Below are 54484 nucleotides of genomic sequence, written 5' to 3' on the forward strand. Positions count from 1 at the left end.
TTGCGGGCCGCCATCCACGCGTACACGAGGACACCCGCGAAGAGGAACAGCACGCCCTGGTAGACGGCCGCGTACCCGGCGCCCGCGACCAGCCACATCGAGAAGCCGAACGCGAGCGCGGCGAGCACCGCGTCGCGCGCCAGGCGGCCCCGGTGCACGCGTTCGCCCTGCCCGGAGGCGAGGAAGTAGATCTGTGCGGCGGTGGCGAGGAGGTACGGCACGGTGGCGGTGAACGTGGTGACGAGCACGAGGACTTCGAAGACGCCCGCAGGACCGGCCGTGTAGTTGTAGACCGTGAGCAGCGAGGCGAGGACGACGGTGACCAGGACACCCACGGTCGGCACACCGCGCCGCTTGCGCGCGAACGCGCTCGGGAAGAGCCCGTCGCGCGCGGCGGCGTACGGCGCCTGCGCGCTCAGGAGCGTCCACCCGTTGAGGGCCCCGACCATCGACACGAGCGCGGCCAGCGCCACGGCCGTGCCGCCCCAGGAGCCGCCGAACATGGCGTTCACGGCGTCCGAGAACGGCGCGGTCGAGGCCACGAGCTTGTCGTGCGCGACCGTCCCGAACACGGCGAGGGTGCCGAGCAGGTAGACGAGGGCGGCGCCGAGGGTGCCGAGGACGGTGGCGCGCCCGACGTTGCGCCGGGGGTCGCGCACCTCGCCCGCGCTGACGGCGGCGGACTCCACGCCCAGGTACGAGAAGAGCAGGATCGCGGCGGACGCGGACACCGCCCCGACGGGGCTCTCGTCGCCCGCCCGGAACGGCCCGAGGTTCGCGCTGTCGAAGAAGAAGAGACCGCCGAAGGCGACGAGCAGCAGCGGCAGGAACTTCAGGACGGTGGCGACGAGCTGGACGGCACCGACGTAGCGGGTCCCCGCGAAGTTGGCGAGCGCGGGCAGGAGTTGCAGCGTCAGCGCGGCGAGGCAGGCGGTCCACTTGTGGTCCGCCACCGGTATCAGCACGTCGAGATAGCCGACGGCGGCGACGGCGAGCGCCGCGTTCGACACCCACGTCGTGATCCAGTACGACCAGGCGGCGAGGAACCCCGCGAAGTCACCGAACGCGGCACGCGCGTACACGTACGGACCGCCGGTGCGCGGGTCACGGCTCGCGAGCCGCCCGAAGACCAGCGCCAGACAGATCGCGCCCACTGTGAGCACGGCGAACGCGACGAGACTGATGGTGCCGAAGGGCGCGACGGAGGCGGGCAGCAGGAAGATGCCGCCGCCGATGATGTTCCCCATGACGAGGCAGGTGGCGACGGGAAGCCCGAAGCGGCGGGCGTGCTTGTCTCTCTCTGCCGGAAGTTCCCCGAGGTCAGGGGCCGGAGCCGACGGGGAAACGGTTCCGGTGTCGTGCATGGGGTGGTGCGCCTCTCGTTGTGCCGTGCGCCCGGGATCGCCGGGGGCCCGCCCATGGTCGGGCACGGCACACGCTGCGCAAAATCAAGAAGTTTTGTCCTGTACGGCGTGGTCGGCGGCCGGAAAAGCTGTGGGAGGGCCGCCTTGCGGAAGGCAATCGTCCGCGGCGCCGGTGGAGGCGGTGACCGCGGGATCGGAGGCGGTGACGGGGCCGACGTCGGGACCGACGACGATCTCCGCCGTGCCCACCGTGCTCGTCGCGCCCGCCGTGCTCGTCGCGCACTCCGCGCTCTTCATCTGCCCCCCGTGCCCGCACTCCTCCTCCCGCCACCGCCGCAGTACGGCGTGCACGGCCTCCGCGCCGACGAGTTCACCGCCGTCCGGGACGGGTGGGGACAGCGCGAGCGGGGACAGCAGGAACGGGCGGGACTGGGCACCGCCGAGCCCGCCGTGGGAGCCGATCTGCTCCTCGAAGGCGAGCACTTCGCCGTCCTCGGGGTCGTACCAGGAGTTGACCATGATGTCCGCGGTGTGCGGGAAGGAGTCGGTGCGGCGCACGGCGTCGGCGGCGCCGGGCCCGAAGTCGTCGAGCGGGCCGGGGCCGTCCGGATCCTCGTCGAGACGCGTCTCGGCGCCGCGCGCCCCGAGGACGAGCGGTCCGTGCTCGGCGCTGCGGACGAGCAGGAAGCCGACGCCGGGGTGGTTGGCGAGGGTCGGCAGGAGCGCCGGGTGGCGCCGGTCGATCTCCTCGCGGGTCATGCGGTGGGGCACGTCGGGGAACGAGACCAGGCCGAGGTTGCCGGAGGCCAGGACGATCGGCTCGGCGCGGCGGCCGGGCCGGTGCTCGTCCGTGCCCTCCTCGACGGGACGGCGCAGCGCGGCCCGCACCGCCGAACGGGCCTCGGCACCGCTGTGCGTACGCCGCGCCCTGCGGGGCACCGGCAGCCCGCACCCGGCCCGCACCAGGTCGGCCAGGGACAGGCCGTAGCGGGCGCGGAAGGTCTCGCCGGGGCTCTGGCCGTGGTCGGAGAGCAGCACGATGCGGTAGCGGCGGGGGGCGTGGTCGGCGACCTGCTCGATGAGGGCGAGGGAGCGGTCCAGGCGGCGCAGGACCCGCTCGGCGTCGCCGCTGGTGGGGCCCGAGTGGTGGGCGACCTCGTCGTAGGCGACGAGGTCGGCGTAGACGGCGGCGCGTCCGGCGAGCATGTCGCCGATGACGGCGGCCACGACCACGTCGCGCTCGACGACGGTCGCGAAGGCCCTGATGAAGGGGTAGAGCCCGCCGCGGCTCACGCGGGGGCGGCGCTTGCGGAGCCGGGCCCGGGTGGACTCGCCGATCTCGCGGCCGACCTCGGCGACGAAGGAGAGGGCCGTACGGACGGCGTTGGCGGGGTCGGAGAAGTAGGCGAAGTACCCGGCGCGGGAGCGGTTGCGCTTGCCGCGCCGCGCGGCCATCGACAGGACCAGGGCGAGTTGGTCGGCGCCCCCGCTGAACAGGTTGCCGCGGCTCGCCCCGTCGTCGGCGAGGAGCCCCGGATCACCGGTCCGGGCGACGGCGCGACGCTGCAGCTCCACCGCCGACGCGGGCCGGTTGGACACCATGACCTCGCCGGTGTCCTTCTCGTACCAGCGGAAGGCGGGGACGTCGAAGTTGCTGCCGTGCAGGATGGCGAGCTGACTGGCCCCGGTCTGGCTGGACCAGTCGGTGCGCCAGGGGGTGAGGCGGTGGGTGGGGGGCGGCCCGGTCTCGGCGCCGGCCCCGGGCCCCGTTCCGGCCACCGCGCCGGTCCCGGTCGCACGCGCGGGGGCGGTCGTGGGCCCGGTCGCGCCGAGCCAGCGGGCGACGGTGGGCATGAGGCCCTTGCTGACGGCTTCGCGGAGGACGTCGTGGCCGACGCCGTCGAGCTGGAGGAAGAGGATGCCGGGGGTGCTCGGGCCCTGGGCGGCGGTGGCGCGGCGGCGTCTTCGGTCGGCGAGGCGGTACAGGCGCCGGCGGTAGGCGTCGTCGTCGCGGACCGCGAGGGCGCCGCCGGTCGCGGAGGCGACGGCCGACATCACGGCGGCGACGACCACGGCGGTCTCGGCGTTGGCGTCGCCGCGGCCGTCGGGGATGAGGCGCAGGGCGAGCAGGAGCAGCGACCCGTTGAGGAAGAAGTTGAGCAGGCCGAGGACCAGGGCGGGGACGAGGAGCAGCGCGCGCACCAGGAGCGGCCACACCAGCGCCGACAGGAGGCCGAAGGCGCCCGCGCCCAGGGCGGCGGTGATCGCGATGCGGGTGGCGCTGTCGCCGTCGTCCGACTGGAGCTTGAAGTCCGGCAGGATGCCGGCGAGCACGAGCATCGTGACCGTGCTCACCGCCCACACGGCGATCACGCGCCACAGTGCGCGTCCCACTGCCCGCCATCGACCATCGCGCACTGCGTCCGCCCACCTCACATGCTCTGACCCTGCCCCCAGCGTGTCACAGGCCGCGTGGCCCGACCGGACGTCCTCGCCCCGGGCCGACGCCTCGGCCACGCCGGCCCGCGCCTCTCCGCGCGCAGGCGGGGCCCGGGGAGCGAGGGCCGGGGGGCCGGTGCGGGCCCAGGGGCCCGGGTCAGCAGCCGTCGTATCCCGCCGTGGGCATCGACAGCCTCCGGTGCACCCGCGCCTTCATCCCCGAGTCGTACGCCGGCTCCGCGAACCCGGCGGTCTCGATCCGCACACCGCGCCGCGCGCACTCCGCGGTGAACTCGTCGGCGGACCGCAGGGCCAGTTCGAGCACGCGGCGGCAGGGGACGACGAACAGGTCGACGAGTCCGGCGTCGACGTCGTTCCAGAGGACGGCGTGGTCGGCGCGCAGCCCGCGCACGACGAGCTCACGGGTCACCACATATCCCTGGGCAGCGGCCCACTTCGCGCACATGGCGTGCTGGCTGCGCGAGTCCACGAGGAAGGGGTCGGCGTCCAGTTCCTCCAGGGGCGTCAGGCTGGCGATCGCCGCGACCCGCACCGCGCGGGCGGCGCTCCCCCCGCCGGCATCTCCCATGGCGTCCCCCTCACCTCTGGCGTCAGCCGTCGACACTACTCCTGGCCGTAGGCTCGGAGACAGTCACACGAAGGAGGAACGGGTGCGTGCCGACGTCACGGTCACCTGGTGGGGCCATGCCACGTGCACGGTGGAGGACTCGGGCATCCGTGTGCTGACCGATCCGCTGTTCGTGCGCCGGCTTGCGCACTTGCGCCGCCGCAGGGGCGCGCTCCCGCCCGCGCGTGCGGCCGTCGCCGATGTCGTGCTGCTGTCGCATCTGCACGCCGACCATCTGCACGTGCCGTCCCTGGCGCGCCTGGCGCCGGGTACGCGCGTCCTGGTCCCGCGCGGCGCCCCCCGCTCCGTGCCGGGCCTGCGCAAGCTGTCCCACCTGCGGTTCACGGAGGTCGTGCCGGGCGACGAGATCCCCGTGGGGGGCAGCGGCGGCGTCGCCGTGCGCGTCGTCCCCGCCCTCCACGACGGCCGCCGCCTCCCCCTCGGCCCCCACCGGTCCCCCGCCCTCGGCTACGTCGTCGAGGGCCGCGCCCGTACCTACTTCGCCGGGGACACCGGCCTGTTCGACGCGATGGCCGAGGAGGTGGGGCCCGTCGACGTGGCGCTGCTTCCCGTGGGCGGCTGGGGCCCCTACCTCGGGCACGGCCATCTGGACCCGGCCCGCGCCGCCGAGGCCCTGGCACGGCTCGCGCCGCGCAGCGCGGTGCCGGTGCACTACGGCACGTACTGGCCGATCGGCATGGACGCGGTGCGGCCGCACGAATTCCACGGTCCGGGGGACGAGTTCGTGCGCCAGGCCGCCCGCCGCGCGCCGGGCGTGGCCGTGCACCGGCTGGGGCACGGCGAGTCCGTGCGGCCGGAGGTCGCCCGATGATGCTCGCCGCCGCGGCGACGGTGACGCCGGAGTCCACCCAGCAGGCGGTGGGCTATCCCTCGCTGTTCCTGCTGGTGGTCCTCGGCGCGCTGGTGCCGGTGGTGCCGACGGGCGCGTTGGTGAGTTCGGCGGCGGTGGTGGCCTTCCACCAGACCGACACGTCGCCGTTCGCGCTGCTCATCGTGTTCGGGGTGGCGTCGCTCGCGGCGTTCGCCGGGGACATGGGCCTGTACTGGCTCGGGCAGCGCGGCATGCGGTCGAAGAACGGCTCGCGCTGGCTGGAGGCCATCCGGGACCGGGCCCCGGAGGAGCGGCTCGTCCGGGCCCAGGACAAGCTCCAGGACCACGGCGTCCTGGTGCTCGTCCTGTCGCGCCTGGTCCCGGCGGGCCGCCTCCCGGTGATGCTGGCCTGCCTCCTCGCGAAGCTGCCGCTGCGCCGGTTCGCCCGCGGCAACCTCCCGGCCTGTCTGGCCTGGGCGGTGACGTACCAGCTCATCGGCATCCTCGGCGGCTCCCTGTTCGAGGAGCCCTGGCAGGGCGTGGTCCTCGCCGTCGGCCTCACGGTCGTCATCAGCCTCGCCCCGACGGTGTGGCGCCGCCTGCGCAGGGCCCGCTCGACGGCCCGCTGAACGCGGCGGCCGGCCTCAGCCGGTGAGCACCCGGGACCCGCCCACCGGCAGATCCCACAGGTCCCCCCGCTCCCGCCCGGCCGCCGCCCAGGCGTCCCGCACCCGCACCAGCGGCTCCAGGACCGGCTCGGCCGACAGCAGGAACGTGCCCCAGTGCATGGGCGCCATCCGCCGCGCCCCCACGTCGAGCGCGGCCCGCACCGCCTCCTCCGGGTCGCAGTGCACGTCCCGCAGCCACCAGCGCGGCTCGTACGCCCCGATGGGAAGGAGCGCCAGGTCGATCCCGGGGTAGCGCTCCCCGATCCGCCCGAACCAGTGGCCGTAGCCCGTGTCCCCGGCGAAGTACACCCGCTGCCCGTCCATGTCGGTGAGCACCCAGCCGCCCCACAGGCTCCGGCAGGTGTCCCGCAGTCCGCGCTTGGACCAGTGGTGCGCCGGTACGAAGTCGAAGCGGACCCCGCCGAGTCGGGCACCCTCCCACCAGTCGAGTTCGACGACGCGGGTGAACCGGCGGCGCGTGAACCAGCGGGCGAGGCCCGCGGGTACGAGGACGGGGGTGTCGCGCGGGAGCCTGCGGAGGGTGGGGGCGTCCAGGTGGTCGTAGTGGTTGTGGCTGATGACCACGGCGTCGACGCGGGGCAGTGCGGTCCAGGGGACGCCGACGGGTGTGACGCGGGCGGGGGTGCCGAGGATCCTGCGGGACCAGACGGGGTCGGTGAGGACGGTGAGCCCGCCGACGCGCAGCACCCAGCTGGCGTGCCCGGCCCAGGTCACCGCGACCGTGCGGGAGTCGACGCGGGGCAGCGGGCCCGGCGCGTACGGCAGCCGCGGGATGTCGGCGAGCGCGGCGGGCGGCGGCCTGAGCACTCCCTCGCGGGCGAACCGGGCGAAGGCCCGCAGCCCGGGCAGCGGCGCGGTGAGCCGGTCGGCGAAGGACTTGGGCCACAGCCGGACGGTGCCGGGGGTGCGGAGCGGGACGGCCCGGGGCGCGGGCGCGGCACCCTCGCCCGGCGCTTCCCCCACGCCCCGCGCCTCCTCCGCGGGCTCCGCCCCGGTCCCGCCTCCCCCGCCTCCCCCCTCCGGGGCCGCACGGGCCCGCCGCGCCGGCTGCGTCTGCTCTGCCTGTTCGCTGTCCTGTGGCTGCTGCCGCGTCTGCTGCGTCACCGAGGAGGCTCCCATCGCTGTGCTTCGGCACGGAGGTCGTCGAAGGCCGCTTCGAACAAGGTCAACGCCCTTTCCACGTGGGGTAGTTCCAGGGGGTCGGGGGCGGCGAGCGCGGCCATCCGCTCCCCCGGGTCCGTGCCGAGGAACGGCCCCGTGGACAGGCGGACGCGCAAGGCGGCGATGTCGTCGCCGAAGCGGTGGCCGCCGGGGGCGGGCATGGCGAGGTGTGCGCCCAGGAAGTCCTCGAGCTCCTGCGCGTCGGTCACACCGCGCGCGGCCAGGTCGGACCGCAGCGGCCCGAGGTCGGCGTACAGGTGCCGCCCCGCTCGCGGTGGCCGCGCGAAGCCGCCCGCCGCGACCACCGCCTCCCGGAGCGCCGCGGCGACGCGGGCGTGCAGCCGGGTCGCCGCGCTCAGGCGGGCGGTGATCTCGTCGGGTTCCCCCAGGGCGTACGCGGCCGCCGCGGCGACCGGCGCGGCCGGGGACGCGCCGAGCGCGGTGAGGACGTCCAGGACACGGGCGCGCAGGGCCGCCGCCGGGCCGCCCGCGGGGAACCGGGCGACGGCCGCGGGCAGGGCGGGCGGCAGGAAGGCGCCGGACAGGTCGCAGACGACGGTGACCCGTTCGGGGGCCATCTCGGCGGGGCCGACCAGGACGGTCTCGTGCGGGCGGTGCAGGGTGTCGCGCCAGGTCTCGTCGCTGACGATGTGCAGGCCCTCGCCCGCCGCCGCCTCCACGGCCTCGTGCACGACCTCCGGCGGCGGCACCGTGGCTGTCGGGTCGTCGGCGACCGACATCACGAGCAGACGCGGCGAGCCGCCCTCGGCGCGGACGCGGCGGACGGTTTCGAGGAGGGCGTACGGATCGGGGACGCCGCCGCACTCGGCGGGCGTCGCCACGTGGTACACCGACCGGCCGAGGAGGCGTACCTGGGGCTCCCACCAGGCGGCGCACGGGCGCGGCAGGAGGACGTCGCCGCCGACGGCCGCGGTGAGCGCGAGCAGCAGCGGCGCGGCACCGGGCGCGGCGGCGACGTGGTCGCGCTCGGCGGGCAGGCCGCGCCGGGTCCAGTAGCCGCAGGCCGCGTCGAGCAGCGCCGGGTCGCCGCCGGGCGGCTGGGCGTGCGAGCGGCCCGCGGCGGACGCGAGGACGGCGGTGAGCTCCGCGAGGACCGGGAGCCCGGGCTCCGGCAGCGGCGGGCCGTACCGGACGCGGCCGCGACCCTCGTGGTCCGTCCGCCGCATGGGTACCTCCGAGCGCTGCCGTCACCTCTCGTGTGCCGTCGGGTGTCTGCGTACCCACGGCGGCGCCGCTCCACCTTCCGGTGGTCGGCCACTTGACCAGACCGGCGGTCAGCGGGCGGACGCCCGGTCGCGGCGCAGCCGGTGCACGGCGGCGCCCAGGGCCCCGCTGACCAGCAGGCCGCCCGCGGCGAGTGCGGCCGGGGAGTCGGTGAAGCCGCCGTCACGCCCGGCGTGGACGCCGTGGGCGGCGGGGGCCGTATGGGTGGGGTGGTGAGTGGGCCGGTGGGTGGGGGTGTGGGCGGTACGGGTGACGGTGAACGTCGCCTTCCACCGGCCGTCGTCGTGGCAGGCGCCGTCCACGGCCCACTGCGACTCGGGGCCCACGGCGTTCGGGCCGACGCCCTCGAAGGACGCGGCCGCGGCGATGCGGGCCGTGCCCCGGTAGGCGACCCCGGCACCGTCCCCGTTCTCGGCGTCGTCCCTCATCCCGGTCTCGTCGCCCGTCGCCGTGCCCGGGTCCGCCCCCGTGCCCGGATCGGCTCCCGTGCCCGCGCCCGCCCCGGGGTCGTCCTCCTCGCCGGGCACGGTCCCGAGGTCGGGCTCGATGCCGGTGTCCGGGCCCGGGTCCAGGCCGGACTCGCTGTCGGGGGCGAGTCCCTGCGGGTCGGTGGGGCCGTACGGATCGCCCTGCTGGTGCTGCCGTTCGTCCGGGAGCCCCTGGCCGCCCGGCACGCGCTGGAGCTGGACGCTGCCCTGCTCGAAGGCCTGCGAGCTCGCGGTCATGGTCTGCGGGGGCGCTCCGCCGGTGTCCGGACAGTACACGGAGACGGTGATCTGTTCGCCGGGGGCGAGCTGCTTCGGGGTGACGTCGGCGGTGGCGTCTCCCGCGTACGCGGACGGGGCGGCGGCGAGGGTGCAGAAGGCGGCGGTGGTGAGGGTCAGGGCGAGGTGCGGGACGGAAGTGCGCATGAGGTCATTCGAGCGTGGGGGTGCGGCATCCGCGCGGTGTGGCCTCCGGCCGGGTGACCGGGTCCGCGCCCCGCGCCTCACTCGACGAGGGCCGTCAGCTCGGCCTCAAGGCCCCTGCCCCGCGTCTCCACCAGCGCCGCCGCCACTTCGGCGAGTTTCCGGTTGGACTGCTGGGAGATGCGGCGCAGAAGGGTGAAGGCGCGGTCGGAGTCGCAGGTCACGATGTGCATGATGATGCCGCACGCCTGATCGACGACGGGGCGGGTGCGCAGTGCCTCGCCCAGGTGGTCCAGTTCCGTGAGCGCGGCGCGGTAGTGGCGGTCGCGGACCAGGCCCGCCGCCGCGAGGTCGCCGAGCGCCTGCGCGGGGCCGCAGCCCGCGTCGTCCAGGGTCCAGGGGCGGAAGCTGAACAGGCTGAGGGTGAGGGTGAGCCCGGAGCGCTTGAAGGGCAGCGTGATGCTCGCACGGACCCCGGAGTCCAGGGCGAGCGCGCGGTACTCCGGCCAGCGGTCGTCGTGCAGCAGGTCCCCCGCGTCCACCGGCGCGCCCCGCTCCTGGGCCGTGGGGATCGGCCCGTCGCCGGAGCGCAGCTGCGCCGAGACGAGGCCGGACAGGTCGGGGTGGGTGACGGCGGCCGGCTGCACCTGGCCGCCCTCCGTGACGGTCGCGCCCGCGCCGCAGCACTCGGTGGTGCAGCGCAGCGCCTGTTCGGCCAGTTCCGAGAGCCTGCGGGCCGGCAGGGCGGCTTCCGGCCCGTCCGTTCCGAGCAGCACCGGCATGCTGACACACCTCCTCGTCGTCTCCTCTTGTCCTCCGAAACTGCGTGAAGTCGCGTGCAGTCGCGGCTGCGCTTCCGGGGTTCCGGGGTTCCGTGTTTCCAGGGGCCGGGGTTCCGTGTTTCCGTGGTTTCCAGGTTCCGGTCACATCCGCCCCGTGTTCCCTCTCCCCTGGTGTCCGGGTTCCCGGTGAACCCCCCGGAAAACGGTCCCAGCGGCTACGTTCGTGGCATGGCGGACACCGACCGATTCAGTGAGGACCTGGCGGACTTCGTGCGCCGGGTCGCGGAGTTGAAGGCATCGCGTGCCGTCCCCTCGGGTGACCTGGGCACCATGCTCGACGCGGCGCTGTTCGAACTCGATCACGTGGCGGAGCGGCTCTGGCCGGACTTCGAGCGGCTGGCCGCGGACGGCCCGGCGGTGGGCGCGACAGCGGTGTGGGACGACCAGAGGCTGCTGCGCGCCGTCTTCCAGCGGTTCCCGCTGCCGGTCGCGCTGGTCGACGGCGAGACGGTGGTGCGGCGTCTGAACACGGCGGCGGCGGATCTCACGGGGGTGCGGGGCGGGTACGCGACGGGGCGGCCGTTCGCCGGTTTCCTGACGCCGTCCGACCGGACCGCGTTCCGCTCCCAGGCCGCCGCGGTGGCCCGCAGGGAGGGCGACCGGAGCCTGACGGTCCGGTTGCAGCATCAGCCCCGGCTTCCGGTGCGGGCGACGCTGACCGCGCTGCGGCCGGGCAACGAGCCCCGCACGGTCGTCCTCGTCGTCCTGCAGCCCCCCGACACCAGGGAGCCGCTGCCCCGGAGCGTACGGGGGCAGACGCCGGACCTCGCCGAGGCGACCCGGAACGCCGAACTCCTCGAGCTGACGGACGCCATGACGGTCGCGCTGCTCACGGCGCCGAGCGGGGACCCCACCGGGGTGCTCGCCCGGGTCCCGGAGGTGCTGCACGGCCGGTTCGCCGACTGGGTGATCGCCGACGAGGGCGCGCAGCCGCGGCGGCGCACGGTCCTCGGCCCCGAGGGCGGCCCGGTCGCCGACGTCCTCGCGCAGGACCCGGCCGACTGCCCCCTGGTGATGGAGACGGCGCGGTGCGGGGCACCGACGCTGCAGGTGCGGCCGGATCCGCCGGACAGCTTCGGCCGGGACGCGAGCGGCGCGCCGGTGCTGGTGCGCGCGCACGTCACGTCCCTGCTGTGCGTGCCGCTCACGGCGGAGCCCGGCGGTCCGGTGGAGGGGGTGCTCAGCCTGTTCAGGACCGGCGCGCGCCTCGCGTTCTCGATGGCGGAGGCGCGCGCCGTGGATGTGATGTCCCGGCACATCGCCCTGGCTATGCGGCGCCCGGGGTGACGCGGGCGGCGCGGGCCTGCTCCTCGCACCGGGCGGCGGCCGCGCGGTGGGCGGCCTCGCACAGCACCTCCTCGCGCATCCGCCCGCAGCAGCGGCTGATCAGGCGGGACACGTGCATCTGGGAGATCCCCAGGTGCTCGGCGATGCGGCTCTGTGTCATGTCGCGGAAGAACCGCAGGTAGAGGATGGTCCGCTCGCGTTCGGGCAGTTGCGCGAGGCGCGGTTTGACGGCCTCGCGGTCGACGACGACGTCGAGGGCGGGGTCGGGGCCGCCGAGGGTGTCGCGCAGGGCGTAGCCGTCGTCGCTGCCGGGGAGTTCGGCGTCCAGGGACAGCGCGGTGAAGCTGTCGAGCGCTTCGAGTCCGGTCGCCGCGTCCTCCTCGCTCATCTGGGCCCGCTCGGCGATCTCGGCGATGCTGGGGGTGCGCCCCGGGGTGGTCTGGGTCAGGTCCTGGCAGGCGAACCGTACGCGGTTGCGCAGGTCCTGCACCCGGCGCGGCACGTGCAGCGTCCACATGTGGTCGCGGAAGTGGCGTTTGATCTCGCCGGTGACGGTCGGTACGGCGTAGCTCTCGAAGGCGTTGCCGCGCTCGGGGTCGTAGCGGTCGACGGCCTTGACCAGGCCGAGTGCGGCGACCTGGCGCAGGTCGTCGAGGGCTTCGCCGCGGTTGCGGAAGCGGCCCGCGAGCCGTTCGGCCATGGGCAGCCAGGCCCGCACCAGTTCGTCGCGCAGGGCGTCCCGCTCGGGTCCGTGGGGCAGTTCGCAGAGCCGCTGGAAGGCCGCGGCGGTGTCGGGAGCGTCGTCGTGGGGGTGCCGCCTGGACCGCGATCGCTGCGCGCGCGGGGGATTGGCGTGTGCGGGGCGTACCGCGCCGTGGTGGCGGGTCGCATCCTGGGATCGTGCTGCATCGGATCGCATGACGCGTGCAACTCCCTTTGAGCCGGTGCTTGGTGTGGACGGTCACCGTGGGAGGGCGCGCGCTCGTCGCACGGGGCACACCCGAAGTGAGCAAACCGCTCCCACGGACGTGCCTCCGGTCCGAAGCACTGCCCTTCCGCCTGCCCCACGCATCGAGAGGCAAACACCCCCCGAGGGCGACGGCCCCGATCCCACCCCGGCCCGGACTGGTCCTCCTGGAGCCTCGATGTGAGAAATCCCGCCGTACGGGCACCCGGGCGGGCGAAGGCTCGCACCGCAGTGGCCGGACGGACCGGAACAGCCAGAAATGGGGGTCAGCGCCAATGGAGCGGTACGTGAGGGAAGTCATGACTCCGGGAGTGACGGCGGTCAGGCCCGACGCGTCGCTCGTGGAGGCCGCGCAGCTGATGCGCGCCGAGGACGTCGGCGGAGTCGTGGTGACGGGCGGCGGCCGGCTCATCGGGGTGCTCACCGACCGGGACATCACGCTGCGTGCCGTGGCCGACGGCGTCGACCCGCTGACGGTCAGCGCGCAGTCCGTGTGCACCCCGAACCCGGTGGTGGTCGCCCCCGACGACGCGGTGTCGGAGGCCGTCGGCCTGATGCGGGCCCACGCGGTGCGCCGGCTGCCCGTCGTCGAGAACGGCAGGCCCGTCGGCATGGTGAACATCGGCGACCTGGCGGGCGGCCTGACGACAGGCAGCGTTGACCTGTCGTTCGAGCGGGGCGACGGGGCCGGGTTGCCGGGCAGTTCCGGGAGTTGACTCCGGCAGGTGATTTTGGTGATTCCGGTGATTCCAGGGCCGAGGGGTCAGGAGCCCGTCGAGCGGTCAGGATCCAGGCGGCCGGGAGTCAAGGGGTTCGGCCCAGGAGGTTCAGGAGCGCGGTCTGGGCGTCCGCCCCCGGCGGGGGCTGGACGGCGGGGGCGAAGAGGCCGCTCTTGCTCAACTCGCCCGCGTACGGCGCCACTTCGTTCGCGGCGGCGGCGACGAGGTCGTCCGGGAGCCGCTCGTCGGCGCCGATCGCCCGGGACAGGTCCCAGGCGTGCACGACGAGGTCGGTGACCATCTGGGCGCAGTAGTCGGCCGCGGGCGTCGGGCCGTACGAGAGGTGCACGGTCCGGTCCAGGGCGCCGCGTTCGCCGAACGCGGTGCGGGCCGCGTCGGCCGCGGTGTCCCAGGAGGCGACCGGGTCGGGGCCGAGGACGTCGCCGTCGAAGCTGTCACCGACGGACGCGAGGGTGGCGCCGTCGCGGACCAGCGGCGGGACCCACAGCTGCTCGACGACGAGGTGACCGACGAGGTCCCGTACGGTCCACTCCGCGCAGGGCGTCGGCGCGTCCCACTGGTCGGCGCGGACGGCGTGCACCCGGTCGGTGAACAGGTCGAGGGCCCGGCCGTGGCGCCGCGGCAGTGAGGTGGTGTCCGTCGCGCTCATGTCGCCTCCGGTGTGTCTCCCGTGTCCTTCGCGGCGAAGACGCCTGTCTCCAGTGAGGACATCCGACTCCCGTGCGGGCTTGTGACTCCGTCTCCCGTGCGGGCTTGTGACTCCAGTGAAGACGGAACGGGCCGGGACATCCAGGATTGAGGGCCGGAAGGGGCGGGCCCGATGGCACCGCGTGGGTACCGAGGGGAATGACCGGGCCCGCGGTCCGAGCCGGCCCGGCGGACTCCGCCGGGCCGGACGCACCGGGTTTCCGTCCACGGCCGACGCCCCGGAAGAAGGCTAGGGCTCCCGCGACGACGGCCGGCCCGTCCGGTACAGCGACACATTAGGCGGGTGCCCACGGGCCCACGATCCGCTCGGCGCGGCGAGTGTCCGAATAACGCACCGCGACACGCCGCCGCACCGCCCGCGCGCCGCCGCGCGCCCTCAGCCGCGCAGCGTCTGCGACGGCAGTTCCCCGAAGCGCGTCCGGTACTGCTCGGCGAACCGGCCCAGGTGGGTGAATCCCCAGCGGTGGGCGACGGCGCTCACGCACTGCTCGTCGGGGACGGCCGCGCGCAGTTCGTCCCGCACGCGCTGCAGGCGTACGTCGCGTACGTACGCCATGGGGGACATCCCCACGTAGCGTCGGAAGGCCTCCTGGAGCCAGCGCACCCCGACGCGGGCCTCGGCGGCGAGGACGGCGGCGGTGAAGGGGTGCTCGGGCCGCTGCTGCACGGCGTCCATGGCGCGTTTGACCGGCGCGGGCCGCAACCGGGCGACGGGGTCGGTGAGCTGGTCGCGGTAGGGGTGTCCCGCGGCGAGCAGCAGGCCGTTCAGGAGGGCTTCCTGCAGGGGCGCGGAGACCAGGGATCCGCTCAGCATCGCGGACTCGTCGAGGAGGTCGTCGGCGACCGCGCGGACCAGCCGGGTCCAGCCCCGGCCGGGCCCCTGGCCGGTGTCGAAGCCGGGGTCGAGCGGCACCGGGCCGCGGACGGGCCGGTCGAGCAGCGTCTCCAGGCTCTCCTCCAGGGCCACCCGGTCCAGCTTCACGGCGAGCACCCGGCAGTCGCCGGACCAGCGGTCGACGACGGTGTCGCCGCACGGCTGGTAGACGGCGGCCCTGTCGGGCGTGGTGAGCACGGGAGCGCCGGAGCCCTGGCGCCAGGTCATGTGGCCGCTGAGCGGGATGTTGACGTGGTACGACCCGAGTTCGCCGAGGCGCACCCGCACGTCGGTGTGGCAGGTCAGGCCGCCGACGGTGACCGCGCCGAGCCGCCCGATGGCGAACTCGGCGCGGAAGGAGCGCTGTCGGTCGAGCACGTCCAGGAAGTTGCTGTAGTAGGCGGTGACCAACACCTCCCGGGCCTCGTCCACGTCACTGGTCCGAAAGGGCGTCCTGACAGCCACGGTCTCCCCCCACTGCGCTGCGTACGGCGTGGTTTCACCACGCTACCCGGCGCGCTAGCGGGCCCGTTCCACTCTTTGCTCGTCCCATACGGCCTCCGGGGTCTCCCGGACGCGGCCGTCGGCGCCGAAGACGAGGTACCGGTCGAAGGAGCGGGCGAACCAGCGGTCGTGGGTCACGGCGAGCACCGTGCCCTCGTACGCCTCGAGGCCCTCCTGCAGTGCTTCGGCCGACTCCAGGTCCAGGTTGTCGGTGGGTTCGTCGAGCAGCAGGGCGGTGGCGCCCTCCAGCTCCAGGAGCAGGATCTGGAAGCGGGCCTGCTGGCCGCCGGAGAGCTTCTCGAAGCGCTGCTCGGCCTGCCCGGTGAGTTCGTAGCGGCGGAGGCGGGACATCGCCGCGCCCCGGTCCTTCGCGTGCTCGCGCCACAGGATGTCGAGCAGGGTGCGGCCGAACAGCTCCGGGTGGGCGTGGGTCTGCGCGAAGTGTCCCGGCACCACGCGCGCGCCGAGCTTCCACTCCCCCGTGTGGGCCACCGGGTTGTCGTGTTCGCCGGGGTCTCCGGCGAGGAGGCGCAGGAAGTGCGACTTCCCGGAGCCGTTGGAGCCGAGCACGGCGACCCGCTCGCCGTAGAAGACCTCCAGGTCGAAGGGTTTCATCAGGCCGGTCAGTTCGAGGTTCTTGCAGGTGACGGCCCGGACGCCGGTGCGGCCGCCGTGCAGGCGCATGGTGATCTCCTGCTTGCGCGGCGGCTCGGGCGGCGGTCCTGCCTCCTCGAACTTGCGCAGCCTGGTCTTCGCGGCCTGGTAGCGGGAGGCCATCTCGTCGCTGCGCGACGCGTACTGCTGCATGTCCAGGACCAGCTTCTTGAGCTGGGCGTGCTTCTCGTCCCAGCGGCGGCGCAGCTCCTCGAAGCGCGCGAAGCGCTCCTGGCGCGCCGCGTGGTACGTCCCGAAGCCCGCGCCGTGCACCCACACCTCGGAGCCGCCGGGGCTCGGCTCCACGCTGACGATCTTCTCGGCGGAGCGGGCGAGGAGCTCGCGGTCGTGGCTGACGAACAGGACGGTCTTGCGGGTCTCCTTCAGGCGCTGCTCCAGCCAGCGCTTGCCGGGGACATCCAGGTAGTTGTCGGGCTCGTCGAGGAGCAGCACCTCGTCGGTGCCGCGCAGCAGCGCCTCCAGGACCAGGCGCTTCTGCTCGCCGCCGGAGAGCGTGCGCACCTCGCGCCACTGGGCCTTGTCGTACGGGACGCCGAGCGCCGCCGTCGTGCAGATGTCCCAGAGCGTCTCGGCCTCGTACCCACGGGCCTCGGCCCAGTCGGAGAGCGCCTGCGCGTACTGGAGCTGGGCCGCCTCGTCGTCGACGGTCATGATGGCGTGCTCGGCGCGGTCGACGGCCCGGGCGGCCTCGCGGATGCGGGGCTGCGCCACGGACACGAGGAGGTCGCGCACGGTGGTGCCGTCGCGGACCGAGCCGACGAACTGGGGCATCACGCCGAGGCCGCCGCTCACCGTCACGCTGCCGCCGTGCGGCTGGAGCTCCCCCGCGACGAGCCGGAGCAGTGTCGTCTTGCCCGCGCCGTTCGCCCCGACCAGCGCCACCACCGCGCCCTCGCCCACCCGGAACGAGACGTCACCGAGCAGCGCTCGCCCGTCCGGCAGGTAGTACTCCAGGTGCGCGGCTTCCAGATGTCCCATGCGGGCGATTCTCCGGGGCGCCGCTCGGTGACGGCAAACGGATTCTCGGGGCCGTGCGCAGGACGGATTCCTACCGCCAAGGCGGTATCAGGGGGCCTCAGGGCGGTATCACGGGGCCGGGGCGGTATTCAGAGGGGGCCTCGCGGCGCCAGGGCGGCGCCAGGGGGCCTCGCAGGGGTCGATCCGTTGCAGATCGCCGCCGGGGGGTATGCGGTCCCCATGACCTCAGATGCCGACCGCCCCCTGTCCCCGGCCCGCGGGCCCCGGAACCGGATGATCGCGCTCGACCGGCGGGTCTTCGACGCCGTGGCGACGCGGCACTGGCCCGGCGCCGACCGGCTGCTGCCGCGGCTCAGCCACGCCGCGAACCACGGGCGCCTCTGGTTCGCCACGGCGGCCGCGCTCGCCGCGACCCGGAGCCCGCGGGCCAAGCGTGCCGCCGCCCGGGGCGTGGCCTCGCTCGCGGTGGCGTCCGCGACGATCAACACGCTCGGCAAGCGGTCGGTGCGGCGGACCCGCCCGGCCCTCGACCCGGTGCCGCTCGTGCGCAGGCTGAAGCGGCAGCCCGCGACCACGTCCTTCCCCTCGGGGCACGCCGCGTCCGCGGCGGCCTTCGCCGTCGGGGTGGCCCTGGAGTCGCCCCGGCTCGGCGCGGTCGTCGCCCCGCTCGCGGGCGCCGTCGCGCTGTCCCGCGTCTACACGGGCGTGCACTTCCCGAGCGACGTCCTCGCCGGTGCGGCCCTGGGCGCGGGTGCCGCGTACGCCGTGCGCGGCCTGGTGCCGACCCGGTCCCAGCTGCCGCTGCCGGGCCGGCCGCGCGCTCAGGCCCCGGCCCTGCCCGGCGGGCGCGGCCTGGTCGTGGTCACCAACAGCGGCGCGAAGACCGCCGACCGCGTGCGTGAGCTGCTCGACGTCCTGCCGCACGCCGAGGTGGTGACCTGCGCGCCGGACGGCCTGGTGGCCGAGTTGGAGAAGGCGGCGGCCCGGGCCCGCGCCCTCGGGGTGTGCGGCGGCGACGGCACCGTCAACGCGGCCGCGTCGGTGGCCCTGCGGCACGGCGTGCCGCTCGCGGTCCTTCCCGGCGGCACGCTCAACCACTTCGCGGCCGACCTCGGGGTCGAGGGGCCTCGTGAGCTGGCGCGGGCCGTGGAGGTGGGCGACGCGGTCGCGGTGGACGTCGGGCGCTTCCGCTCCCGCACCGGTTCCGGGCACTTCCTCAACACCTTCAGCCTCGGCGTCTACCCCGAGCTGGTGCGCGAGCGGGAGCGGTGGTCGCCCCGGATCGGCGGCTGGCCCGCGGGCGTGCTCGCCGCGGCGCGCGTGCTGCGCTCCGACCAGCATCCGCTGCGCGCCGAGATCGGCGGCACCGAGCGGGCGCTGTGGCTGCTGTTCGCCGGGAACTGCGTGTACAACCGGCTCGGTCCGACGCCCACGCGGCGGTTCGACCTCGCCGACGGGCTGCTCGACGTGCGCATCGTGCACGGCGGCCGCAAGCCGGGCTCCCGGCTGCTCGCGGCGGCCCTGACGGCTCCGGTGGAGCGCTCCCCCGTCCAGACCGCGGCCCGCCCGCGCCAGCTGCGCCTCGACGGGCTCGCCCCCGGCACGAAGATCGCGTACGACGGCGAACTCTCCTCGGCCGAGGGCGAGTTGCTTCTTGACAAGCTGCCGGAGGCACTGACCGTGTACCGGCCCTCGCTGGCCACGTGACCCACGTCGCCAGAGCCCCCCACTGACCGCCACTGACCGCATGGTGAGACGGGGGTCTCACACTTCGACACGAGCGGCTTACAGTGCCGTCATGTCAGCCCTTCACCACACCCACGCCGAGACCGCCGTCTACACGCACGGGCACCACGAGTCCGTCCTGCGCTCCCACACGTGGCGCACCGCCGCCAACTCCGCGGCCTACCTTCTCGGTTCGCTCCGCCCCCATCAGCGGATCCTGGACGTCGGCTGCGGCCCCGGCACCATCACCGCGGACCTGGCCGCGCTGGTCCCTGACGGGCACGTCACCGGTGTCGACCGCGCACCCGAAATCCTCGACCGGGCGCGTGCCATGGCCGCCGGGCGCGGCCTGGACAACGTCTCGTTCGCGGTAGCCGACGCGCACGCCCTCGACCACCCCGACGACACCTTCGACGTCGTGCACGCCCACCAGGTGCTCCAGCACGTGGGCGACCCCGTGCGGGCGCTGCGCGAGATGCGCCGGGTGTGCCGCCCGGGCGGCGTCGTCGCGGTGCGCGACAGCGACTACGCGGCGATGACCTGGTACCCGCACGTGCCGGGCCTGGACGACTGGCTCGACCTGTACCGGCGGGTCGCCCGGTCCAACGGTGGCGAGCCGGACGCCGGGCGGCGCCTCAAGTCCTGGGCGCGGGAGGCCGGTTTCAGCGAGGTCACGGCGTCGGCGGGCACGTGGTGCTACAGCACGCCCGAGGAGCGGGCCTGGTGGAGCGAGCTGTGGGCGGACCGCACGGTGGCGTCGGCGTACGCGGAGCGCGCGACGGCGTCCGGGCACGCGGACCACAAGCAGTTGGCGGCGGTCGCGGCGGCCTGGCGGGAGTGGGGGCGGGCGGAGGACGGCTGGTTCGTGGTGCTGCACGGGGAGTTGCTGTGCCGGGCTTGAGGCGACCCGCGTGAGGTGGCCCGCATGAGGTGACCTCCGCCAGGGGGCGCGGGCGGCGGGGCGGCGCCGGGGAGGCTCACTCCCTGGGCGGAGCCGGGCTCACTCCCTGGGCGGGGCCGGGCTCACGCCCTGGGCGGGGCCGGGCTCACGCCCTGGGCAGCAGCGGGCCCAGGGGTCCGAGGTCCAGGTTCAGGTCCTCGGGCCGCAGCCCGTAGCGCTCGCGGAGCCGCGTCATGCGGTCCTCCAGGAGCATCAACGTCATGCCGACACGCTCCTCCTGATCCTCCGTCAGCTCACCGGACTCGAAGCGGCGGATCGCCTGCCGCTCCATCAGCTCGCGCAGCAGCTCCACGACGGTCAGGACGAGGGCGACGAGGTCGCGCTCCACGGTGTCCGGTTCCAGGTCCATCGTCCTCATGAGGCCTCCCGTTCCCTCTTGCTCATGGCGCCTCCGGGTCGGTACGCCGGTCGCCCGCGCCCCGGTCGCCGTCCGCGGCCGTCGGCCACGGCGAGGGCACCTGGGCGTTGACGGCGCTGATCAGCGCCTTCAGGTCGATGCGGACGAGGTCGACGTCCGCGATGCGCAGGGTGATGGCGCCCGTGATGACCACGCCGCCGGCGAGCAGCCGGTCGAGCACGTCGACGAGCGCGATCTCCCGGCGCGCGAACGGCTGGACGGACGCGCGCCCAAAGCGGTCGGCCGCCGCGCTCACGGCGCCCCACCCACGTCCTGACGTGCCGCGCCCTCCCCGCCGTGCGGTGTCTCCCCCGCGCCGGGGTCGTCCGTGAGACCGGGGTCATCCGTGAGACCGGGGTCGTCCGTGAAGGAGTACGCGGCCCACGGCCCCGTCACCTCCACGCGGAGCCCCGGCCTCGTGCCCTGCGTGCGGCCGATCAGCTCCAGGAACTCCTCGGACCACGTACGCGGCACCAGATAGGCGGAGTTGAGGATGTTCCGGCCCGCTCCGGCGTCGGTGAGCGGACCGCTCTGCACGGGGTGCAGCCGGGCGTCGGCCGCGTACCGGGCGAGGTCGCCGTGCAGGCGCCGCGTGAACACCTCGGCCCGTGCCAGGGCCTCCTCGCGCGCCGCGTTCCCGGCCCTGCGGCAGCGCAGATAGTCCCGCCCCGACCTCGGCGCGCGCGGGGCCGAGGCTGCGTCGGCCCCGGGGGCGTCGGCGTCCCCGCCCACACCCCCGTCCCCGTCCCCCGTTGCGGCGCCCAGCCACACCTTCACGCCCCACTCCACATGGCCGTCGATCCGGTCCAGGATGCGGTGCAGCCGCTCGGACTCGTCCTCCAGCATGGCGCGTACACCGCTGTCGTCGTGGAAGACCGTCGCGAGCCGCAGCGGCAGCGGACAGGTCACGGTCGCGAGGGCGGCGACGACGTTCTGGTGGGCGCGGGCCGTTTCCGCGAGCCACGCCAGGTCCTCCAGGTGCGCGCGCAACGCCTCCCGGCCGAAGTCCCGTTCGGGGACGGGGCTGACGACGGCCACCAGCCCCTCGTGGGCGAGCCGGCGCGGCGGCGCGCCGCCCACGCCGGTGAGGTCGGCGTGCAGCGGCGCGGCGAACGGGCGGCACACGGCGTACACATAGCGCAGGTCATCGTTCACGTTCGCGTTCTCCTCGGCCGTCTCGCCCGGTGCCGTCTTGCCCGGTGCCGTCAGCTGCGGTGGCGCCGCCGCGGTCGAGGGCGGCGCGGCCGTCGGCCGCCACGGCCGCCTCCAACTGCTGGACGCGGCGGCGCAGTTCGTCGTTCTCCCGCGCGAGCGCGGTCCGGCGCGCACCGCTGGACAGCGCCGGGTCGTCCTCCCACCAGTCGATGCCCATTTCCTTGGCGCGCTCCACGGAGGCGACGACGAGGCGGAGCTTGATCGTGAGCAGCTCGATGTCGAGCAGGTTGATCCGGATGTCGCCCGCGATGACGATGCCCTTGTCCAGGACGCGTTCGAGGATGTCGGCGAGGTTCGCGCCGCCCTGCGGGTAGGGCTCGGGCAAGCGGCTCGCGGTCGTCATCGGCGGTTCCGGGCGCCGTCGGCCGCGACGAGTTCGTCATCGCCGTCCTCGTCGTAGAGGTCCTCGTCGTCGCTCTCCTCCTCGTCGGCCAGGTTCTCGTCCGCCAGGTCCTCGTCGTCGACCGCTTCCGGGTCGGTGTCGGCCCTGTCGGTGTCCGCCGCGTCCTCCGCGTCCACCGCGTAGTCGCTCTCGTCCTCGTCGTCGCTCTCGTCCTCGTCCTCGTCCTCCGCGTCCTCGTCGTACGCCCCCTCGCCGTCCTCGCCCCCGTCCTCCTCCTCGTGTCCCTCGTACGCGCCCTCGGGGTCGTCCGCGCCCGCCGTCTTCTCCTCTTCCTCCTCCGCCACCGCCTCGTCGTGGCCGCGCACCACCTCGCCGTCGCGGATCTCGCCGCGCCAGCCGTCGCTCGCCTCGCCGCGCATCGACAGGTGCCGGGCGAAGTGCTTGAGGTCGAGGCGGACCCGGCGGCCCTGGGCGCGCCAGATGTTGCCGGTCTTCTCGAACAGGCCCTTCGGGTAGTACTCCACGACGAGCAGGACGCGGGTCAGCTGCTCGCCGAGCGGGTGGAAGGTGACCACGCCCTTCGTGGTGCCCTTCGCGCCCTCCGAGGTCCAGGAGATGCGCTGGTCCGGCACCTGCTCGGTGACGTGGGCCTTCCAGCTCCGGCTCGACCAGAAGATCTTGAGCTGCCAGTCCGAGTCCGTGTCGCCTGCCGCGCTCGCGCTCTTGACGCCCTTGGCGAACGTGGCGAAGTCCTGGAACTGCGTCCACTGGTCGTAGGCCTCGCGTACCGGCACGCCGACGTCGACGTACTCCAGGATGACGGTCGGCTTCTGGCCGCCCCCGCCCTTCTTGCGGCGCCCGGTGAGGTTCCGCACGGCTCCCTTGACCGAGTCCTTGAGGCGGCTGCCGCCGAGTTCCGCGGCGCTGCGCAGCGGGCCCTTGCCCTGGGTGAGCTTGCGGCCGCCTTCGAGGGCGAGCTTGCCGAGGCCGGGGCTGCGGCCGTCGGCGATGTCGTTGAGCTTGACGGTGGTCTCGCCGAGCTTGCGGCCGACCCCGATCAGGGCACGCTCGGCCTGCGCCATCGCGTAGGCCTTGGCCTCGTCCTTCAGGCGGTCCGCCGCCGGGCTGTGAGCGGCGGACCGCAGCATGTTCGCGGCACCGGCGCTGTCACCGGAGCCGTTGCCGGAGCCGTTGCCGGTGTCCTCGCGGGTCCGCTCGCGGGTCTCCTCGCGGGTGTCAGTCATCGCTGCCTCCCCGCGTCCGGGTGGCCTTCTTCGCGGTGCGCCGCTGTGTGCCCGTGCCGCGCTGCTGCGAGCCGCGGGCGCCGTCCGTGCCGCGCGAGCCCTGGGTCTTGCGGGACGGGCCCGTCTTGCGTTCGCCCCGGGCGGCCGACGTGGCCTTCTTCGTCGCCGAACCCGTCTTTCGCGCGCCGGCCTTGGCCGTACCGCCCGCGCTCTTGCCCGCGCCCTTGGCCTTGTCGGACGTCTCTGCGGCCTTGTCGGACGTCTCGTCGGCCTGGTCGGGCGCCTCGTCGGCGCCGGGCACGCCGTCCGTGTCGGGAGTGACCCCCGAGAGCCGGTCGCGCACGTCCAGGGTGCGGTCGTGCAGCCGGTCGGCGAGGCCTTCGAGCTGCCGGTCGAGCAGCGAGCCGGTGGCCGCCTTGCCGACGCCCCGCAGGTCCTGCTTCAGCTGGTCGCCGATCTCCTTGAACTGCGGGTTGTCCTCCAGCTGCCGGGTCACCGCGCCGACGAGCGCGCCGGGGCTGAGCTGCAGCCTGCGGCCCGCCACCATCGTGCCCACGGCGAAGGCGAGTTTCGCCTTCTTCGTGCGTCCGAGAAGGTACCCCGCGCCCACGGCGAGGCCCACTGCCAGTCGATTCATGACGTTCCTGTCCTCACTGCCCTGACGGTGCCGACGGTCGGTCGTCCGCCCGGGCCACGCCGCCGGCGGGTCCGTGGCCGAGACGGGCGAGGAGTTCGTCCTCGCGGCGGTCGAACTCGTCCTCGGTGATCTCACCGGCGTCCAACCGCTCGGCGAGCAGGGCGAGTTCCTCGGTGATGGCCGAGGGGTCGTAGTACTGCCGCTCAGCCTCCGCGGCCACCTGCCGGAGCACCCACAGGGTGCCCCGGGCCGGGGCCAGCGGCAGGGCGAGCAGTTCGCCGACGAGTCCCATGGACGGACCTCACCGCCTCAGCCCACGCCCGCAGGATCGTCGGCGGGCCGCGCCGGGCCCGGGTCGACGAAGCTGTACGGGGGCAGCGGGCCGTGTACGCGCAGTTCCAGGTGGGGGTGGTCCCGGCGCAGTTCCTCGACGGCGGCGACGAATCCGTCGGCGCGGTCGCGGCTCACCAGGAACGACACGTTCGCGAGCCAGCCGCTGCCGTCGGGTCCCGCGCTCACGGAGTCGGCGTGCGGCTCCAGGGCGCGCCGGACCTCGGCGCCGTCACCGGCCTCGCGGGCCCGCACGGCCGCGGTCACCTGCTCGCCGAGGCGCAGCTTCTGTTCGTAACTGCCGCCGCCCGCACGCTGGTTGGCCTCGACCATGGCGCGCAGCTCGGGGCTGTCGGCGAGCACCTGGTGCAGCACGGCCTGCTCGTCGTGGGCGGCCTTCACGTTGTACTCGGCCTTGCCTTCGAGGGCGCGCAGCCGCTCCTCGTAGTGCTCGCAGCGGTCGTCGAGCACCGCGAGGACGGCGTCGTCGTCCTGCGCGAGGCTGCCGAAGCGCATCGGCAGGACCGGGCCGCCCGCGCCCGCCTCGTCCAGGACGGATCGGTGCGCGAGCAGGTCACGGCGTTTGGGCCGCAGGTCGTCGGGGCTGTCGGAGACGAGCGCGGCGAGGCCGTCCCGGCGCAGGACGCGCACCTTCTGCGCGGGGTCGCCGATGCCGTCCATGCCGTCGGGAAGCGCCGGGTGCGCCGCGGCGGCGATGCCGTAGACGTACGTGGTCACTCCTGCTCCTCCTTCCTGCGGGACGACGTGCGCCGGGCGCGCGGCCGGGCGGGCTCCTCGTCGGCGCGGCCTTCCTCGCGGGCCTGCCGGAACGCGTCGGAGATGGTCTCCGCGGCGCCGGAGAGCGCGCCCTTGGACTTGCCGCGCGCGCCGGACTCGGTGATCTCGCCGACGAGGTCGGGCAGGCCGGGGCTCTTGTGCGGGCCCGCTTCCAGGTCGAGGCGGTTGCAGGCCTCGGCGAACCGCAGGTACGTGTCGACGCTCGCGACCACGACCCGCACGTCGATCTTCAGGATCTCGATGCCGACGAGCGAGACGCGGACGAACGCGTCGATCACGAGGCCGCGGTCCAGGATGAGTTCGATGACGTCGTACAGGCCGCTGGTGCCGCCTGCGCCGCCGGACTGCTGTGCTGGGACGACGGTCATGCCGACCGGTCCTCCTTGCCTTGGGTGTCGGTCTTGCCTGGGGTGTCGGTTGCCTTGAGGTCTCCGGGAACGTCCGGGGCGGGCCGGTCGCCGTCCGGTGGGGCGGGGGTCAGCCGCCGCCCGGCCGGGGCGGGTCGGCCCGCCCTCGCTCGTAGCGCCGCACACGCCGGTACCCGATCAGGTCGCCTTGCGGGTCGAGGGTCACGGCGTAGGTCGCGAGCAGGCTCATCGTGTCCGGCACGCGGGCCAGTTCGAGGACCTCGACGGCCAGGTCCCAGCCCTCTTCGGATCGTTCGAAGGACGACACGGACTCGACCGTCAGACCGGTGAGTTCCGCCAGTTGCTCACGCGCGCAGCGCAGCACGACGACGGGTCCGGGCACGTTGTCCGCGTCGGCCTTCTTCTGGTTCGTACTCTGCTTTCTCGACGTCTGGGTCATGGCCACCTCCTGGTCCGGGTGACCCCGCGGGCGCGGGCCAAACCCCTCGGGGCGCGGGGCCGTTCGTCCCGTCGTCGCTCCTTGCGCCCGTCGTCGCTACTTCCGCGTCCGCTCCGGCGCGCCCGCCACCCGCGCGGTCTCCGGCGACGCCGTGTCCAGCGGCACCGACCAGGACCGGACGAGGCCCAACTGCACGCCCTGGCGCGGGAGTACGGCGTCCAGGAGCCAGTCCGCGGCGACCCGGACGCGGTTGCCCGGCATCGCCGCCAGGTGGTAGCCGCGGGTGACGGCGCCGGCGAGGGGGCCGGACAGCGGGACGCCCAGCGGGTTGGCGGCGCCGCTGACGCCGCCGAGGTCGACGGTGAAGCCGAGGTCGTGGTGGCGGTAGGAGCGGCGCTTGCCGAGGCCGAGGGACGCGGCGACGTTGTGGCCCGCGGTCCTGCCCTGGCGCCAGGCGTGCTGGGCGGTCATCGCCGTGTACTGCCCCTTCTCGGTGAGGTCGGGCACGGCCGCCGCGTCGCCGCACGCGAACACCTCGGGGTGGTCCGGCACGTTCAGGAACGGGTCGACGCGCAGCCGGCCGCGCTCCAGGGGGCTGCCGATCCCGGCGACGAGCGGGTCGGGCCGGACGCCCACGCACCACAGCAGCGTGCGCGTGGGCAGAAGCTCGCCGTCGGAGAGGAGCACGCCCTCGCGGGTCGCCTCCTGCACGGACGTGCCCGTGCGGACCTGCACGCCGCGCCGCCGCAGCACGCGGTCCGCGGTGTCGGAGAGCCGCCGGTCCAGCTCGGGCAGGACGCGCGGGGCGATGTCGAGGAGCACCCAGCGCGGCTCGATGCCGGTCCGCAGCGGCTGCCGCCGCACCAGGGATCGAGTGAACAGCTCGCCGTGCGCGGCGACTTCGACGCCCGTGTAACCGGCTCCCGCCACCACGAACGTGCAGCGCGCCCGGCACGTCGCGGGGTCGTCGGCGGCCGCGGCGAGCTCGATCTGCCGCGTCACGTGGTCGCGCAGGTACAGGGCCTCGGGCAGTCCGCGGAAGCCGTGCGCGTGCTCGGCGACGCCGGGCACGGGCAGCAGCTTGTTGACGCTGCCGACGGCCAGCACCAGGCGGTCGTAGGAGAGTTCACCGTCCTGGCCCTCGGGGTCGGCGTAGTGCACGGCGCGGCGCGTCAGGTCGATGCCGTCGGCCTCGCCGAGCACGAGGCGTACGTGGCGCAGCGCGCCCGCGAGCGACACGGTGACGCGGCGCGGTTCGAGGACGCCCGCGGCGACCTGGGGCAGCAGCGGCAGGTACAGGAAGTAGTCGGTGGGGTTGAGCAGGGTGATGTCGGCCCGGCCGCGGGTCAGCCGCGACAGGGTGCGGGCGGCCTGGAACCCCGCGAAGCCTGCACCGACGATGACGACGTGCGGTCGGCTGGCAGTTCGGCTCACAGTGTGCCTCCGGCGTGGTCCGGTACGTCCGGTGTGTTCCGGAACGGAACTCCCGCGTGCCCGGGGACGCCCGGGGCGAAACGCCCGCCGTTTGCCGCCCTGCCCCCGGGTTACCCGGACCGCACACCGCAGCGAAGGGCGTGTGCCCCATGGCCGAGTCCGGATACGTCAGCGTGGAGCCACCCGTGGTGTCGGCGTACACGATTCCGGCGGACGCCCCCGAGGCCGACGGCACGTTCGCGTGGGACACCACGACGATCGTCGTCGCGGAGGTCTCCGGGGGCGACGCCACCGGCACCGGCTGGACCTACGCGCCCGCCGCCACCGTCGACCTCGTACGGGAACAGCTCTCGCCCGTCCTCGCGGGCCGCGACGCCCTCGACATCCCCGCCGCGCACGACGCGCTGACCAAGGCCGTGCGCGACACCGGCCGGGAAGGGCTCGCCGCCCGCGCCATCTCGGCCCTGGACATCGCCCTGTGGGACCTCAAGGCACGCCTCTTCGAGGTCCCGCTGGTCCGCCTCGTCGGCGCGGCCCGCGACGACGTGCCGGTCTACGGCAGCGGCGGCTTCACCACGTACCACGACACGCATCTGGCGGCCCAGCTCAACGGCTGGGTGCACGGCCAGCGGATACCGCGCGTCAAGATCAAGGTGGGCGAGGCCTGGGGGCGGGCCGCGGCGCGCGACGTGTCGCGGGTGCGGCGGGCCCGCGACGTGATCGGGCGGCAGGCGGAGTTGTACGTAGACGCGGGCGGCGCGTACACCCGCAAGCAGGCGGTCCGGATCGGCCGGGCACTCGCCGAGCACGGCGTGGGCTGGTTCGAGGAGCCGGTGTCCTCCGACGACCTGCGGGGGCTCGCGCTGGTGCGGGACGCCCTCGTCTGCGACATCGCGGCGGGCGCCTACGGGTACGGCCTCCCCTACTTCGCGCGGATGATCCCCTCCGTCGACTGCCTCCAGGCCGACGCCACCCGCTGCGGCGGCCTCACCGCGTGGCTGCGCGCCGCCGCGCTCGCCGAGGCCCACGGCCTGGAGGTGTCGGCGCGCGGCGCCCCGCACGCGCACGCGACGGTCGCGGCCTGCGTGCCGAACCTGCGGCACATCGAGTGGTTCCACGACCACGTCCGGGTCGAGTCGATCGTCTTCGACGGCGTCCTCGACCCGACCGGCGGCACGGTCCGCCCGGGCGGCGGCACCGGCCACGGGCTGTGCCTGCGGACGCCGGATGTGGAGGAGTACCGGGTCGCGTGAGGGCGCGCGGGGGCGTGGGGCGCGGGCATGCTCGCGCTCATGGACGCGATGAGGGATACCGGGTCGACCGGGGGACGCCGCGACGGCCGCGGCCACCCCTGCTGCGGGCGCCACCCCGGCTGCCGTGAACGCCACGACGGCCGGTGCCACCACGACTGCTTGACGCCACGACGCCCGGTCCCAGCACGGCTTCGGGGCCGGACGTCGTGCTGATCGGGGGCCGTTCGGGGGTGGGCAAGTCCTCGGTCGGCTGGGAGATCGCGGCCCGGCTGCGGGCCGCCGACGTCGGCCACGCCCTGATCGAGGGCGACTTCCTGGACGCGGTCCACCCGGCCCCGGCGGGTGACCCGCACCGCTCCCGGCTCACGTGCCGCAACCTCGCCGCCCTCTGGGCGAACTACGCCGACCTCGGCTGCCACCGCCTCGTCCACACGAACACGGCGAGCGTCCTGCCCTCCGAGGAGTGGCTGTTCACCGAGGCCATCGCCCGCCCCCGGCTCGTCCGGATCCTGCTCACGGCCACCGACGCCACCGCCGAACAGCGCCTCGGCGAGCGCGAGGTGGGCGCGGAGCTGGACCGGCACCTGCGCCGCAGCGCGTTCATGGCCCGGCACCTGGACGAACTGGTGCCGCCGGACACCCACCGCGTGCCGACGGACGGCCGGGCGGTGGGTGACATCGCGGCGGAAGTGATCAGACGGGCGGGTTGGGCGGCCTGAGGGGCGCGCGGGACGGCGGGACCGTCGGGAAGTCGGCGGTGCCACTGGTGGGGGCGCCGGTCGGCGGCGTGCCGCCCTGGGGAGCAGTCGGCGGCGTCGGAGGTGCGGGCTCCGCCGGGGTCACGGGGGCGGCGGGGGTCGCCGGAGCGGCAGGGGCGGCCGGGGGATTCGCTGCCGCCGGGGGCCCGGCCGACGCGGGCCGTGCGGGTGCCTCGGGGGCCACGGGCGCCTCCGGGACCGGCGGGGTCGGCAGTCCCTCGGAAGCCTCACGCGCCCCGTGGGCCTTCCCCGGCGAGCGGGCCGCGTTGCGCATCAGGACGGCGGCCACGGCGAGCAGCACGGTCACGATCAGCGCGGCCGCCCAGCCCGGCAGGCCGAGCGCGATGGCCAGGCCGAGGGCGAGCGCGGCACCCGCGCCCGCGTACAGGGCGGCGACGCCGGACGACGCGTACAGCGCGGCCTTGCGGCGCTGCTTGCGCGCCACCCCGGAGACCTCCGTGCGCAGTTCCTCACGCAGTTCGCGGCGCAGCTCCTCGCGCACCGTCTGCCGCAGGGACTCGTGCACCGCGTCGCGGACGACCTGCGACAGGGCGTCGCCCAGGGTCCTGTCCGTCAGTGGTGCGTTCTTGTCCTGGACCGGCATCTTCTCGTCCTTCCTGTCCGAAGCGGTCGGGGCGGACGGGTACCCGGCGGTGGCGGTGCGTAACGGCGGCGGTCCCCGGGGGCCCGAGAACCGGAAACGATCTCGTGTCCGCGCGGCGCCAACTAGGCTCGTCCCCATGGAGATCCTGGGAACCGTGCTGCGTGTCTGCGTCAGCGACTTGGAGGCGTCCGTCACGTTCTACGAACGGCTGACGGGCAGCACCGCGATGCGCTTCGAGCGGGGCGGCGTGGCCGTCGCCTCGGTCGGCTGCTTTCTGCTCATGAGCGGCCCCGAGGCGGAGTTGGAGGTGCTGCGCAAGGTCGCCGCGACCATCGCCGTCAAGGACGTCGACGAGGCGCACGCGACCCTCACCGCCTCCGGCGCGCACATCGTCGCCGGACCCGTGCCGACGCCCGCGGGCCGCAACCTCATCGCGATGCACCCTGACGGCTCGGTCTTCGAGTACGTCGACCGCAACGCCCCCACCCCCGACTGACCCTCGCCCCGCACCCACCCCGCGCCCACCCCGCGCCCACCCGTCGCCGTCGTCCCGGACCGTCCTGGGGCGCACCGGGACGGGCGAGGGCGCGCGGGCGGACGGGCGGTCGGAAGAGACGCAAGGACCCTCACCGCACAGCCCCTCAGGGACGCATCCGGAAGTCGTACCTCTCCGGCAGGGGCTCGTCCGACACCGCTGCCCACACCTCACCGACGACCTCGTCGGCCTCGCGCAGGTCGGCCACCTCGAAGTCCTCGTCGAAGACGGCGCGGGCGGCGGCGAGTTCGCCCTCCGCGAGGAGCAGCTGGGCCTCGATCAGGCGGAACCGGCCCGTGCGGCGGGTGCGGGGGTGCAGACGGTCCCAGACGCCGCGCGCCGCCTCGGGGCGCCCCACGGCCACGAGGGCGGCGATGGCCTCGCGGCCGAGGGCCGCGGTCGCCGCGGACCACACCACGCCGTCGTCGCGGCGCTCGGCGCACAGGTCGTCGAAGGCCTCGGCGTACCGGTCGGCGGCGCGCTCCACGTGGCCGGACTCCTGGTCGGCGACGGCGAGGCAGCGCAGCAACGGCCAGCGGGACGGGGCGAGTTCCAGGCCGCGCTCCCAGCTGCGGACCGCCTGGGCGAGGTCTCCGGCGTGCCACTGGGCGACGCCCAGGTGGTACTCGGCGTGCGGGCGCGCGGGAGCCGTCTCCAGCATGTCCCGCCAGTGCGGGGCGACCAGGGTGGGCCCCGGCGGCCCGACCCGGCGGGGCTCCGGCACGGCCCCGCTGCGCAACAGCTCCAGCCACGGCTCCTGTTCGGGGCCGAGCGTGGACTCGGCGAACGGCGTGCCCGGCAGCTTGTACTGCCCGCGCAGGACTTCGAGGGCGCCCCACCCCGACCCGACGGCCAGCGTCTCCTGCGGCTCGGCGTCGGCGCAGGGCCGCCACCGCGCGTAGGCGGCGTCCACGGCGGCGGCGGGCAGCGCGAGGTCGAGCCGCGCCTGCGCCTCGCCGCGGGCCGCCGCCCAGTCGGCGCCGTGCACGACGTCCGGGGCGGCGGTGAGCGGCCCGTACGACTCCAGCCACGCGAACTCGCTCTCCGCGTCGAGGCGTACGTGCTCCAGCTGGGTGCGGGCGAGGCCCGCCTGGATCTCGGCGTAGCCGCCGGTGCCGGGCTCGGTGAGCCAGCGCTGCCAGCGCCGCCCGCCCGCGCCGGTGCCCCACACGAAGAGCTTGCGGCCCCGCAGCAGGGCCGTGGAGGTCTGCGCGATTCCGTGCCCGTCGGCGTCGAGAGCCGCGATCCAGCGGCGGGCCCCGTCGGGGACGTCGTAGAAGTAGTCGGCGGGGAACTCGGCGCGTGGCGGGTAGGTGCGGTCCACGCCGTCGTGCTCGGGCACCGGCACCTTCCGCAGGGTGCGCGCGTACCCGTAGTGCCAGGCCTCGTCGGCGGGGGCGAGGACCCGGCGATCCTCGGGCACGGCGATGTTGGACCACCAGTAGACGGGCACGGGCCGCTCGTGGGGATTGCGGACGCGCACGCCGACGTGCAGGAAGTCGGAGTCCTCCGGCAGCCAGAGGTCGACCTGGAAGGGGATGTCGCGCAGCCGCTCCCACTCCCACAGGCGCACCATCTCGCCGCCGTCGGGCACGGTCAGGCGCGCGGCGTGCAGGGGCGCGCAGGACAGGGCCGTGTGGCCGGTGGCGCCGATGTTCCACTCGATGCCGCCGGAGTACCAGGCGCCGTTGAGGGCGAAGTCGGCGGGCTGGAACACCGGGTTGCGGTAGAGGAGTTCACGCCCGGTCGGCTTGTGGAAGAGGGAGTGGACGCGGCCGCCGAGACCGGGCAGGACGGTGACGCGCAACCGGGTGTTCTCGATGACGATCGTGTCGAAGGACGTCGGGGTCCGCTCGCGGCCGTAGCCGTCGCGGACGCGTACGGGCAGCACCGACCGCAGCGGCTCGTACGTGAGCTGCCGCGCCATGTCGCGCGGCAGCCCCTGCCGGTCCCGGTCGTCGAGCCCGTGCGCCGCGTCCAGGGGCCTGAGCGGCGGCAGCGGGTTCTCCGGCCCGAGATCGGCCGCCGGCAGGGTCGTCGTGTCGCGTCGCACGGTCGTCGCCAAGGCGTCCTCCTCAGTTCAAGGACGCCGCGCGCCCCCGGGCCTCTCGTTGACCATGGAACACGCTCGGCCCCGCTCCGGCCAGGGCCTTCGCCGGTCAGGATTGCGCACGGATTTCGTACAGAAGGGTCAGGATTCCGCAAAGGCCGCGACGACCACGTCGGTGAGGACGTCGCCCGCGGTGCCGTCCGGATCCAGGTCGGGGTCGTAGATCGTGACGTTGAGCCCGACGCAGCGCGGGGAGCGGACCAACGGGCGCAGGAGCGCGAGGAGTTCGTCGGGGTGCAGGCCGTCCGCGTCGGGGCTGTCGACGGCCGGCATCACGGAGGGGTCGAGGACATCGGCGTCGAGGTGCACCCAGAAGCCTGCCAGGGCCTCGTTCTCCAGGCTCAGGACGGCGGAGCGGGCCACGTCGTCGGCGCCCCACTGGCGCAGTTCGCCGACGGTGACGGTGGGTATGCCGAGCTCCCCGAGCTCGGCCCGGTCCTCGTCCTCGTCGCGCATCCCGAAGAGCCGTACGTCCTCGTCGCGCAGATAGGGGCTCAGCCCTTCCAGGTCGGAGAGGTCGCGCTGGCCGCGGCCGGTGGCGAGCGCCAGTTCCTCGCCGCCCGCGGCGCCCACGCGGTCGGAGTTGCCGGGGTGGCGGAAGTCGGCGGAGGCGTCGATCGCGGCGAGGCCGAAGCGTCCGATCCGGCGCAGCGCGAGGGACGCGCCGAGCTGGATGGAGCAGTCGCCGCCGAGGACGACGGGCAGTTCACCGGCGCGCACGTGCCGCTCGATCCGGTCGGCGAGCTTCGGGGTGTAGGCGGCGATGGCGGCGGCGTTGAAGACGCCGTCGCCCTCCTTCCAGTCGCCGCGGTCGTAGCGGGGCGGTACGACGACGCCGCCCTCCACGGCGTCGAGGCGGCGCAGGATGCCGCGCTCGCGCAGCGCTCCGGCGAGCTTGTAGCAGCCGGGTACGGTGCCGGGCGCGGGCGGACGCAGGCCCAGGTTGGAGGGCGCGTCGATGATCACAACAGTTCGCATGCCGCTCATCCTGCGTGACCCGCGCGGCGGCTTTCAATGGCCTTTGGCCGCCGGCCTCCGGCGTTCGGTCCCGGCCCCCGTCAGCGGAGGGTGTCGGCCGCCGTCATCTCGGTGGTGAGGGCCCACCGCTGGTGGTCGCGCCAGGCGCCGTCGATGAACAAGAAGCGAGGTGAGAACCCTTCGAGGCGGAAGCCCGCGCGGCGGGCGAGCGCGATGGAGGCGGTGTTGCGCGGCTGGACGTTGATCTCCAGGCGGTGCAGCCGCAGTTCGCCGAAGGCGTGGCTCACGACGAGCGCGAGCGCCTCCCGCATGAGTCCGCGCCCCGCCGCGTGCGCGAACGCGCCGTAGCCGAGCGCCCCGCACCGGAAGCCGCCCTCGACGATGTTGTTGATGTTGATGAATCCGGCGAGGGCGCCGTCGGCCCGCTCGTACACGAGGAAACCGGCCTTGGTGGGGTCCTCGATGAGCACGCGCGCGTACGCCGCGAAGTTCTCGTCCGTCGTCGGCGGGAACAGCCAGGGCCGGTGCAGCTCGCCGCTCTCCCGGGCCCGGGCGGTGAACTCGGCGGCGTCCGCGTACGAGTAGGGGCGTATGCCCACGCGAGGGCCTTCGGCGAGCGGGGCGGGACGGGTGTGCGACATCCGGCCACGCTACCCGGCGGCCCGCGGGGTCACCGTACGCGGTCGTCCGGCGGCCGGACCCGGGGGCCCGGACGCCGTCACTTGCGCCGGCTGACGAAGAAGGCCCCGCACAGGGCGCCGATGAGGCCGGTGCCGAGCAGCGCCATCCACAGCGGCACGGTGACTTCGGGGATGAGGAGCCGGATCTTGGTGCTGCGGGTGTTCTCGAAGATGAAGACGAGCGTGAGGAGGGCGATCACCGCGACGGTCACTCTGGCGGGCGTCATCAGCGCGCCCACGCCACCCTTCGAGGGGCTCGTCGAGCCGCCCGTGGAGCTCTTGGGGCTCATGTCAGGACCCTTCCGTTCCGTCGGAGCGCCGGCCGCTCCCCCGGGTCCAGGATGGGCAGTGGTACGCGATCCCGCGCGGTGGGTGCCCGCCGGGGGCGGGACGGGGTGGGCCATTCGGGTGACGGCGGTGGGGCGGACGGGTCCGCCCCCCGGCGGCCCGCGCCCCGTCTCAGCCCGAGCGCTCCCCGAGCGCCGGTGTGTCCAGGCGCAGCCTCCCCGTGTCCGCGTCCAGTTCCCCGGGCACCCCGAACGGGATCGTCAGCGCCCCGTCGCAGTGGCCGAATCCGAACTCCTCCACGATCGGTACGCCGAGCCCACCGAGCCGGTCGCGCAGGACCGCGCGCACGGCTTCGTAGGGCCCGCACTCCTCCCAGGAGCCGAGGGCGACGCCCGTGACGCCGTCGAGGCTGCCCGCGCGCAGGAGTTGCGTGAGGTAGCGGTCGAGCCGGTACGGCTCCTCGTCGGTGTCCTCGAGGAACAGCAGCCCGCCGCGCGCCGGCAGCCGCGTCCCCGGCACCCCGGCGTCCGCGGCGAGCAGGGACAGACAGCCGCCGAAGGTGACCCCGCGGGCCCGGCCGCCCACGAGGGGCCGCCCGGGCGAGTCGACGACCTGGACGGCCTCCGGCTCGAACAGGGTGAGCCGCAGGTGTTCCTGGGCGCGGGCGTTCTTGAGGAAGTCGGCCGCGGCCACCATCGGCCCGTGCAGGGTGACGAGGCCGAGGCGGCGCGCGAACGCCTCGTGCAGCGTGGTGATGTCGCTGTACCCGAGGAACACCTTGGGCGGGAAGGCGCGCAGGGCGTGGAAGTCGATCAGCTCCACCATCCGCGCGGCGCCGTAGCCGCCGCGCGCGCAGAACACGCCCGCCACCGACGGGTCGCGCCAGGCCCTCTCCAGGTCCCGGGCCCGGTCGGCGTCCTCACCCGCGAGGTAGTCGAACTCCCGGTGCACGTCGAGGACATGGGGGGCGACGACGGGCTCCAGGCCCCAGCCGCGCAGGATGTCGAGGCCCGCTTCGAGCCGGTGCTCGGGCACGGGCCCGCTCGGCGCGACGACGGCGACCCGGTCGCCGGGGACGAGCCGGGGCGGGCGGACCAGGGGCGGCATGGCGACCGCGGGCGCGGGTGCCGGTGCGGGCGGCGGCACGGTCAGCTTCGGACCGGGCACGGACTCGTCGGACGCGGGCTGCTCGGGCATGGGCTCCTCGGTTGCGGTCACTCGGCGAGGTCGAGGGCGGGTGTGCCGTCCGCCGGGTCGAGGCGGAACACCTGCGCGTACAGGGAGAGTTCGGCCTCCAGGGCCCTGATCATGGTGTCCGCGCGCCGGAAGCCGTGTCCCTCGCCCTCGAAGGCGATGTACGCGTGCGGCACCCCGCGCCGTTTGATCCCCTCCAGGAGCAGCTCGCACTGCGCGGGCGGGCAGATCACGTCGTCGAGGCCCTGGAGCAGCAGGAACGGCGCGGTGATGCGGTCGGCGTGCCGGGCGGGCGAGCGTTCCTCGTAGCGTGCCGGCACCTCGGCGTAGGGGCCGACCAGGGTGTCCAGGTAGCGCGACTCGAAGTCGTGGGTCTCGCCGTCCTGCCAGGAGGCGAGGTCGAGCACGGGGTAGATGACGGTGCCGCAGGCGTACACGTCGGTCGTGGTCAGGGAGGCCGCCGTGGTCCAGCCGCCCGCGCTGCCGCCCCGGATCGCGAGCCGCGCGCGGTCGGCGGTGCCCTCGTCGGCGAGCGCGAGGGCCACGGCCGCGCAGTCGTCGACGTCGGCGATGCCCCACTGCTCGCGCAGCCGGTTGCGGTAGGCCCGGCCGTACCCCGTGGAGCCGCTGTAGTTGACCTCGGCGACGCCTATGCCGCGGGACGTGAAGTAGGCGATGGCCAGGTCGAGGACGAGGGGGGCGCGGGAGGTGGGGCCGCCGTGCGCCCACACCACGTAGGGCGGCAGCTCGCCCCCGGGGGCGAGGTGGCCGGGGTGGTGCGGCGGGTAGATGTGGGCGTGGATCTCGCGTCCCGCGGGGCCGAGGAAGGTGCGGATCTGGGGTTCGGGGTAGTACGTGGGGTCGACCGGGTCGTCGTGCGCGGCGCCGATGACGCGGGCCCTGCCGGTGCGGGTGTCCAGCTCCACGACCTCGTAGGCGCTGCGGGGGCTGGCGGCGATACCGGCGACGCGGGTGCCGTGGACGGCGAGCGAGGCGGACCACTCCGACCAGGGGCCCGCCGCGTCGACGACCTCGCCGGTCTCCGGGTCGAGGATGCCGAGCGCGGTGGCGCCGGTGCCGTGCACGACGGCGATCAGGCCGCTGTCCAGGGGCGCGAACCAGCTGAGGCCGAGCTGCCACAGGGGCCCGCCGAACTCCTCCTCGCGCGGACAGAGGGCGCTCGCCGTGCCGTCGGGCTCGGCGCGGTACAGGTTCCACCAGCCGGAGCGGTCGCTGGCGTAGAGCAGCCGTCCGTCGCGCGCCCAGTCGGCCTGCGCGATCGACTCCTCCGGGCCGCCCGCGACGACCCGGGGGGCCGCGAAGGTGTTGTCCGCCGCGATGTCGGCGACCAGGAGCTCCGTGCCGTCCCACGGCATCCGCGGGTGGTCCCAGGCGAGCCAGGCGGCCCGGGTGCCGTCCGGGGAGAGCCGCGGTCCGGTGACGAAGCGGTGCCGCCCGTCGGACAGCTCCCGCAGCGCCGTCCGGTCCTCGGCGGCCGAGCCGTCGAGCGGTACGGCGACCAGGACGCGCCGCACGTCGGTGGGGCCCTCGCCGGTGAACTCCTCCAGGACGCACCACACCTCGCCGCGGTCGAGGAGGACGCGCGGGTCGGCGAAGCGCAGGCCGCCGCCGACGCCGGACAGCGGGGTCAGGGGTCTGGGCTCGGCCCCGGAAGCGTCGGGCTCGTGGACGTACAGGCGCTGGTCGGCGAAGTCGGCGAAGACGAGCAGCGGTCCGCGCGGGTCACCGGGCCGTGCGGCGGCGGCCCAGGGCAGGCCGCCGTACTCGATGACGCGGCTGCGGACGTCCCACGGCGCCGGAAGGACCGACTCCTCGGTGCCGTCCTGGCGGCGCCGCACCAGCGCCCGCCGCCCGCCCTCGGTGGGCCGCGGCTCGGTCCACCAGGCCTCGTCCCCCACGATGCCGACGAAGGCGGGGTGGCCGTCGTGGGCCGCGGCGAGCGCGGCGTCGATCGGGGACGGCCACGAGCCGTACGGCTTGGTCTTCGCCATGTCGTTCATCTCCCCCAAGGGTCGGTCAGGCCGTGCGCAGGAAGCGGTCGAGCACCCGGGTGCCGAAGTGCAGCGCCTCGACCGGCACCCGCTCGTCCACTCCGTGGAAGAGGGCCTGGTAGTCGAAGCCCTCCGGCGTCCGCAGCGGCGAGAAGCCGTAGCCGCGGATGCCGAGCCGCGAGAACTGCTTGGCGTCCGTGCCCCCCGACATGCAGTACGGAAGGACGCGGCCCTCCGGCGCGAACTCCTCGACGGCCGCCCGCATCCTGGCGTACGTGGGGGTGTCCACCGGCGCCTGCAGCGCCACCTCCCGGTGGTGGAACTCCCAGTCGACGTCCGGTCCGGTGAGCCGGTCAAGGGTGGCGCGGAACTCTTCCTCGCCGCCCGGCACATATCGGCCGTCCACATAGGCCGTGGCCTCACCGGGCACCACGTTGACCTTGTACCCGGACTGGAGCATGGTCGGGTTGGCGCTGTTGCGCACCGTGGGCTCGACGAGGGCGGCGGTCGGGCCGAGCTTCTCCATGAAGGCGTCGACGTCGAAGCCGGGCGCGTCCGGGTCGGCCTCCAGGCCGTAGATCCCGGCGAGTTCGACGAGGGCCGCCCGCACCGTCGGGGTGAGCCGCACCGGCCAGCGGTGCTCCCCGATGCGGGTGACGGCCGCGGCGAGCCTGCTGACCGCGTTGTCGCGGTTCACCTTGGAGCCGTGGCCCGCCGTGCCGCGCGCGGTGAGTTTGAGCCAGCCGGTGCCGCGCTCGCCCGCCGCGATCGGGTAGAGCTGGTTGCCCCGGCCGTCGTGGAACGTGAACGCCCCGGACTCGCTGACGCCCTCCGTGCAGCCCTCGAACAGGCCCGCGTGCTCGTCGGCGAGGAACCCGGAGCCGTCGAGGGCGCTGGCCTCCTCGTCGGCGGTGAACGCGATCACGATGTCGCGGCGCGGCCGCACGCCCGCACGCCGCCAGCTGCGGACGGCCGCGAGGACCATCGCGTCCATGTTCTTCATGTCGATGGCGCCGCGCCCCCACACGTCGCCGTCGACGATCTCGCCGGAGAAGGGGTGCACGCGCCAGTCGGCGGCCTCGGCGGGGACCACGTCCAGATGGCCGTGGACGAGCAGCGCGTCCGCCGACGGGTCGGTGCCCTCGATCCGCGCGACGACGTTCGTGCGGCCCGGTGTGCGCTCCAGGAGCGTGGGCTCCAGGCCCGCCCCGGCGAGCTGCTCGGCGGCGTACTCGGCGGCGGGGCGCTCGCGGCACTCGCCGTCGCCGCGGTTGGTGGTGTCGATGCGGATGAGGTCCGAGGTGAACCGGACGACCTCGTCCAGTGCTTGAGGGTCGACCTGGTCAGCCATACTGCTCCTCGACAGCGGCGGAGGCGATCGTGGTGACCGCCTTGAACGTGCGGATGCCTTCGTACATGGTGTCGCTCGTGTAGGCGACCTTCCGCTCCGCCACGCGCCGCACGCCCGGAACGACCGTCGCGGCCATCGACAGGTGTTCCGCGTCGAACTCGACCTCCACGGTGTGCGGGCCGCCCGCCACCGGCTCGTGCCGCACGGCGAGCGCCGCCGCTTCCTTGGCGGCGGCCCGGATGTCGGCGGCGGTGCGCGCGGGGGTGCGGCACACCGCCGCGTACCGCGACACGTGGTCCTTGACGGCGACCTTCAGCGCGCCCGGGGCGTAGCCGAGGGCGTCCTCGCAGGCCAGGTCGTCGCCGGTGACGAGGACGACGGGGACGCCGTACTCCGCGACGACGTGCGAGTTGAGCAGCCCTTCGCTGGCGCGGACGCCGTCGACCCACACGCCGGTGATCTGGTTGGCCAGATACGTGTGCGCGAGGACGCCCTCCATGCCCGCGCCCGCGTGGTAGCCGATGAAGGCGATGCCGTCCACGTCACTGTGCTGGACGCCCTCGACCATGGAGAGGGACTTGTGCCTGCCGGTGAGCATCTCGGCCCGCTCGTCGAGCTGTTCGAGGAGCAGATTGCGCATGGTCCAGTGCGCCTCGTTGATCAGCACCTCGTCGGCGCCGCCGTCGAAGAAGCCGAGCACGGCGGCGTTCACGTCCGAGGTGAACATCGACCGGCACCGCTCCCACTGGGGCGTGCCCGGCAGCACGTCGGCGGGCCAGGTGACGCCGGTTGCGCCCTCCATGTCGGCGCTGATGAGGATTTTCATGAGCTCCAGCCTTGGGTGCGAGGCGGTGCGTGCGAGACGTGGGCGCGGGGAGCGGCATCAGCACCGCTCACCGGGCCCACGGGCACCGCCGGTCCGAGGTAAAGATCTTCACAGGGCGTCACGCTACGCGGTACGGATCGCCCCGGCCTAGGCCTCTCCCCCGCTCCCGCCGTGCGCGCCGGGCCGCAGGCGGAGTGACACCACTGGCGAACTGACTGGATTTTCAGTCCGGAGCCGACACGTGAATCGTTGCTGTCGGGGGGGCGGCGAACCCCGGGCACGGGCCAGCCGCGGACCGGGGCGAGTCGGCGGGCGACACTCCCGCGCGGCGCTACCTCTGCCGCAGCAGCGCCAGTTCCGCGTCGATGGCGCCGCGCATCAGGTCCCGTGCGTGGTCCAGCCGCACCCCGCCGCTGAGCCAGCGCACGCTGAGGCCTTCGAGCAGCGCGGTGAGCCGCTCTCCGGCGGCGGCGAGGGCGGGCGCCGGGGCCGTCGGCTGCACCTGGCCGAGGAGCGCGGCGACCTCCTGCACCCACACCAGGGTGGCCCGCGCCAGGTCCTCGCGCAGCACCTCGTCGAAGACGGCGCTCGCCCGCAACTCGCCCCAGGCGGAGCTGTTCTCCCTGACCTCGGGGGTGTCCTGGAGTTCGAGGAGAAGGATCTCCTCCAGTTCCTCCCGGGGAGCGAGGGGTTCGGCCTCGGGGTCGCGGCCGGTGGTGTAGCGCTCGGCGCGGCTGTTGATGAACTCCAGGGTGTGGCGCAGGATCCCGGTGCGGTCCTTGAAGTGGTAGTAGATCAGCCCGGTGGAGACGCCGGCCTCGGCGGCGAGCTCTTCGACGCGCAGGCCGCGTACTCCGCGACGGGCGATCAGCCGTGCGGCCGCTTCGAGGATCTGGGTAGAGCGAGGCGCCATGGATCCGAACCCTACCGGGCCGGTTCGGGCCCAGCCGTCCCGGCCGGGGGCGGGGCCGGGGCCGGGTCGGCCTCGACGAGCCGTCCGGCGATGCTCGCCCCGCCCGGGCCGAGGGCGGGAAGGTCCGTCCATCGGCCCGCTCGCCTCCGGCACACACCTCCCCATCTCTTTGACTGAATTTTCAGTCCATGCCACAGTGGCAGCACGGCCACCGATGGGCCCGCCCGCCCGCACCTCCCCGGCTCGGCGCACCACCCGGCCGCTCCCCGGCACAGCACCCGCCGTCCGTGCCGCGCTCGTCGAGCGCGGCACCCCGCCGACGGCTAGCTTGTGACGACCACGATGATCGGAGTTCACCGTGTCCCCCCTCACCCCCCTCACCCCCCACTCCCGCCTGGCCTCCCTCGCCCCGGCGTCCCCCCTCGCCTCGATGCGCGCCACCCGCCGCTCCGCCCTGCGGGCCCTCGCCGGCGCCGGCGCCGTCGTCCTCGGCTCCGCCGCCTGCGGGCCCGGCGGCTCCGGCGCGACGAAGGCCGCGGGCACGGCGGGCGCGGACACCGCGAGCGAAGGCCGGCGCCTCGGCGCCGAATGGGAGAGCCACGCGCGCACCTTCATGTCGTGGCCCGCCCTGGAGTCGGTGTGGGCGGAGGACCTGCCCTACGTACGGGAGGACATCGCCCGCATCGCGCGCGCCATCGCGGAGTACGAGTACGTGGTGATGATGGCGCGGCCCGACCAGGTCAAGGCCGCCCAGCGGGCGTGCGGGCGCGACGTCGAGGTCATCCCCCTCGCCGTCGACGACCTGTGGGCGCGCGACACCGTGCCCGTGTTCGTGGAGGAGGACGGAGAGGTCGTCGGCGTCGACTTCAACTTCAACGGGTGGGGGAACAAGCAGGAGCACACCCACGACGGCCGGGTGGGCCGCACCCTCCTGTCGGAGTACGACATCCCCCGCGAGAAGGCGCCCCTGGTCGCCGAGGGCGGCTCGTTCGAGACCGACGGCGAGGGCACGCTCCTGATCACGGAGAGCTCGATCGTCAACGACAACCGCAACCGCGGCAAGAGCCGGGACCGGATCGAGGCCGAGTTGAAGAAGACCCTGGGCGTCGAGAAGGTGGTCTGGCTCAAGGGTGTGCGCGGCGAGGACATCACCGACGCGCACGTGGACAGCCTCGTGCGGTTCACCGCGCCCGGCGTGGTGCTCCTGGACCGGGCGTTCCCCGGGACGCCCGCCGACTCCTGGTCCCGCGCCGCCGACCAGGCGAAGTCCGTCCTGAGCGAGGCCACGGACGCCAAGGGCCGCCGCTTCGAGGTCATCGACCTGCCGCAGCCCGACCTGGACCGGATCACCGGCGAGGGCGACGACTTCGTGTCGACGTACGCCAACTTCTACGTCGCCAACGACTCCGTGTTCATGCCGAGGTTCGGCGACCGCGAGGCCGACAAGCGGGCCAAGAGCATCCTTCAGGAGCACTTCCCCAAGCGCGACGTCGTGCAGGTCGAGATCGACACGATCGCCTCCGGCGGCGGTGGCATCCACTGCTCCACGCACGACCAGCCCGGCGAGCCGGTCGACTGACCGCCCGTCCGGCCTCGGAGCAGCCGCCGTCGTCCGACGCCTCCCTCCGCCGCACGGCCGGACGTCGCCCTCGACGCGCGGCGACCTCACCTTCCCGGCCCACTGCAGGGTCTCGACCGTGGACGTGCCCGTCGCCCTGACGGCGGGATCCATCACGGACTACCCGTTCGACCCCTACGACGCGGAGCTCGAGTGCGGCGCCGTGCGGGGCGGCGAGCCCGTCCCGGTCGGGATGACGCTGTCCCACAACGACGCGCTGTTCGCGACCTCGGCCGAGGCGTCCGACGAGGACGGCGCGGCGGTGTTCCGGCTCGGCCTGGAACGCTCCACCAGCGCGCTCATCTTCTCCGTGTTCATGATGGCCGCCGTGTGGGCGCTCGCCGTCGCCGTGCTGATCGGGGGGTGGTTCCTGCTGAGCAGACGCAAGGGCCTGACGTGGCCCGCGCTCGACTGGACGGCCGCGACGCTCTTCGCCCTCGCGGCCCTCCGCAACACCGCCCCGGGCGCGCCGCCCATCGGCTGCCTCCTGGACCGCGTCGCCTTCCTCTGGGCGGAGACGGTCATCGCGTTCCGCGTGATCGCCGTGGTGGTCATGGGCATGCGCGCGGAGGCCCGGCTCCGGAGGACTCACCCGCTCCCCGTGAGCCGTGCGCGGGCGTGCCCCGCCGGGACGCCCGCGCGGTGGCCCGACACTACGAGGTGGTCTCGGCGCGGCCCACGACCAGCCACTTCGAGGGCAGTTCGATGCGGGTGCCGTCGGCTCTGTACTCGGTCGTGGTCAGCGGCAGCGAACCGGCGGCCAGCACGGTCAGGCCCGCCGCCCGCACCAGCTCCGGCACGGCGGCGTCGGCCACCTCGCCCGGGGCGATGCCGTGCGCGAACACGGGCGCCAGCTTGGGCGGCGGACCCCCGGCGTCCTGGACCAGGCCGCGCAGCACGGCCCCCGCGGCCTCGGCGAGCTCGACGAGGCAGGCCCGCCCTCGCTCGCCGGTCAGGGCCGCGACGGAGTCTATGAGCGGCTGCCGGTCGGCGGGCTCGCACTGGTGCAGGACGCCGCGCATGTAGACGTTGGCGTCGCCGAGTTCGGCGTGCAGTTGCTCGGCCGCGCTCTTGTCGGCCACGTCGAGCTGGCGGAACTCGGCCTGGCCCGCGGGGTCCGCGCGGCGGGCGGCCTCGACGGCGGCGGCCGCCAGGTCGAGGCCGAGGACGCGCGGGAAGCGGTCGGCGAGGAAGCGGGTCTGAGTGCCGTTGCCGCAGCCGAGGTCCACCATCGGCAGGTCGGGGGCCGTCAAATGCGGCTCGAAGAGGGCGAGATGGACGCCCGCGGTGAGGGCGGGCTCGGCGTCCCAGAAGACGCCACCCGCCTCCGTGGGTGCCTCGCTCCAGAAGCCCTCCCAGGCCTCTTGGTACCGACTGGTGACGCCCATGTCAGCTCCCCGGGGTGTGACAAGCGCCGCCGAACCCGGCGACAAGATCGGTCTACCGCTCGGGGCGGCGCCCGACAAGCCGCCCGCACACACCTTCACGGCGCTTTCGAGGCGTGTTCCCCCCGCGTGCGCCTGCGTGCGGCACCGCGACTCCGGCGTACGGACCGGCCGCCCTAACCGGCGTCGCGGGCGCGCGAAGGTCCGCCGGACTGGCCCTAGCGGCGTGGCGGGGACAGCTCGAACCACACGGTCTTGCCCGAGTTCGTGCGGCTGGTGCCCCACTCCTTGGCGAGGCTGGTGACGATGCGCAGACCTCGCCCGAACTCGTCGGCGGGGCCCGCGCTGAGCAGCGTCGGCAGGCTCGCGTCGTCGTCCTCGACCTCGCACAGGAGCTGCCTGGAGCGGACCAGGCGCAGGCCGATGCGGCCGCCGCGCGCGTGCCGTACGGCATTCGTGACGAGTTCGCTCGCCAGGAGCACGGCCGTGTCACTGATCGCGTCGAGGCCCCAGTCGCGCAGTTGGCGGCGGACCAGGTCGCGGGCCCTGCTGACCTCGCTGGGGTCGGGCGCGAGCCGCCAGTGCCCGACGTCGGTGGACGCGACGCCGTTCAGCCGGGCCATCAGGAGGGCGACGTCGTCCTTGCGGCCGCCGCGGCCCGTCTCCGAGAAGGTCGCGGCGAGGGCGCGGATGATCGTGTCACAGGCGTCGTCCATGGAGGCGGCGGGGTGGGCGGCCGACTCGACGAGGGTGGCCAGGCCCACGCCGATGTCCTCGCCGCGCACCTCGACCAGGCCGTCGGTGCACATCAGGAGGCGGTCGCCCGGCGCGACCCGGATCCGGGTCGACTCGAACGGCACCCCGCCGACGCCGATGGGCGCGCCGGTGGGCAGGTCGAGCAGTTCGCTGCGGCCGTCCAGGGCGCGCACCAGGACGGGCGGGATGTGGCCCGCGTTGGCCAGGTGGAGCTCGCCGGCGATGGGGTCGTACACGGCGTACAGGCACGTCGCCAGGTAGTGCTCGCCGAGGCGCTGGGCGAGGTCGTCCAGGTTGCGCAGGAGCTGGGCGGGCGGCAGGTCGAGGGCGGCCATGGTCTGGACGGCCGTGCGCAACTGGCCCATCATCGCGGCGGAGTTCAGGCCGTGCCCCATGACGTCGCCGACCACGAGCGCGGTGCGCGCGCCGGGCAGCTTCACGGAGTCGAACCAGTCGCCGCCGACGCGGCCGAGCAGGGTGCCCGGGAGGTAGCGGGTGGCGATGTCGCAGCCGGACATGCGGGGCTGGATGTGCGGCAGCATGCTGTCCTGGAGGGTGTCGGCGACCGACTCCTGGTAGGTGTACATGCGGGCGTTGTCCAGGACGAGCCCGGCGCGGGCGGCCAGTTCGGCGCCGGTGACGCGGTCCATGTCGTTGAAGACGGGCCGCTCGCGATGGCGCAGCAGGATCATGAAGCCGAGGACGACGTTGCGGGCCTTCAGGGGAACGACCAGCATCGAGCGGTGGTTGATCAGCGGCCGGATGTCGCGCTTTTCGAACTGGGAGGCGATGGCGTTGCCCATCTCCTCGGTGATGCGCGGTACGAGGACGGGGTCGCCCGACGTCATGCACTGGAAGAACGGCGTGTGCGCGGGGAACGGCATGGACTCGCCGACGGGCACGACGTCGTCCCAGCGGCCCGGCTCGTCCGTGTGCTCCACGGCGACGCGGTGCCACAGGGTGGTCTCGTCGGGCGGGCCCTCGGGGAAGCCCTCGCCCGCGACGACCTGCTCGCGCAGATAGGTGCCCGCGACGTCGGTGAAGCGCGGCACGACGGCCTTGCTGACCTCGACGATGGTGCGGGACAGGTCGAGTGAGGTGCCGATGCGCCCGCTGACCTCGTTGAGGAACTCCAGGCGCTCGCGCACCGCCGCGTATTCGAGGTCCTCGCCGTCGTCGGCGTCCGCCGTGGGCGGGGGCGTGTGCCCGGCGGCTGCGGCCGCTTCGGCGCGCCGCCTGCGGGCCAGGCGCTCGGCGCGGCGCGGAACGCCCCAGTCGGGGGTGACGGGCACGCGGTCGTGCTGGCTGAACTCCAGAACGGGATAGCCGAGTTCGAGGACCTGGGCGGCGATGCGGGCGCTCTCGGCGACGCTCATGCTCGGCAGGATCTCGGGGAGGCGGCCCGCGAGTTCGTCGGCGCCGGGGAAGTCGGTGTGCAGCGCGAATCCGGGCGCTATGCGCTCGACCCGGTCGGTGTCCGGGTCGCCTCCGACGGCGAGGCGGGCGGCGTCAGCGGCGAGCACGAGCAGCCGCTCGGGCCCCGGTCCGACGAGCGGGTAGGCCCACCACAGGACGTCGATGCGCTCGCCCTCGCGGTCCGGGGCGGTCAGGCGGGCGCGGCCTGCGGCGGGGTAGGAGAGCCGTCGGTCCAGGGAGCTGCCGAGGTCGGGGCCGAGCGCGTCGTACTCCCCGTGGGCTCCGCCGTCCCGCGGGAAGGCTCCGGAGACGGGCAGCAGGTCACCGGCCGGACGGCCCACGGCTTCTTCCCTGGCGTACCCGAACAGGCGGCGCGCGCCGCTGCTCCAGTGGGAGACGAGGCTGTCGCCGTCGACGACGACCACGGCCAGGGGGACGCGGCCGGACATGCCGCCGCGGGTCACCGGCTCGTCGTCCGGGATCTCACGCTCCATGGCCTCGGCTCCCTCCCTCGGCGCGGCAAGATCTGCAGGTCCCCCAACCACCGTACGACCGCGTCGGGTTGTAGTGCGGCGCTATCGGCGAATTGGCTCCCCGAGGGGGCGCCTCCGGAGCACTTCCCCGGGCCTCGCGGGAGCATCCGCTCAGTCCTCGTGGCCCAGTTGCAGGTCCCGCTCCGTCCGTCCGCCGCCCGCGACCTGGAGCACCGTGGCGACCGGAGGGTACCCGGCGGCGATCACCGTGTACTCGCCCGAGGAGAGGTCGACGAAGCGGAAGGTGCCGTCGGCGCCCGTGGTCAGGGTGTCGACGACGTTGCCCGCCGCGTCGAGGAGGGTGACGCGGGCGTCCTCCACGGGGCGGCCGCCGCCGGCGCGCACGGTGCCGCGCAGGACGGCGCCGCCGGCCAGCTCGATGTCCTGGCGGGTCTCGCGGGCCGCCTGCACGCTGACGGGCAGGGCCGCAGGGCGGAACGCGGGCGCGCTGGCGGCCAGCGTGTACTCCCCCGCGACCAGTTCCGTGATCGCGTATCCGCCCTCGCGGCCGCTGCGGGCGGTGGCGACGACGTCGCCGCGGACGTCGGTGAGGGTGACGGCGGCGTCCCTGACGGGCGAGCCGTCGGCGGTGCGCACGCTCCCGGCGAGGCGGCCCGCGCCGCCGAGGACCACGTCGAGTTCCACGGGGCGCTCGCCGACGGTGACGGTGACGGCCTGCGGCTGGTGGCCGCCCGCCGCGGCGATCAGGACGAACGATCCGGCGCCGGGGGTGGAGAGGGCGTACCGCCCGTCGTCGCCGCTGGCGCCGCGCCCGATCTGCTGGCCCGCGACGTCGATGAGGGTCAGGGCGGCGCGGGGCACGACGGTGCCGTCCGGGTGCTGCACGCTGCCGCAGACGGGCACTCCGGCGGCGTACGGAGCCCGGGCCCCCGGGACTGCGGCCTGCTCGCCGAGGGGGGCGTGCGGGGTTTTCGAGGACACGGCGCTGGACACGAGGGGGGTCTCCTTGAGGAAGAAGGCGAGCAGCAGGCCGAGGACGAGGACCGGGACCAGGTAGAGGAAGATCCGTGGCATCGCGTCGGCGTACGCCTGGATGTAGCCCTCGCGCAGCGGGGCGGGCATCGCGTGGACGAGCTGGGGGGTGATCGATTCGGCGTCCGGCAGGTCGGCGCCCGCGGGCAGGCCGCCGGCGAGGGCGTCGGTGAGGCGGTCGGCGAAGAGCGTGCCGAAGACCGCGGCGCCCACGCTGCCGCCGATCTGCCGGAAGTAGTTGTTCGCGCTGGTCGCGGTGCCGAGGTCGGCGGGCGGCGCGGCGTTCTGCACGGCGAGGATCAGCACCGGCATGACCAGGCCGACGCCGGCACCGAGTACGGCCATCCAGATGCTGTAGTGGAGCCGGGGCGTGTCCGCTTCGAGGCGGGAGAGCAGGAACATGCCCGCCACGGAGAGGGCGCCGCCGAGGATCGGGTAGATCCGGTAGCGCCCGGTGTGGCTGATGAGTTGACCGGCGATGATGGAGGCGCCGACGACGCCGCCCATCATCGGCAGCATCAGGAGGCCGGACTCCGTGGCGCTCGCGCCGTCGACCATCTGCAGGAACGTCGGCAGGTAACTGGCCGCGCCGAAGAGGGCGATGCCGACGACGAGCCCGATGAGCCCGGTGATGTTGAAGACGGAGTCGCGGAACAGGCGCAGCGGGATGATCGGTTCTGCCGCGAACCGCTCGGCGACGAGGAAGAGCACGGTCGACACGACCGCTCCGGCGGCGAGGCCGAGGATGACGCGCGATCCCCAGGCGTACTCCGTACCGCCCCAACTGGTCAGGAGCACCAGGCAGGTGGAGGCGGCGACGAGCAGCAGCGCGCCGAGCACGTCGAGCCGGCCCCGGGCCACGGGCTTGGGCAGCTTCAGGACGAGGGCCACCACGAGCAGGGTGACCAGGCCGAACGGCACGTTGAAGTAGAAGCACCAGCGCCAGGAGACGTGGTCGGTGAAGAAGCCGCCGAGGAGCGGCCCGGCGACGGAGGCCAGACCGAAGGAGGCGCCGATGAGGCCCATGTACCGGGCCCGCGCGCGGGGCGGCACGATGTCGGCGATGATCGCCTGGACGCCGATCATGAGGCCGCCCGCGCCGACGCCCTGGAGCGCGCGGAAGGCGATGAGCTGGTCCATGGTGCGGGAGGCGCCCGCGAGGGCGGAGCCGATGACGAAGACGACGATGGCGAACTGGAAGACGCCCTTGCGTCCGAAGAGGTCGCCGAGCTTGCCGTAGATGGGCAGACCGACCGTGGAGGTCAGCAGGTACGCGGTGATCGCCCAGGACATCTTGTCCAGGCCGTGCAGCTCCCCGACGATCTTCGGCAGGGCGGTGGCGACGATCATCTGCTCCAGCGCGGCGAGCAGCAGCGCGAGCATGAGGCCGACGAAGACCATCCGGACGCGGGCGGGGCTGAGTTCGTGCGGGGGCGCCCCGGTGGCGTCCTGGGGCGGTGGCGGCCCCTGTGCGAGGTGGTGCTCGTCCGGCTGCGGCTCGTCCGGGCCCGCGGCCCGGCTCCGCTCCGAGCCCGCCGTCGGTGGCTGCGTGGCCGCCCGTTCGCCGTGCCCGGCGCCCATCGCCAACGTCGTCCCGCCCACCTGCTGCTCCCCTCGTCGCGCCTGCGCCGCCCATTTCTCGCATTACGCGACAACTGGAGCAAGCGCGACGAGTCGCCCTCGGGCGCGCACCGGCGCGCGTAAGCGCCGGTGGGAGCCCTACGGCGTACAACTGGACCGTCCCGAAAACCACTCGAAACGGTGAGCGTGACAACAACCCTGATGGGTTAGGGGAGTTGGCGGGGGCCGCCGCCCGCGCGGCCCCAACCGGTCGGCCGGGTGGGCCTACTTCTCGACCTCGGCGGCGAGCTTGCCGAGCACGGCGTCGTAGATCCGGGCGAGACCCTTGGGGGCGAAGGTCTTCTCGAAGAAGCCGCCGATGCCGCCCGCGCCGTTCCACACGGTGGTGACGACCACGCGCGAGGAGCCCTCGCCCGCCGGGGTCACGCGCCAGGTGGTGACCATGGACGAGTTGCGGTCCTTCTCGACGAGTTCGCCGTCGGTGGGCTCGCTCACCTCGAGCAGGCAGTCGCGGATCCGCTTGCTGGTGGCCTGGAGCTTCCAGTGGACGAGGGTGCCCTCGCCGTCGCCGCCCTCGCGCACCTCGTACTCGCTGAAGTGCTCCGACAGGATCTTCGCGCGCGTGCCGCTGTAGTCGGCCAGCGCATCGAAGACGTCCTCCGGCTTTGCCGCGATGATCCGCTCCGTGGTCGCCTCGACCTGCGCCATTGCACTTCCTCCAGCAGTTGGGTGTCTCAGGGGTTGAGCGGTCAGCCAACCACCCCTCACACCGGCGCCCCAAATCGGGTCCGGGACACGTTCGCACGATCAAGGGAACATGTGTTCTATTCTGTGGCCAGTGCGACCGAGGAGGCACCATGCGCTGGGAGAACCTGTCCGACGGGCCACGAGGGGGCGCCGCGGACGCCGCCCTGTTCGGCGCCGACGCCGTGACCACCCGGACCTTCGACACCCCCGAGTTCCGCGGGATCACCTTCCACGAGGTGCGGGCGAAGTCGATCGTGAACCGGGTGCCGGGGGCGTCCCGGATGCCCTTCGAGTGGACGGTCAATCCCTACCGGGGCTGCACGCACGCGTGCGTGTACTGCTTCGCGCGCAGGACGCACGCGTATCTGGACCTGGACACGGGCCTGGACTTCGACAGCCAGATCGTGGTGAAGGTCAACGCGCCCGAGCTGCTGCGCCGCCACCTCGCCTCGGCGCGCTGGGGCGGCGAGCACATCGCGATGGGCACCAACGTCGACTGCTACCAGCGCGCGGAGGGGCGGTACGCGCTCATGCCGGGCATCATCGAGGCCCTTCGTGACCGCGCCAACCCGTTCTCGATCCTCACCAAGGGCACGCTGATCCTGCGCGACCTGGACCTGCTGCGGCAGGCCGCCGCCGTCACGGACGTCGGCATCTCGGTGTCCGTGGGGTTCCTGGACGAGCACCTGTGGCGCACGGTCGAGCCGGGCACCCCGGCCCCCGGGCGGCGCCTGGAGGTCGTGCGCACCCTGAGCGGGCACGGCATCGGGTGCGGCGTCCTGATGGCCCCGGTGATCCCGTTCCTGGGGGACCGTCCGGACCAGCTGCGTGCCACGGTGCGGGCGATCGCGGCGGCCGGGGCGACGTCGGTGACGCCCCTGACGCTGCACCTGCGGCCCGGCGCGCGCGAGTGGTTCATGGCCTGGCTCGGACGGCACCACCCGCATCTGGTGCGGCGGTACGAGCGCCTGTACGCGGACGGCGCGTACGCCCCGAAGTGGTACCAGCGCCGCATCACCCGCCAGGTGCACGACCTGGCCCGGGAGTTCGGCATCGGCCCGTCCCGCGCGGGCGCCGCCCGGCGCATACCCGAGCACCGGGAGACGGCGCCCGCACCCGGTGCCACCCAGCTCACGCTGCTCTGATCCGGCCGGCTCACCCTGCTCGGGCCCGGGCTGGGCCATCGGCGGGCTTCGTCATGCTCCTTTCAGGTAGTTCGCCCGGAGAACCGCCGCTTCCGGGCGGGGATTCCGGGACGATGCCGCGGGGGTCGTGGGCCTCGCGGCCCCGAACCCTCCGCCCTGGGAGGCTCGATGAGAGCAACCGCCGTCTCGCTGTGCGGCGCCGCCGCGCTGGTGACCGGTCTCGTCGTGGCGGTGCCGTCCGCCGCGGGCACCGACACGCGGGCCGTGCCGCGCACCGCGCACACCCCGCACCCCCTCACCTGGAAGAAGTGCGCCACCAAGGACCACCCGAAGCTCCAGTGCGCGTCCCTGAAGGTGCCGCTCGACCACGACCACCCGCACGGCGAGCAGATCACGCTCGCGCTGTCCCGGATCGCGCACACCGCCGAGCACTACCAGGGCCCGCTCCTGGTGAACCCCGGCGGCCCCGGCGGCAGCGGCCTGTCCATGGCCGGCTTCGTCGCCAAGACGCTCCCGGCGAAGGTCGCCGCGGGCTACGACGTCATCGGCTTCGACCCGCGCGGCGTCGGCAGGAGCAAGCCCTCCCTCACCTGCCGCCCCGGCCACTTCAAGCCGGTGCGGCCCGCCACGGTGCCGCACACGGCTGCCCTGGAGAAGGCCAACCTGAACCGCGCCCGGGCCTTCGCCGAGGCGTGCGGCAAGAAGTACGCGGACGTCCTGCCCTTCATCGACACGGTGAGCGCGGTCAAGGACATGGACGCGATCCGCGCGGCCCTCGGCGCCGACCGGATCAACTACTTCGGGTACTCGTACGGCACCTACCTGGGCGCCGTCTACGCGAAGCTGTTCCCCGACCGGGTGCGCCGCATGGCCCTGGACTCCGTGGTCGACCCGCACAACGTCTGGTACGAAGCGAACCTCACCCAGGACCACGCCTTCGACAGCCGCCACAAAGCCTTCATGGCCTGGGTCGCGAAGCACCACAAGCAGTACCGGCTCGGCAAGGACCCGGCGAGGATCGAGGCCAGGTGGTACGCCATGCGCGCCGCCCTCGCCAAGAAGCCGGCCGGAAAGAAGGTCGGCGCCGCCGAGCTGGAGGACACCTTCCTGCCGGGCGGCTACTTCAACGGCTACTGGCCGTTCCTCGCGGAGGCGTTCTCCTCGTACGCCCGCACGAAGGACACCGACCTCCTGGTGGAGGCGTACGAGAACTTCGGCGCCGTGGACGCGGCGGGCGACAACAGCTACTCCGTGTACACCTCCGTGGGGTGCAGGGACGCGTCCTGGCCGCGCGACTGGGAGCAGTGGCGCCGCGACAACTGGCGCACGCACGCGAAGGCACCGTTCATGACCTGGAACAACGCCTGGTACAACGCCCCGTGCGCGTTCTGGCCGGTCCGGTCGCTGCACCACCCCGACGTCACCAACACCAACCTGCCGCCGGTGCTGCTCTTCCAGGCCACCGACGACGCGGCCACGCCGTACGAGGGCGCGATCACGATGCACCGCAAGCTCCGCGGATCGAGCCTGGTGGTGGAGCAGGGCGGCGGCAACCACGGCATCACGCTGAGCGGGAACGCCTGCCTCGACCGGCATCTGGCGGCATATCTGACCGACGGCAAGGTGCCGCACAGCGGCGGTGAGGTCGACGCGGTGTGCAAGCCGCTGCCCGAGCCGAAGCCGAAGGGCGCGGCGCGCGCGGGCGCGGGCCGGGGTGACGCGGCGAGCAGCGGCGCGGAACTCCACCGGCTGCTGGGCTTCCGCGGCTGAGAGCAGGGTCCCGCCGCTGACAGGCGGGTTCCCTGCGCTCACTCGCGGGTTCCCGCGGCCGATGCGCGGGCCCTGGGCTCCGCCGGGGGCGCAGTCGCCGCCGTGGCCCACCATGGTGACCATGAGCCGACTGACACACATCAGCGCCCCCGACGGAGTCGCGCCCGCGACCGCGTACACCCACGTGGTGTCCGGCACGGGCCGCCTCGTCGCCGTCTCCGGTCAACTCGCCCTGGACGAGGAGGGCAAGCTGGTCGGCCCGGGGGACGCGTCGGCGCAGGCCCACCAGGTCTTCGAGAACCTGCGGCGCTGCCTGGCGGCGGCGGGCGCGGACTTCGACGACGTGATCAAGCTGACGTACTTCGTCACGGACGTGGCGCACATGCCCGCGGTCCGGGCGGCGCGCGACGCCCACCTCGACCCGGCCCGGCTGCCCGCCGCGTCGGCGGTGCAGGTCGCGGCGCTGATGGGGCCCGAGTTCCTGATGGAGATCGAGGCGCTCGCAGTGGTTGCGGAGCAGCCCGAGGAGGACACGACGGGGGTCTGAGGAGACGACGGGGGGCCGACCGGGCGGCACGGGCAGCTGGAGGAGGGCGCTCTAGTGGCCGATGGGCCCGGCGCCCAGCAGCAACAGCGCGCTCTCCCCGGCCAGTTGCTCCGCGTGCGCGGGCAGTTCCTGGCCGCGGCGCACATGACGGCGGACGATCGTCAGCGGCATGTCGATCACGGCGAGCGCGACCCGGTCCGCGGCGGGCCCGGCCTCCGCGCCGAGTGCCGCGCACAGCCCGGCCACGGCCTCGCCCACCCGCCGGTGCCCCGCCGCCGCCCGCCGTGCGCTCGGCTCGGGCCACTCGTCCTGGGCGAAGTCGGCGGCGCCGTACAGGAGCAGGGCCGCGGCGCGCGGGTGCGCCCGGCTCCACGCGACCACGTGGACGGCCGCCGCCCGGACCGCCGCGCGCGGATCGCCCCCACTCGGCCCCAGCGCCGCGAACCACCCCTCCTGGAAGTCCTCGACGGTCCGCAGCCACACCTCCGCGAGGAGCGCGGGGCGCCCGGGGAAGCGGTGGTAGACCGACCCGCTGGGCGCGCCGACCGCCTTGGCGACGGCCGCCATCGTGACCGCCGACGGGCCCGCGTCGGCGGCCAGCTCGACGGCGGCGTCGAGGAAGCGGCTCACGTCGTACCGGGGTGGTCTCGCCATGTATTGGAGAGTACCCTCCAATTAAATAGAGAGGCCTCTCCAAAACAGGAGGAGCCCCCTTCGGGACCCCTTCTTCCCGGTCCCCAGGCCCCAGGAGCCACCATGGCCGTCCTCAACGTCCACGAACGCGTCCTGCCCGTCGAGCCGAGCGCGGTCGGCGGGCTCATCGACACCCTCGCCACCCCGGACGACCCGCTGTGGCCCACCGCCGGCTGGCCGCCCATGGAGCTGGACCGGGGGCTCGCGCCCGGGTCGCGCGGCGGCCACGGACCGGTCCGGTACACCGTGGCGGCGTACGCGCCCCAGCAGTGGGTGCGGTTCACCTTCACCGGACCGCGCGGCTTCGACGGGTTCCACGAGTACACGGTGCACCCGCTGGACGACGGCAGCGGACACACGGTGCTGCGCCACACCCTGGCGATGCGCGCCCGCGGCGCGGCCCGGCTGACCTGGCCGCTGGCGTTCCGCTCCTTCCACGACGCCTGCCTGGAGGACAGCCTCGACCGCGCGGAGCGCGCCCTGACCGGCACGGTCCGCCGCCCCGCGCGCTGGAGTCCCTACGTGCGCTTCCTGCGCCGCATCACTCCCCGCTGACCCGCGGGACCTTCACGACCCCTGCGCCCGCACCGACACCCGCGCGAGGGCCGCCGCCGCGGCCGCCGCGAGGCGCGGATGGGAGCAGGCGGCCGTCAGCACCGGGATGGCCCGGGCGTCCCCGAGCGCCCCGAGGCCCTCGACGCACGCCAGCGCGACCTTGCCGTAAGGGTCGTTGGGGGTCAGACGGCGCTGGAGGGTGACGATGAGAGCGGGCGCCGACTCAGGGGCGCGGAGTTCGGTGAGGAGCCGCACCGGATGCAGGGCGTAGGCGACCCGCAGTTCATTCGTGGCGAGCGCCGCCGCCGCGCGCGCCGTGCGCCGGTCGCCGAGCCGCGCGAGGGCGTACGCGGCGGCGGCGCAACGGGGCGGATCCCGGTGGTTGAGCAGCAGCACCAGCGACTCGAAGGCCCGCCGGTCCCCCAGGACCCCCAGCCTGACCGCCGCCAACTCCCGTGCCCACAACGGCTGGCCGGCCGCGAGCAGCACCCCCGCGAGCTCGTCCGCCGTA

The 54484-nt window shown here is 74.4% G+C and carries 52 protein-coding genes and 1 pseudogene (2 of these 53 running past the window's edge); 15 read left to right on the top strand and 38 right to left on the bottom strand.

Features of this window, described 5'->3' with window-relative positions:
- The 3 genes from QUY26_RS06695 to QUY26_RS06705 all read right to left on the bottom strand — a co-directional run.
- On the bottom strand, positions 1-1364 hold the 5' portion of the coding sequence (locus QUY26_RS06695) for an amino acid permease (protein ID WP_289944195.1). It extends 22 nt beyond the left edge of the window; only the first 1364 of its 1386 coding nucleotides appear in the window; its start codon is at positions 1362-1364; its stop codon lies off the left edge, out of view.
- An 84-nt stretch (positions 1365-1448) separates the two neighbouring features.
- Positions 1449-3704: an alkaline phosphatase family protein gene (locus QUY26_RS06700; protein WP_436840492.1), complete on the bottom strand. Its 2256-nt coding sequence runs from the start codon at positions 3702-3704 to the stop codon at positions 1449-1451.
- A 256-nt stretch (positions 3705-3960) separates the two neighbouring features.
- Positions 3961-4392, bottom strand: a complete 432-nt coding sequence (locus tag QUY26_RS06705) for a hypothetical protein (RefSeq protein ID WP_289944197.1) — start codon at positions 4390-4392, stop codon at positions 3961-3963.
- Positions 4393-4474: 82 nt separating this feature from the next.
- Here QUY26_RS06705 and QUY26_RS06710 point away from each other — a divergent pair, with 82 nt between their 5' ends.
- Entirely contained in the window at positions 4475-5263 is a 789-nt protein-coding gene (locus tag QUY26_RS06710; RefSeq protein ID WP_289944198.1) for an MBL fold metallo-hydrolase, read from the top strand.
- On the top strand, positions 5263-5892 hold the full coding sequence (locus tag QUY26_RS06715) for a DedA family protein (RefSeq protein WP_289955533.1): 630 nt from the start codon (positions 5263-5265) through the stop codon (positions 5890-5892). Before QUY26_RS06710 ends, QUY26_RS06715 begins: the two co-directional genes overlap by 1 nt.
- Positions 5893-5907: 15 nt before the next feature.
- On the opposite strand, the gene QUY26_RS06720 is transcribed toward QUY26_RS06715, so the two are convergent.
- The 4 genes from QUY26_RS06720 to QUY26_RS06735 all read right to left on the bottom strand — a co-directional run bounded on the left by QUY26_RS06720 (position 5908) and on the right by QUY26_RS06735 (position 10048).
- A complete protein-coding gene (locus tag QUY26_RS06720; protein WP_289944199.1) occupies positions 5908-7071 on the bottom strand; it encodes an MBL fold metallo-hydrolase in 1164 nt (387 codons plus the stop codon).
- On the bottom strand, positions 7053-8300 hold the full coding sequence (locus QUY26_RS06725; protein ID WP_289944200.1) for an aminotransferase class I/II-fold pyridoxal phosphate-dependent enzyme: 1248 nt from the start codon (positions 8298-8300) through the stop codon (positions 7053-7055). Before QUY26_RS06725 ends, QUY26_RS06720 begins: the two co-directional genes overlap by 19 nt.
- A gap of 108 nt (positions 8301-8408) precedes the next feature.
- Positions 8409-9269, bottom strand: coding sequence for a hypothetical protein (locus QUY26_RS06730; RefSeq protein ID WP_289944201.1), 861 nt, complete (start codon positions 9267-9269; stop codon positions 8409-8411).
- 77 nt (positions 9270-9346) lie between these two features.
- The gene (locus tag QUY26_RS06735; protein ID WP_289944202.1) at positions 9347-10048 is read right to left on the bottom strand and encodes an ANTAR domain-containing response regulator; all 702 of its coding nucleotides are present in this window, start codon (positions 10046-10048) and stop codon (positions 9347-9349) included.
- Between the two features lie 228 nt (positions 10049-10276).
- Here QUY26_RS06735 and QUY26_RS06740 point away from each other — a divergent pair, with 228 nt between their 5' ends.
- A complete protein-coding gene (locus tag QUY26_RS06740; protein WP_289944203.1) occupies positions 10277-11395 on the top strand; it encodes a PAS domain-containing protein in 1119 nt (372 codons plus the stop codon).
- On the opposite strand, the gene QUY26_RS06745 is transcribed toward QUY26_RS06740, so the two are convergent.
- Positions 11376-12314 carry an RNA polymerase sigma factor SigF gene (locus tag QUY26_RS06745; protein ID WP_289944204.1) on the bottom strand — a complete coding sequence of 313 codons (939 nt, stop codon included), beginning with the start codon at positions 12312-12314 and terminating at the stop codon, positions 11376-11378. The genes QUY26_RS06740 and QUY26_RS06745 overlap by 20 nt on opposite strands.
- A 323-nt stretch (positions 12315-12637) precedes the next feature.
- Here QUY26_RS06745 and QUY26_RS06750 point away from each other — a divergent pair, with 323 nt between their 5' ends.
- Positions 12638-13078, top strand: a complete 441-nt coding sequence (locus QUY26_RS06750) for a CBS domain-containing protein (RefSeq protein ID WP_289944205.1) — start codon at positions 12638-12640, stop codon at positions 13076-13078.
- Between the two features lie 88 nt (positions 13079-13166).
- On the opposite strand, the gene QUY26_RS06755 is transcribed toward QUY26_RS06750, so the two are convergent.
- From QUY26_RS06755 to QUY26_RS06765, 3 genes are all read right to left on the bottom strand, one after another.
- Positions 13167-13751, bottom strand: a complete 585-nt coding sequence (locus QUY26_RS06755; protein ID WP_289944206.1) for a TIGR03086 family metal-binding protein — start codon at positions 13749-13751, stop codon at positions 13167-13169.
- A gap of 435 nt (positions 13752-14186) precedes the next feature.
- On the bottom strand, positions 14187-15116 hold the full coding sequence (locus tag QUY26_RS06760) for an AraC family transcriptional regulator (RefSeq protein WP_289944207.1): 930 nt from the start codon (positions 15114-15116) through the stop codon (positions 14187-14189).
- Positions 15117-15203: 87 nt separating this feature from the next.
- Positions 15204-16841, bottom strand: coding sequence for an ABC-F family ATP-binding cassette domain-containing protein (locus QUY26_RS06765; RefSeq protein ID WP_289944208.1), 1638 nt, complete (start codon positions 16839-16841; stop codon positions 15204-15206).
- A 219-nt stretch (positions 16842-17060) separates the two neighbouring features.
- Here QUY26_RS06765 and QUY26_RS06770 point away from each other — a divergent pair, with 219 nt between their 5' ends.
- Together QUY26_RS06770 and QUY26_RS06775 are read left to right on the top strand one after the other, a co-directional pair.
- Entirely contained in the window at positions 17061-18548 is a 1488-nt protein-coding gene (locus QUY26_RS06770; RefSeq protein WP_289944209.1) for a bifunctional phosphatase PAP2/diacylglycerol kinase family protein, read from the top strand.
- A 91-nt stretch (positions 18549-18639) separates the two neighbouring features.
- Positions 18640-19467: a class I SAM-dependent methyltransferase gene (locus QUY26_RS06775; protein ID WP_289944210.1), complete on the top strand. Its 828-nt coding sequence runs from the start codon at positions 18640-18642 to the stop codon at positions 19465-19467.
- Between the two features lie 145 nt (positions 19468-19612).
- Here QUY26_RS06775 and QUY26_RS06780 read toward each other — a convergent pair whose 3' ends face one another.
- From QUY26_RS06780 to QUY26_RS06830, 11 genes are all read right to left on the bottom strand, one after another.
- Positions 19613-19885, bottom strand: a complete 273-nt coding sequence (locus tag QUY26_RS06780) for a gas vesicle protein K (protein ID WP_289944211.1) — start codon at positions 19883-19885, stop codon at positions 19613-19615.
- 22 nt (positions 19886-19907) lie between these two features.
- Positions 19908-20180 (bottom strand): gas vesicle protein, encoded by a 273-nt coding sequence (locus QUY26_RS06785; RefSeq protein WP_289944212.1) that lies wholly within the window; start codon positions 20178-20180, stop codon positions 19908-19910.
- Complete coding sequence (locus QUY26_RS06790) at positions 20177-21079, bottom strand: GvpL/GvpF family gas vesicle protein (protein ID WP_289944213.1); 903 nt, start codon at positions 21077-21079, stop codon at positions 20177-20179. The genes QUY26_RS06785 and QUY26_RS06790 overlap by 4 nt, the downstream gene beginning before the upstream one ends.
- Entirely contained in the window at positions 21069-21482 is a 414-nt protein-coding gene (locus QUY26_RS06795) for a gas vesicle protein (protein ID WP_289944214.1), read from the bottom strand. The genes QUY26_RS06790 and QUY26_RS06795 overlap by 11 nt, the downstream gene beginning before the upstream one ends.
- On the bottom strand, positions 21479-22726 hold the full coding sequence (locus QUY26_RS06800) for an SRPBCC family protein (RefSeq protein ID WP_436840280.1): 1248 nt from the start codon (positions 22724-22726) through the stop codon (positions 21479-21481). Before QUY26_RS06800 ends, QUY26_RS06795 begins: the two co-directional genes overlap by 4 nt.
- Positions 22719-23363, bottom strand: coding sequence for a DNA primase (locus QUY26_RS06805; protein WP_289944215.1), 645 nt, complete (start codon positions 23361-23363; stop codon positions 22719-22721). Before QUY26_RS06805 ends, QUY26_RS06800 begins: the two co-directional genes overlap by 8 nt.
- 13 nt (positions 23364-23376) lie before the next feature.
- Positions 23377-23655 carry a gas vesicle protein GvpG gene (locus QUY26_RS06810; protein ID WP_289944216.1) on the bottom strand — a complete coding sequence of 93 codons (279 nt, stop codon included), beginning with the start codon at positions 23653-23655 and terminating at the stop codon, positions 23377-23379.
- 17 nt (positions 23656-23672) lie between these two features.
- Positions 23673-24431 (bottom strand): GvpL/GvpF family gas vesicle protein, encoded by a 759-nt coding sequence (locus QUY26_RS06815; RefSeq protein WP_289944217.1) that lies wholly within the window; start codon positions 24429-24431, stop codon positions 23673-23675.
- Positions 24428-24859 carry a gas vesicle structural protein GvpA gene (locus QUY26_RS06820; protein WP_289944218.1) on the bottom strand — a complete coding sequence of 144 codons (432 nt, stop codon included), beginning with the start codon at positions 24857-24859 and terminating at the stop codon, positions 24428-24430. The genes QUY26_RS06815 and QUY26_RS06820 overlap by 4 nt, the downstream gene beginning before the upstream one ends.
- Positions 24860-24968: 109 nt before the next feature.
- Positions 24969-25298 carry a gas vesicle protein gene (locus QUY26_RS06825; protein WP_289944219.1) on the bottom strand — a complete coding sequence of 110 codons (330 nt, stop codon included), beginning with the start codon at positions 25296-25298 and terminating at the stop codon, positions 24969-24971.
- Positions 25299-25394: 96 nt separating this feature from the next.
- A complete protein-coding gene (locus QUY26_RS06830; RefSeq protein WP_289944220.1) occupies positions 25395-26732 on the bottom strand; it encodes an NAD(P)/FAD-dependent oxidoreductase in 1338 nt (445 codons plus the stop codon).
- Between the two features lie 149 nt (positions 26733-26881).
- Here QUY26_RS06830 and QUY26_RS06835 point away from each other — a divergent pair, with 149 nt between their 5' ends.
- Both QUY26_RS06835 and QUY26_RS06840 read left to right on the top strand, forming a co-directional pair.
- Complete coding sequence (locus QUY26_RS06835) at positions 26882-27985, top strand: enolase C-terminal domain-like protein (RefSeq protein WP_289944221.1); 1104 nt, start codon at positions 26882-26884, stop codon at positions 27983-27985.
- Between the two features lie 230 nt (positions 27986-28215).
- Entirely contained in the window at positions 28216-28704 is a 489-nt protein-coding gene (locus tag QUY26_RS06840) for a hypothetical protein (RefSeq protein WP_289944222.1), read from the top strand.
- On the opposite strand, the gene QUY26_RS06845 is transcribed toward QUY26_RS06840, so the two are convergent.
- Positions 28679-29347 (bottom strand): phage holin family protein, encoded by a 669-nt coding sequence (locus QUY26_RS06845; protein WP_289944223.1) that lies wholly within the window; start codon positions 29345-29347, stop codon positions 28679-28681. The genes QUY26_RS06840 and QUY26_RS06845 overlap by 26 nt on opposite strands.
- A 136-nt stretch (positions 29348-29483) precedes the next feature.
- Between QUY26_RS06845 and QUY26_RS06850 the strand changes: the two genes are divergently transcribed.
- Entirely contained in the window at positions 29484-29843 is a 360-nt protein-coding gene (locus QUY26_RS06850) for a VOC family protein (RefSeq protein ID WP_289944224.1), read from the top strand.
- Between the two features lie 145 nt (positions 29844-29988).
- Here QUY26_RS06850 and QUY26_RS06855 read toward each other — a convergent pair whose 3' ends face one another.
- The 9 genes from QUY26_RS06855 to QUY26_RS06895 form a co-directional block, all read right to left on the bottom strand.
- Positions 29989-31947 (bottom strand): DUF5107 domain-containing protein, encoded by a 1959-nt coding sequence (locus tag QUY26_RS06855; protein WP_289944225.1) that lies wholly within the window; start codon positions 31945-31947, stop codon positions 29989-29991.
- A 126-nt stretch (positions 31948-32073) separates the two neighbouring features.
- Positions 32074-32970: an arginase family protein gene (locus QUY26_RS06860; RefSeq protein WP_289944226.1), complete on the bottom strand. Its 897-nt coding sequence runs from the start codon at positions 32968-32970 to the stop codon at positions 32074-32076.
- An 80-nt stretch (positions 32971-33050) separates the two neighbouring features.
- Positions 33051-33611 (bottom strand): GNAT family N-acetyltransferase, encoded by a 561-nt coding sequence (locus tag QUY26_RS06865; RefSeq protein WP_289944227.1) that lies wholly within the window; start codon positions 33609-33611, stop codon positions 33051-33053.
- Between the two features lie 77 nt (positions 33612-33688).
- Positions 33689-33940 carry a hypothetical protein gene (locus QUY26_RS06870; protein ID WP_289944228.1) on the bottom strand — a complete coding sequence of 84 codons (252 nt, stop codon included), beginning with the start codon at positions 33938-33940 and terminating at the stop codon, positions 33689-33691.
- Between the two features lie 169 nt (positions 33941-34109).
- Positions 34110-35045 carry a S66 peptidase family protein gene (locus QUY26_RS06875; protein WP_289955537.1) on the bottom strand — a complete coding sequence of 312 codons (936 nt, stop codon included), beginning with the start codon at positions 35043-35045 and terminating at the stop codon, positions 34110-34112.
- A gap of 107 nt (positions 35046-35152) precedes the next feature.
- Positions 35153-37153 (bottom strand): S9 family peptidase, encoded by a 2001-nt coding sequence (locus tag QUY26_RS06880; RefSeq protein ID WP_289944229.1) that lies wholly within the window; start codon positions 37151-37153, stop codon positions 35153-35155.
- Between the two features lie 16 nt (positions 37154-37169).
- The gene (locus QUY26_RS06885; protein ID WP_289944230.1) at positions 37170-38495 is read right to left on the bottom strand and encodes a M20/M25/M40 family metallo-hydrolase; all 1326 of its coding nucleotides are present in this window, start codon (positions 38493-38495) and stop codon (positions 37170-37172) included.
- On the bottom strand, positions 38488-39321 hold the full coding sequence (locus QUY26_RS06890) for a M55 family metallopeptidase (RefSeq protein WP_289944231.1): 834 nt from the start codon (positions 39319-39321) through the stop codon (positions 38488-38490). Before QUY26_RS06890 ends, QUY26_RS06885 begins: the two co-directional genes overlap by 8 nt.
- Positions 39322-39652: 331 nt before the next feature.
- Positions 39653-40234, bottom strand: a complete 582-nt coding sequence (locus QUY26_RS06895) for a TetR/AcrR family transcriptional regulator (protein ID WP_289944232.1) — start codon at positions 40232-40234, stop codon at positions 39653-39655.
- A gap of 430 nt (positions 40235-40664) precedes the next feature.
- On the opposite strand from QUY26_RS06895, the gene QUY26_RS06900 reads away from it, so the two are divergent.
- Positions 40665-41813, top strand: a complete 1149-nt coding sequence (locus QUY26_RS06900; protein ID WP_289955539.1) for an agmatine deiminase family protein — start codon at positions 40665-40667, stop codon at positions 41811-41813.
- 124 nt (positions 41814-41937) lie between these two features.
- Positions 41938-42357: pseudogene (locus QUY26_RS06905) on the top strand (DUF4436 family protein); the annotation flags it as partial.
- Between the two features lie 148 nt (positions 42358-42505).
- Here the strand turns inward: QUY26_RS06905 and QUY26_RS06910 are convergent.
- The 4 genes from QUY26_RS06910 to QUY26_RS06925 form a co-directional block, all read right to left on the bottom strand.
- Positions 42506-43240, bottom strand: coding sequence for a class I SAM-dependent methyltransferase (locus QUY26_RS06910; RefSeq protein WP_289944233.1), 735 nt, complete (start codon positions 43238-43240; stop codon positions 42506-42508).
- A 215-nt stretch (positions 43241-43455) separates the two neighbouring features.
- Positions 43456-45903, bottom strand: coding sequence for an ATP-binding SpoIIE family protein phosphatase (locus QUY26_RS06915; protein WP_289944234.1), 2448 nt, complete (start codon positions 45901-45903; stop codon positions 43456-43458).
- A gap of 150 nt (positions 45904-46053) precedes the next feature.
- Positions 46054-48537: an MFS transporter gene (locus QUY26_RS06920; RefSeq protein WP_289944235.1), complete on the bottom strand. Its 2484-nt coding sequence runs from the start codon at positions 48535-48537 to the stop codon at positions 46054-46056.
- A 243-nt stretch (positions 48538-48780) separates the two neighbouring features.
- On the bottom strand, positions 48781-49224 hold the full coding sequence (locus tag QUY26_RS06925) for an SRPBCC family protein (protein WP_289944236.1): 444 nt from the start codon (positions 49222-49224) through the stop codon (positions 48781-48783).
- A gap of 149 nt (positions 49225-49373) precedes the next feature.
- Between QUY26_RS06925 and QUY26_RS06930 the strand changes: the two genes are divergently transcribed.
- From QUY26_RS06930 to QUY26_RS06940, 3 genes are all read left to right on the top strand, one after another.
- Positions 49374-50408, top strand: a complete 1035-nt coding sequence (locus tag QUY26_RS06930) for an Rv2578c family radical SAM protein (protein ID WP_289944237.1) — start codon at positions 49374-49376, stop codon at positions 50406-50408.
- A 168-nt stretch (positions 50409-50576) separates the two neighbouring features.
- Complete coding sequence (locus tag QUY26_RS06935) at positions 50577-52178, top strand: alpha/beta hydrolase (RefSeq protein WP_289944238.1); 1602 nt, start codon at positions 50577-50579, stop codon at positions 52176-52178.
- A gap of 121 nt (positions 52179-52299) precedes the next feature.
- Positions 52300-52725, top strand: coding sequence for a RidA family protein (locus tag QUY26_RS06940; protein ID WP_289944239.1), 426 nt, complete (start codon positions 52300-52302; stop codon positions 52723-52725).
- 51 nt (positions 52726-52776) lie between these two features.
- Here QUY26_RS06940 and QUY26_RS06945 read toward each other — a convergent pair whose 3' ends face one another.
- The gene (locus QUY26_RS06945) at positions 52777-53379 is read right to left on the bottom strand and encodes a TetR/AcrR family transcriptional regulator (RefSeq protein ID WP_289944240.1); all 603 of its coding nucleotides are present in this window, start codon (positions 53377-53379) and stop codon (positions 52777-52779) included.
- A gap of 102 nt (positions 53380-53481) precedes the next feature.
- Between QUY26_RS06945 and QUY26_RS06950 the strand changes: the two genes are divergently transcribed.
- Entirely contained in the window at positions 53482-53973 is a 492-nt protein-coding gene (locus tag QUY26_RS06950) for an SRPBCC family protein (protein ID WP_289944241.1), read from the top strand.
- 12 nt (positions 53974-53985) lie between these two features.
- On the opposite strand, the gene QUY26_RS06955 is transcribed toward QUY26_RS06950, so the two are convergent.
- On the bottom strand, positions 53986-54484 hold the 3' portion of the coding sequence (locus QUY26_RS06955) for an adenylosuccinate lyase (protein ID WP_289944242.1). It continues 95 nt past the right edge of the window; only the last 499 of its 594 coding nucleotides appear in the window; its start codon lies beyond the right edge, outside the window; the stop codon is at positions 53986-53988.

The organism is Streptomyces flavofungini, assembly GCF_030388665.1.
Taxonomy (GTDB): Bacteria; Actinomycetota; Actinomycetes; order Streptomycetales; family Streptomycetaceae; genus Streptomyces; species Streptomyces flavofungini_A.

What these genes read in the sequence shown, in the direction of transcription:
- QUY26_RS06875 (WP_289955537.1), bottom strand. Translation starts at nt 35,045, where the DNA reads ATGCCGCCCCTGGTCCGCCCGCCCCGGCTCGTCCCCGGCGACCGGGTC.
- QUY26_RS06805 (WP_289944215.1), bottom strand. Translation starts at nt 23,363, where the DNA reads ATGAATCGACTGGCAGTGGGCCTCGCCGTGGGCGCGGGGTACCTTCTC.
- QUY26_RS06880 (WP_289944229.1), bottom strand. Translation starts at nt 37,153, where the DNA reads ATGAACGACATGGCGAAGACCAAGCCGTACGGCTCGTGGCCGTCCCCG.
- QUY26_RS06940 (WP_289944239.1), top strand. Translation starts at nt 52,300, where the DNA reads ATGAGCCGACTGACACACATCAGCGCCCCCGACGGAGTCGCGCCCGCG.
- QUY26_RS06915 (WP_289944234.1), bottom strand. Translation starts at nt 45,903, where the DNA reads ATGGAGCGTGAGATCCCGGACGACGAGCCGGTGACCCGCGGCGGCATG.
- QUY26_RS06750 (WP_289944205.1), top strand. Translation starts at nt 12,638, where the DNA reads ATGGAGCGGTACGTGAGGGAAGTCATGACTCCGGGAGTGACGGCGGTC.
- QUY26_RS06825 (WP_289944219.1), bottom strand. Translation starts at nt 25,298, where the DNA reads ATGACCCAGACGTCGAGAAAGCAGAGTACGAACCAGAAGAAGGCCGAC.
- QUY26_RS06725 (WP_289944200.1), bottom strand. Translation starts at nt 8,300, where the DNA reads ATGCGGCGGACGGACCACGAGGGTCGCGGCCGCGTCCGGTACGGCCCG.
- QUY26_RS06800 (WP_436840280.1), bottom strand. Translation starts at nt 22,726, where the DNA reads ATGACTGACACCCGCGAGGAGACCCGCGAGCGGACCCGCGAGGACACC.
- QUY26_RS06885 (WP_289944230.1), bottom strand. Translation starts at nt 38,495, where the DNA reads ATGGCTGACCAGGTCGACCCTCAAGCACTGGACGAGGTCGTCCGGTTC.
- QUY26_RS06835 (WP_289944221.1), top strand. Translation starts at nt 26,882, where the DNA reads ATGGCCGAGTCCGGATACGTCAGCGTGGAGCCACCCGTGGTGTCGGCG.
- QUY26_RS06715 (WP_289955533.1), top strand. Translation starts at nt 5,263, where the DNA reads ATGCTCGCCGCCGCGGCGACGGTGACGCCGGAGTCCACCCAGCAGGCG.
- QUY26_RS06780 (WP_289944211.1), bottom strand. Translation starts at nt 19,885, where the DNA reads ATGAGGACGATGGACCTGGAACCGGACACCGTGGAGCGCGACCTCGTC.
- QUY26_RS06865 (WP_289944227.1), bottom strand. Translation starts at nt 33,611, where the DNA reads ATGTCGCACACCCGTCCCGCCCCGCTCGCCGAAGGCCCTCGCGTGGGC.
- QUY26_RS06890 (WP_289944231.1), bottom strand. Translation starts at nt 39,321, where the DNA reads ATGAAAATCCTCATCAGCGCCGACATGGAGGGCGCAACCGGCGTCACC.
- QUY26_RS06900 (WP_289955539.1), top strand. Translation starts at nt 40,665, where the DNA reads ATGCGCGCCACCCGCCGCTCCGCCCTGCGGGCCCTCGCCGGCGCCGGC.
- QUY26_RS06720 (WP_289944199.1), bottom strand. Translation starts at nt 7,071, where the DNA reads ATGGGAGCCTCCTCGGTGACGCAGCAGACGCGGCAGCAGCCACAGGAC.
- QUY26_RS06745 (WP_289944204.1), bottom strand. Translation starts at nt 12,314, where the DNA reads ATGCGATCCGATGCAGCACGATCCCAGGATGCGACCCGCCACCACGGC.
- QUY26_RS06730 (WP_289944201.1), bottom strand. Translation starts at nt 9,269, where the DNA reads ATGCGCACTTCCGTCCCGCACCTCGCCCTGACCCTCACCACCGCCGCC.
- QUY26_RS06930 (WP_289944237.1), top strand. Translation starts at nt 49,374, where the DNA reads ATGCGCTGGGAGAACCTGTCCGACGGGCCACGAGGGGGCGCCGCGGAC.
- QUY26_RS06775 (WP_289944210.1), top strand. Translation starts at nt 18,640, where the DNA reads ATGTCAGCCCTTCACCACACCCACGCCGAGACCGCCGTCTACACGCAC.
- QUY26_RS06850 (WP_289944224.1), top strand. Translation starts at nt 29,484, where the DNA reads ATGGAGATCCTGGGAACCGTGCTGCGTGTCTGCGTCAGCGACTTGGAG.
- QUY26_RS06810 (WP_289944216.1), bottom strand. Translation starts at nt 23,655, where the DNA reads ATGGGACTCGTCGGCGAACTGCTCGCCCTGCCGCTGGCCCCGGCCCGG.
- QUY26_RS06935 (WP_289944238.1), top strand. Translation starts at nt 50,577, where the DNA reads ATGAGAGCAACCGCCGTCTCGCTGTGCGGCGCCGCCGCGCTGGTGACC.
- QUY26_RS06700 (WP_436840492.1), bottom strand. Translation starts at nt 3,704, where the DNA reads ATGCTCGTGCTCGCCGGCATCCTGCCGGACTTCAAGCTCCAGTCGGAC.
- QUY26_RS06925 (WP_289944236.1), bottom strand. Translation starts at nt 49,224, where the DNA reads ATGGCGCAGGTCGAGGCGACCACGGAGCGGATCATCGCGGCAAAGCCG.
- QUY26_RS06705 (WP_289944197.1), bottom strand. Translation starts at nt 4,392, where the DNA reads ATGGGAGATGCCGGCGGGGGGAGCGCCGCCCGCGCGGTGCGGGTCGCG.
- QUY26_RS06755 (WP_289944206.1), bottom strand. Translation starts at nt 13,751, where the DNA reads ATGAGCGCGACGGACACCACCTCACTGCCGCGGCGCCACGGCCGGGCC.
- QUY26_RS06860 (WP_289944226.1), bottom strand. Translation starts at nt 32,970, where the DNA reads ATGCGAACTGTTGTGATCATCGACGCGCCCTCCAACCTGGGCCTGCGT.
- QUY26_RS06765 (WP_289944208.1), bottom strand. Translation starts at nt 16,841, where the DNA reads ATGGGACATCTGGAAGCCGCGCACCTGGAGTACTACCTGCCGGACGGG.
- QUY26_RS06945 (WP_289944240.1), bottom strand. Translation starts at nt 53,379, where the DNA reads ATGGCGAGACCACCCCGGTACGACGTGAGCCGCTTCCTCGACGCCGCC.
- QUY26_RS06740 (WP_289944203.1), top strand. Translation starts at nt 10,277, where the DNA reads ATGGCGGACACCGACCGATTCAGTGAGGACCTGGCGGACTTCGTGCGC.
- QUY26_RS06845 (WP_289944223.1), bottom strand. Translation starts at nt 29,347, where the DNA reads ATGCCGGTCCAGGACAAGAACGCACCACTGACGGACAGGACCCTGGGC.
- QUY26_RS06820 (WP_289944218.1), bottom strand. Translation starts at nt 24,859, where the DNA reads ATGACCGTCGTCCCAGCACAGCAGTCCGGCGGCGCAGGCGGCACCAGC.
- QUY26_RS06895 (WP_289944232.1), bottom strand. Translation starts at nt 40,234, where the DNA reads ATGGCGCCTCGCTCTACCCAGATCCTCGAAGCGGCCGCACGGCTGATC.
- QUY26_RS06870 (WP_289944228.1), bottom strand. Translation starts at nt 33,940, where the DNA reads ATGAGCCCCAAGAGCTCCACGGGCGGCTCGACGAGCCCCTCGAAGGGT.
- QUY26_RS06735 (WP_289944202.1), bottom strand. Translation starts at nt 10,048, where the DNA reads ATGCCGGTGCTGCTCGGAACGGACGGGCCGGAAGCCGCCCTGCCGGCC.
- QUY26_RS06770 (WP_289944209.1), top strand. Translation starts at nt 17,061, where the DNA reads ATGACCTCAGATGCCGACCGCCCCCTGTCCCCGGCCCGCGGGCCCCGG.
- QUY26_RS06950 (WP_289944241.1), top strand. Translation starts at nt 53,482, where the DNA reads ATGGCCGTCCTCAACGTCCACGAACGCGTCCTGCCCGTCGAGCCGAGC.
- QUY26_RS06795 (WP_289944214.1), bottom strand. Translation starts at nt 21,482, where the DNA reads ATGACGACCGCGAGCCGCTTGCCCGAGCCCTACCCGCAGGGCGGCGCG.
- QUY26_RS06910 (WP_289944233.1), bottom strand. Translation starts at nt 43,240, where the DNA reads ATGGGCGTCACCAGTCGGTACCAAGAGGCCTGGGAGGGCTTCTGGAGC.